Source organism: Streptomyces sp. R818 (genome assembly GCF_056172735.1).
Genome location: NZ_JAOCNE010000004.1, coordinates 160,632 through 216,682 on the forward strand (window position 1 = coordinate 160,632; position 56,051 = coordinate 216,682).

55 protein-coding genes and 2 pseudogenes (1 of these 57 only partly in view) are annotated in these 56,051 nt (G+C 73.2%); 26 read left to right on the top strand and 31 right to left on the bottom strand.

Features of this window, described 5'->3' with window-relative positions:
• The 7 genes and pseudogenes from N5I75_RS13680 to N5I75_RS13710 form a co-directional block, all read left to right on the top strand.
• Positions 1-303: pseudogene (locus N5I75_RS13680) on the top strand (3-oxoacyl-ACP synthase); the annotation flags it as partial.
• Positions 304-388: 85 nt separating this feature from the next.
• Positions 389-1,381: a dihydroxyacetone kinase subunit DhaK gene (gene dhaK, locus N5I75_RS13685; RefSeq protein WP_476677295.1), complete on the top strand. Its 993-nt coding sequence runs from the start codon at positions 389-391 to the stop codon at positions 1,379-1,381.
• A 47-nt stretch (positions 1,382-1,428) separates the two neighbouring features.
• Positions 1,429-2,037 (top strand): dihydroxyacetone kinase subunit DhaL, encoded by a 609-nt coding sequence (dhaL, locus tag N5I75_RS13690; protein WP_476677297.1) that lies wholly within the window; start codon positions 1,429-1,431, stop codon positions 2,035-2,037.
• A complete protein-coding gene (dhaM, locus tag N5I75_RS13695; protein WP_476677299.1) occupies positions 2,034-2,447 on the top strand; it encodes a dihydroxyacetone kinase phosphoryl donor subunit DhaM in 414 nt (137 codons plus the stop codon). The genes dhaL and dhaM overlap by 4 nt, the downstream gene beginning before the upstream one ends.
• 143 nt (positions 2,448-2,590) lie before the next feature.
• Positions 2,591-3,562 carry a fibronectin type III domain-containing protein gene (locus tag N5I75_RS13700; protein WP_476677883.1) on the top strand — a complete coding sequence of 324 codons (972 nt, stop codon included), beginning with the start codon at positions 2,591-2,593 and terminating at the stop codon, positions 3,560-3,562.
• 97 nt (positions 3,563-3,659) lie between these two features.
• Positions 3,660-4,229, top strand: coding sequence for a hypothetical protein (locus N5I75_RS13705; RefSeq protein ID WP_476677300.1), 570 nt, complete (start codon positions 3,660-3,662; stop codon positions 4,227-4,229).
• Positions 4,230-4,321: 92 nt separating this feature from the next.
• Positions 4,322-5,422, top strand: a complete 1,101-nt coding sequence (locus N5I75_RS13710) for a Gfo/Idh/MocA family protein (RefSeq protein WP_476677302.1) — start codon at positions 4,322-4,324, stop codon at positions 5,420-5,422.
• A 53-nt stretch (positions 5,423-5,475) separates the two neighbouring features.
• On the opposite strand, the gene N5I75_RS13715 is transcribed toward N5I75_RS13710, so the two are convergent.
• From N5I75_RS13715 to N5I75_RS13725, 3 genes are all read right to left on the bottom strand, one after another.
• Positions 5,476-6,003, bottom strand: coding sequence for a PadR family transcriptional regulator (locus N5I75_RS13715; RefSeq protein WP_476677304.1), 528 nt, complete (start codon positions 6,001-6,003; stop codon positions 5,476-5,478).
• Between the two features lie 72 nt (positions 6,004-6,075).
• A complete protein-coding gene (locus N5I75_RS13720) occupies positions 6,076-8,091 on the bottom strand; it encodes an oxidoreductase (RefSeq protein ID WP_476677306.1) in 2,016 nt (671 codons plus the stop codon).
• 117 nt (positions 8,092-8,208) lie between these two features.
• Positions 8,209-8,481: a hypothetical protein gene (locus N5I75_RS13725; RefSeq protein WP_476677885.1), complete on the bottom strand. Its 273-nt coding sequence runs from the start codon at positions 8,479-8,481 to the stop codon at positions 8,209-8,211.
• Between the two features lie 99 nt (positions 8,482-8,580).
• Here N5I75_RS13725 and N5I75_RS13730 point away from each other — a divergent pair, with 99 nt between their 5' ends.
• The gene (locus N5I75_RS13730) at positions 8,581-9,030 is read left to right on the top strand and encodes a MarR family winged helix-turn-helix transcriptional regulator (protein WP_476677308.1); all 450 of its coding nucleotides are present in this window, start codon (positions 8,581-8,583) and stop codon (positions 9,028-9,030) included.
• 4 nt (positions 9,031-9,034) lie between these two features.
• Here N5I75_RS13730 and N5I75_RS13735 read toward each other — a convergent pair whose 3' ends face one another.
• Entirely contained in the window at positions 9,035-9,769 is a 735-nt protein-coding gene (locus N5I75_RS13735) for a GNAT family N-acetyltransferase (protein WP_476677310.1), read from the bottom strand.
• Positions 9,770-9,958: 189 nt separating this feature from the next.
• Here N5I75_RS13735 and def point away from each other — a divergent pair, with 189 nt between their 5' ends.
• Positions 9,959-10,606 (top strand): peptide deformylase, encoded by a 648-nt coding sequence (gene def, locus N5I75_RS13740; RefSeq protein WP_476677312.1) that lies wholly within the window; start codon positions 9,959-9,961, stop codon positions 10,604-10,606.
• A gap of 9 nt (positions 10,607-10,615) precedes the next feature.
• On the opposite strand, the gene N5I75_RS13745 is transcribed toward def, so the two are convergent.
• The 3 genes from N5I75_RS13745 to N5I75_RS13755 form a co-directional block, all read right to left on the bottom strand.
• Positions 10,616-11,410: a VOC family protein gene (locus N5I75_RS13745; protein ID WP_476677314.1), complete on the bottom strand. Its 795-nt coding sequence runs from the start codon at positions 11,408-11,410 to the stop codon at positions 10,616-10,618.
• A gap of 116 nt (positions 11,411-11,526) precedes the next feature.
• The gene (locus N5I75_RS13750; protein ID WP_476677887.1) at positions 11,527-12,801 is read right to left on the bottom strand and encodes a phosphatase PAP2 family protein; all 1,275 of its coding nucleotides are present in this window, start codon (positions 12,799-12,801) and stop codon (positions 11,527-11,529) included.
• Between the two features lie 145 nt (positions 12,802-12,946).
• Positions 12,947-14,443 carry a SulP family inorganic anion transporter gene (locus N5I75_RS13755; RefSeq protein WP_476677316.1) on the bottom strand — a complete coding sequence of 499 codons (1,497 nt, stop codon included), beginning with the start codon at positions 14,441-14,443 and terminating at the stop codon, positions 12,947-12,949.
• A gap of 105 nt (positions 14,444-14,548) precedes the next feature.
• Here N5I75_RS13755 and N5I75_RS13760 point away from each other — a divergent pair, with 105 nt between their 5' ends.
• Positions 14,549-14,962, top strand: a complete 414-nt coding sequence (locus tag N5I75_RS13760; RefSeq protein ID WP_476677317.1) for a MerR family transcriptional regulator — start codon at positions 14,549-14,551, stop codon at positions 14,960-14,962.
• Positions 14,963-14,971: 9 nt separating this feature from the next.
• Positions 14,972-15,571, top strand: coding sequence for a chemotaxis protein CheB (locus N5I75_RS13765; protein ID WP_476677319.1), 600 nt, complete (start codon positions 14,972-14,974; stop codon positions 15,569-15,571).
• Positions 15,572-15,591: 20 nt separating this feature from the next.
• On the opposite strand, the gene N5I75_RS13770 is transcribed toward N5I75_RS13765, so the two are convergent.
• Positions 15,592-15,837 (bottom strand): DUF6479 family protein, encoded by a 246-nt coding sequence (locus N5I75_RS13770; protein ID WP_476677320.1) that lies wholly within the window; start codon positions 15,835-15,837, stop codon positions 15,592-15,594.
• A 119-nt stretch (positions 15,838-15,956) separates the two neighbouring features.
• Between N5I75_RS13770 and N5I75_RS13775 the strand changes: the two genes are divergently transcribed.
• Positions 15,957-17,297, top strand: coding sequence for an APC family permease (locus N5I75_RS13775; RefSeq protein ID WP_476677322.1), 1,341 nt, complete (start codon positions 15,957-15,959; stop codon positions 17,295-17,297).
• A 104-nt stretch (positions 17,298-17,401) separates the two neighbouring features.
• Positions 17,402-19,678: a catalase gene (locus N5I75_RS13780; RefSeq protein WP_476677324.1), complete on the top strand. Its 2,277-nt coding sequence runs from the start codon at positions 17,402-17,404 to the stop codon at positions 19,676-19,678.
• A gap of 84 nt (positions 19,679-19,762) precedes the next feature.
• Here the strand turns inward: N5I75_RS13780 and N5I75_RS13785 are convergent, their stop codons facing one another.
• Positions 19,763-20,089, bottom strand: a complete 327-nt coding sequence (locus tag N5I75_RS13785) for a plasmid stabilization protein (RefSeq protein WP_361078886.1) — start codon at positions 20,087-20,089, stop codon at positions 19,763-19,765.
• Between the two features lie 286 nt (positions 20,090-20,375).
• Between N5I75_RS13785 and N5I75_RS13790 the strand changes: the two genes are divergently transcribed.
• Complete coding sequence (locus tag N5I75_RS13790) at positions 20,376-21,182, top strand: VOC family protein (protein WP_476677326.1); 807 nt, start codon at positions 20,376-20,378, stop codon at positions 21,180-21,182.
• On the opposite strand, the gene N5I75_RS13795 is transcribed toward N5I75_RS13790, so the two are convergent.
• Positions 21,154-21,372 (bottom strand): aspartate racemase/maleate isomerase family protein, encoded by a 219-nt coding sequence (locus N5I75_RS13795; RefSeq protein ID WP_476677328.1) that lies wholly within the window; start codon positions 21,370-21,372, stop codon positions 21,154-21,156. The two genes, N5I75_RS13790 and N5I75_RS13795, sit on opposite strands and share 29 nt — an antisense overlap.
• Before the next feature lie 216 nt (positions 21,373-21,588).
• Here N5I75_RS13795 and ku point away from each other — a divergent pair, with 216 nt between their 5' ends.
• Entirely contained in the window at positions 21,589-22,587 is a 999-nt protein-coding gene (gene ku / locus N5I75_RS13800; protein WP_476677330.1) for a non-homologous end joining protein Ku, read from the top strand.
• A gap of 77 nt (positions 22,588-22,664) precedes the next feature.
• The gene (locus N5I75_RS13805; protein ID WP_476677332.1) at positions 22,665-23,825 is read left to right on the top strand and encodes an IS4 family transposase; all 1,161 of its coding nucleotides are present in this window, start codon (positions 22,665-22,667) and stop codon (positions 23,823-23,825) included.
• A 240-nt stretch (positions 23,826-24,065) separates the two neighbouring features.
• Here the strand turns inward: N5I75_RS13805 and ligD are convergent, their stop codons facing one another.
• A complete protein-coding gene (ligD, locus tag N5I75_RS13810) occupies positions 24,066-24,926 on the bottom strand; it encodes a non-homologous end-joining DNA ligase (RefSeq protein WP_476677889.1) in 861 nt (286 codons plus the stop codon).
• Positions 24,927-25,003: 77 nt separating this feature from the next.
• Positions 25,004-25,885, bottom strand: coding sequence for an SDR family oxidoreductase (locus N5I75_RS13815; RefSeq protein WP_476677334.1), 882 nt, complete (start codon positions 25,883-25,885; stop codon positions 25,004-25,006).
• A gap of 258 nt (positions 25,886-26,143) precedes the next feature.
• Here N5I75_RS13815 and N5I75_RS13820 point away from each other — a divergent pair, with 258 nt between their 5' ends.
• Entirely contained in the window at positions 26,144-27,334 is a 1,191-nt protein-coding gene (locus tag N5I75_RS13820; RefSeq protein ID WP_476677336.1) for a PP2C family protein-serine/threonine phosphatase, read from the top strand.
• Positions 27,335-27,426: 92 nt separating this feature from the next.
• A pseudogene (locus N5I75_RS13825) lies at positions 27,427-27,603 on the top strand (DUF5133 domain-containing protein); the annotation flags it as partial.
• An 81-nt stretch (positions 27,604-27,684) separates the two neighbouring features.
• On the opposite strand, the gene N5I75_RS13830 reads toward N5I75_RS13825, so the two are convergent.
• The 4 genes from N5I75_RS13830 to N5I75_RS13845 form a co-directional block, all read right to left on the bottom strand.
• The gene (locus N5I75_RS13830; RefSeq protein ID WP_476677338.1) at positions 27,685-29,466 is read right to left on the bottom strand and encodes an ABC transporter ATP-binding protein; all 1,782 of its coding nucleotides are present in this window, start codon (positions 29,464-29,466) and stop codon (positions 27,685-27,687) included.
• 72 nt (positions 29,467-29,538) lie between these two features.
• On the bottom strand, positions 29,539-30,015 hold the full coding sequence (locus N5I75_RS13835) for an MSMEG_6728 family protein (RefSeq protein ID WP_476677340.1): 477 nt from the start codon (positions 30,013-30,015) through the stop codon (positions 29,539-29,541).
• 41 nt (positions 30,016-30,056) lie between these two features.
• The gene (locus N5I75_RS13840) at positions 30,057-30,518 is read right to left on the bottom strand and encodes a nuclear transport factor 2 family protein (RefSeq protein WP_476677891.1); all 462 of its coding nucleotides are present in this window, start codon (positions 30,516-30,518) and stop codon (positions 30,057-30,059) included.
• Between the two features lie 79 nt (positions 30,519-30,597).
• Positions 30,598-31,335, bottom strand: coding sequence for an ANTAR domain-containing protein (locus N5I75_RS13845; RefSeq protein WP_476677342.1), 738 nt, complete (start codon positions 31,333-31,335; stop codon positions 30,598-30,600).
• A 131-nt stretch (positions 31,336-31,466) separates the two neighbouring features.
• On the opposite strand from N5I75_RS13845, the gene N5I75_RS13850 reads away from it, so the two are divergent.
• Complete coding sequence (locus tag N5I75_RS13850) at positions 31,467-31,826, top strand: ArsR family transcriptional regulator (protein WP_476677344.1); 360 nt, start codon at positions 31,467-31,469, stop codon at positions 31,824-31,826.
• 22 nt (positions 31,827-31,848) lie between these two features.
• Here N5I75_RS13850 and N5I75_RS13855 read toward each other — a convergent pair whose 3' ends face one another.
• Positions 31,849-32,223 (bottom strand): VOC family protein, encoded by a 375-nt coding sequence (locus tag N5I75_RS13855; RefSeq protein WP_476677346.1) that lies wholly within the window; start codon positions 32,221-32,223, stop codon positions 31,849-31,851.
• Between the two features lie 235 nt (positions 32,224-32,458).
• Between N5I75_RS13855 and N5I75_RS13860 the strand changes: the two genes are divergently transcribed.
• On the top strand, positions 32,459-32,641 hold the full coding sequence (locus N5I75_RS13860) for a hypothetical protein (protein ID WP_476677348.1): 183 nt from the start codon (positions 32,459-32,461) through the stop codon (positions 32,639-32,641).
• Here the strand turns inward: N5I75_RS13860 and N5I75_RS13865 are convergent.
• The gene (locus N5I75_RS13865) at positions 32,590-34,176 is read right to left on the bottom strand and encodes a glycosyltransferase family 39 protein (protein WP_476677350.1); all 1,587 of its coding nucleotides are present in this window, start codon (positions 34,174-34,176) and stop codon (positions 32,590-32,592) included. The two genes, N5I75_RS13860 and N5I75_RS13865, sit on opposite strands and share 52 nt — an antisense overlap.
• Positions 34,177-34,339: 163 nt before the next feature.
• Between N5I75_RS13865 and N5I75_RS13870 the strand changes: the two genes are divergently transcribed.
• Complete coding sequence (locus N5I75_RS13870) at positions 34,340-34,552, top strand: hypothetical protein (protein WP_476677351.1); 213 nt, start codon at positions 34,340-34,342, stop codon at positions 34,550-34,552.
• 8 nt (positions 34,553-34,560) lie between these two features.
• Here N5I75_RS13870 and N5I75_RS13875 read toward each other — a convergent pair whose 3' ends face one another.
• On the bottom strand, positions 34,561-36,129 hold the full coding sequence (locus tag N5I75_RS13875; RefSeq protein ID WP_476677353.1) for an LCP family protein: 1,569 nt from the start codon (positions 36,127-36,129) through the stop codon (positions 34,561-34,563).
• A gap of 140 nt (positions 36,130-36,269) precedes the next feature.
• On the opposite strand from N5I75_RS13875, the gene tatA reads away from it, so the two are divergent.
• Positions 36,270-36,431, top strand: coding sequence for a Sec-independent protein translocase subunit TatA (tatA, locus tag N5I75_RS13880; protein ID WP_476677355.1), 162 nt, complete (start codon positions 36,270-36,272; stop codon positions 36,429-36,431).
• Here tatA and mgtA read toward each other — a convergent pair.
• The 7 genes from mgtA to N5I75_RS13915 all read right to left on the bottom strand — a co-directional run bounded on the left by mgtA (position 36,391) and on the right by N5I75_RS13915 (position 42,983).
• On the bottom strand, positions 36,391-38,967 hold the full coding sequence (gene mgtA / locus N5I75_RS13885; protein WP_476677357.1) for a magnesium-translocating P-type ATPase: 2,577 nt from the start codon (positions 38,965-38,967) through the stop codon (positions 36,391-36,393). The two genes, tatA and mgtA, sit on opposite strands and share 41 nt — an antisense overlap.
• 8 nt (positions 38,968-38,975) lie before the next feature.
• Positions 38,976-39,362, bottom strand: coding sequence for an ArsR/SmtB family transcription factor (locus N5I75_RS13890; RefSeq protein ID WP_476677358.1), 387 nt, complete (start codon positions 39,360-39,362; stop codon positions 38,976-38,978).
• Between the two features lie 40 nt (positions 39,363-39,402).
• On the bottom strand, positions 39,403-40,251 hold the full coding sequence (locus N5I75_RS13895) for a GNAT family N-acetyltransferase (protein WP_476677360.1): 849 nt from the start codon (positions 40,249-40,251) through the stop codon (positions 39,403-39,405).
• A 108-nt stretch (positions 40,252-40,359) separates the two neighbouring features.
• The gene (locus N5I75_RS13900) at positions 40,360-41,082 is read right to left on the bottom strand and encodes a chitinase (RefSeq protein WP_476677362.1); all 723 of its coding nucleotides are present in this window, start codon (positions 41,080-41,082) and stop codon (positions 40,360-40,362) included.
• 133 nt (positions 41,083-41,215) lie between these two features.
• Positions 41,216-41,734, bottom strand: coding sequence for a lytic polysaccharide monooxygenase auxiliary activity family 9 protein (locus tag N5I75_RS13905; protein WP_476677364.1), 519 nt, complete (start codon positions 41,732-41,734; stop codon positions 41,216-41,218).
• Between the two features lie 328 nt (positions 41,735-42,062).
• On the bottom strand, positions 42,063-42,461 hold the full coding sequence (locus tag N5I75_RS13910) for a hypothetical protein (RefSeq protein WP_476677366.1): 399 nt from the start codon (positions 42,459-42,461) through the stop codon (positions 42,063-42,065).
• Between the two features lie 162 nt (positions 42,462-42,623).
• Positions 42,624-42,983: a hypothetical protein gene (locus N5I75_RS13915; protein ID WP_476677368.1), complete on the bottom strand. Its 360-nt coding sequence runs from the start codon at positions 42,981-42,983 to the stop codon at positions 42,624-42,626.
• A 138-nt stretch (positions 42,984-43,121) separates the two neighbouring features.
• Here N5I75_RS13915 and N5I75_RS13920 point away from each other — a divergent pair, with 138 nt between their 5' ends.
• The 4 genes from N5I75_RS13920 (at position 43,122) to N5I75_RS13935 (ending at position 46,869) form a co-directional block, all read left to right on the top strand.
• Positions 43,122-43,502, top strand: coding sequence for a helix-turn-helix transcriptional regulator (locus tag N5I75_RS13920; RefSeq protein WP_476677893.1), 381 nt, complete (start codon positions 43,122-43,124; stop codon positions 43,500-43,502).
• A gap of 130 nt (positions 43,503-43,632) precedes the next feature.
• Positions 43,633-44,754 carry an effector-associated domain 2-containing protein gene (locus N5I75_RS13925; RefSeq protein WP_476677370.1) on the top strand — a complete coding sequence of 374 codons (1,122 nt, stop codon included), beginning with the start codon at positions 43,633-43,635 and terminating at the stop codon, positions 44,752-44,754.
• A 100-nt stretch (positions 44,755-44,854) separates the two neighbouring features.
• Entirely contained in the window at positions 44,855-45,022 is a 168-nt protein-coding gene (locus N5I75_RS13930) for a hypothetical protein (RefSeq protein ID WP_398195364.1), read from the top strand.
• 23 nt (positions 45,023-45,045) lie between these two features.
• On the top strand, positions 45,046-46,869 hold the full coding sequence (locus N5I75_RS13935) for an HEXXH motif domain-containing protein (RefSeq protein ID WP_476677372.1): 1,824 nt from the start codon (positions 45,046-45,048) through the stop codon (positions 46,867-46,869).
• 21 nt (positions 46,870-46,890) lie between these two features.
• Here N5I75_RS13935 and fxsT read toward each other — a convergent pair whose 3' ends face one another.
• From fxsT to N5I75_RS13960, 5 genes are all read right to left on the bottom strand, one after another.
• A complete protein-coding gene (gene fxsT, locus N5I75_RS13940) occupies positions 46,891-51,375 on the bottom strand; it encodes an FxSxx-COOH system tetratricopeptide repeat protein (RefSeq protein ID WP_476677374.1) in 4,485 nt (1,494 codons plus the stop codon).
• Positions 51,368-52,444 carry an AAA family ATPase gene (locus N5I75_RS13945; protein ID WP_476677376.1) on the bottom strand — a complete coding sequence of 359 codons (1,077 nt, stop codon included), beginning with the start codon at positions 52,442-52,444 and terminating at the stop codon, positions 51,368-51,370. Before N5I75_RS13945 ends, fxsT begins: the two co-directional genes overlap by 8 nt.
• Positions 52,441-54,084 (bottom strand): VMAP-C domain-containing protein, encoded by a 1,644-nt coding sequence (locus tag N5I75_RS13950; protein WP_476677378.1) that lies wholly within the window; start codon positions 54,082-54,084, stop codon positions 52,441-52,443. Before N5I75_RS13950 ends, N5I75_RS13945 begins: the two co-directional genes overlap by 4 nt.
• 33 nt (positions 54,085-54,117) lie before the next feature.
• Positions 54,118-55,320, bottom strand: a complete 1,203-nt coding sequence (locus N5I75_RS13955; RefSeq protein WP_476677379.1) for a calponin homology domain-containing protein — start codon at positions 55,318-55,320, stop codon at positions 54,118-54,120.
• A 154-nt stretch (positions 55,321-55,474) separates the two neighbouring features.
• A protein-coding gene (locus tag N5I75_RS13960) for a LacI family DNA-binding transcriptional regulator (protein WP_476677381.1) crosses the window boundary here: on the bottom strand, positions 55,475-56,051 show its 3' portion. It continues 446 nt past the right edge of the window; only the last 577 of its 1,023 coding nucleotides appear in the window; its start codon lies beyond the right edge, outside the window; its stop codon occupies positions 55,475-55,477.

Below are 56,051 nucleotides of genomic sequence, written 5' to 3' on the forward strand. Positions count from 1 at the left end.
CGCGGCGACGCGGTGGAGGCGGCGGTCCTGGCGCGCGTCCTCCCGCACCGGCCGCCCGTCACCTCCGCGAAGGGGGCGCTCGGCCACACCCTGGGCGCGGCCGGCGCGATCGAGGCCGCGCTGACGGTCCTGGCCCTGCGGGCCGACCTCGTCCCGCCGACGGCGGGCCTGACCGACCTGGACCCGGCGTGCGACATCGACGTCGTCACCGGGGCGGCGCGACCGGTGTCCGCGCCGGTCGCCGTCAGCAACTCCTTCGGTTTCGGCGGGCACAACGCGGTGGTGGTCCTGGCCCGGGATTGAACAGACGGTCGATACTGGCGTCGGACCAGCACGCGCGGGCCGCTCCGCGCGGGCCAAGCCTTGCCCACGTCACCCGGAGGCACCCGTGAAAATGTTGATCAATGTGGCCGAGTCCGTCGTCGCCGACGCGTTGCGCGGGATGGCGGCGGCCCACCCGGAGCTGACCGTGGACGTCGACAACCGGGTCATCGTGCGCAGGGACGCGCCGGTCGCCGGGAAGGTCGCGCTCGTGTCGGGCGGCGGCTCCGGGCACGAGCCGCTGCACGGCGGGTTCGTGGGCCCCGGGATGCTCTCCGCGGCCTGTCCCGGCGAGGTGTTCACGTCTCCGGTGCCGGACCAGATGGTGCGGGCCGCGGCGGCGGTGGACAGCGGCGCGGGCGTCCTGTTCATCGTGAAGAACTACACCGGTGACGTGCTCAACTTCGACATGGCGGCCGAACTCGCCGAGGACGAGGGCATCCAGGTCGCCAAGGTGCTGGTGAACGACGACATCGCGGTCGTCGACAGCCTCTACACGGCCGGGCGGCGCGGCACCGGCGCGACCCTGTTCGTCGAGAAGATCGCGGGCGCCGCCGCCGAGGAGGGGCAGCCCCTGGAGCGCGTGGAGGCGCTGGCCCGGCAGGTCAACGAGAGTTCGCGGAGCTTCGGCGTGGCGCTGAGCGCGTGCACCACGCCCGCGAAGGGCTCGCCGACCTTCGATCTGCCGCCCGGCGAACTGGAGTTGGGCATCGGCATCCACGGCGAGCCGGGGCGCGAGCGGCGCCCCATGATGACGTCCGGGGAGATCGCGGACTTCGCCGTCGACGCGATCCTGGAGGACCTGAACCCGACCAGCCCCGTGCTCGCCCTCGTCAACGGCATGGGCGCGACGCCGCTGTTGGAGCTGTACGGGTTCAACGCCGAGGTGCAGCGGGTGCTCGGCGAGCGCGGGGTGCCCGTCGCCCGCACCCTCGTCGGCAACTACGTCACGTCCCTCGACATGGCCGGTGCCTCCGTCACGCTGTGCCAGGCGGACGAGGAGCTGCTGCGCCTGTGGGACGCGCCGGTCAGCACGGCGGGCCTGCGCTGGGGCATGTGACGCCCCGCGCATCCCCGCATCCCGTACCCACCACGCAAGGAGACCCTGTGCTCGACGCCGACTTCTTCCGGCGCTGGATGGCGGCGACCGCGGCCGCCGTGGACCGCGAGGCCGCCCGCCTCACCGATCTCGACTCCCCCATCGGCGACGCCGACCACGGCAGCAATCTGCAGCGCGGCTTCACCGCCGTACGGGCCGTCCTCGACAAGGACACGCCCGACACGCCCGGCGCCGTACTCATGCTCGCCGGACGGCAGTTGATCTCGACGGTCGGCGGCGCGTCCGGGCCCCTGTACGGCACCCTGCTGCGCCGCACCGGCAAGGCGCTCGGCGACGCGGCCGAGGTCGGCGAGGCCGACTTCGCGCAGGCGCTGCGCGCCGGGGTGGACGCGGTGGCGGCGCTCGGCGGGGCCGCGCCGGGTGACAAGACGATGCTGGACGCGCTGGTCCCGGCGGTGGACGCGCTCAACGGCGGTGACTTCGGCGCGGCACGGGCCGCCGCCGAGCACGGCGCGGAGGCGACGACCCCGCTCCAGGCCCGCAAGGGCCGGGCGAGTTACCTGGGCGAGCGCAGCATCGGTCACCAGGATCCGGGGGCCACCTCGTCGGCGCTGCTCATCGGCGCGCTGGCCGAGACCGCGGAGGCCGCCGCGTGAGCGCCCCGGACAAGCCCGTCGGCGTCGTGCTCGTGTCGCACAGCAAGGAGGTCGCCGAGTCCGTGGCACGCCTCGCCGCGGGGCTCGCCGGGGGCGGCGCCACCGCGCCCGTGGCCCCGGCGGGCGGCACGGAGGACGGCGGTCTGGGGACGAGTTCCGAGCGGATCTCGGCGGCAGCGGCGGAGGTCGACCGCGGCTCGGGCGTCGCGGTCCTCGTCGACCTCGGCAGCGCGGTCCTCACCGTGAAGGCGCTGCTCGCCGAGGGCGACGAACTCCCGGAGCACACGCGCCTGGTGGACGCCCCGTTCGTGGAGGGCGCGATCGCCGCCGTCGTCTCGGCCTCGGCGGGGGCGGACCTGGAGGCGGTGGTGGCGTCGGCGCAGGAGGCGTACACGTACCGCAAGCAGTAAGCCTCGCGCGCAGTAAGTACTGCGAGGATTCGGTACCGCCCCTTGATGGGGACGCGTCACTCGTGCCATACAGGTTGCCTACAGGTCTGTACCAATGTGGTCCGAGCGGAAGGCAACCCCGTGCGACGCGTCCCCCACGCACTCTGCTCCCCCACGCGGCCTGCGCCGCCGCGCTGCTCACGGCCCTGACCGGCTGCGGACCGTTCGCGGACGACGACGCCAAGGCCGACGGCCCCGCCCTCACCGCACCCGTCGGCGTCACGGCGCAGGCGGGCAGCGCCACCTCCGTGCACGTCATGTGGAACCGGCCGACGGGCACCACGGACGTCACCGGGTACGAGGTGTACCGCGGCTCGGTGCGGGTCAAGGAGCTGACCGCACAGCAGCACATGGTGGACGTGACCGGCCTGCGCGCGAAGACGCGGTACGTCTTCACGGTCCGGGCGCGCGGCAAGGACGGCTCGCTCGGGCCGGTGAGCCGGCGCGTCAGCGTCAGGACCCCGGCCGCCGTCGCCGCGGACCGCTCGGCGCCGGGGCGGCCCGAGGGGCTGCGCGGGCACGTGGACGGCGGCCGGGCGGTCTCCCTGACGTGGCGCAGGGCGACGGACGACAAGGGAGTCGTCTCGTACGACGTCTACCAGGGCACCACGAAGATCCACAGCGTCGACGGGACCCAGACCCGGGCCCTGCTCACCGGGCTCAGGCCGGGCACCGCCTACCGGTTCAGCGTGCGGGCGCGGGACGCCGCCGACAACGTCTCCCCCGCGAGCGACACCGTGCCGCTGACCACCGCGCGGGGCAAGGACGAGGGCCCGGGGACCGCGCCGGACGACTTCCGGGCCGCGACCCGGCGCGCGGAGGGCGCCTACTACATCGACCTGAGGTGGACGCCGCCGAAGACCGGCGGCGAGGTCCCGGCCTACCAGGTCTACCTGGACGGGGAGCAGGCGACGACCGTGATGTGGGGCGAGAGCGCGCCGCGGGGCGGGTCCGCGTACAGCTTCTACATCGGCAAGGAGGCGGGCGCCCGGCACCGGGTGAAGCTGCGCGCGCAACTGCCCGACGGCACGTGGGGCGCGTTCTCGCCGGAGCGGACGGTGACGACGGGCGGGTAGCGGGCGCCCACCCGGCGGGGCCGGACGGCGGAGCCCGTCACCTGCCCGGCGGCAGTGCGCATGCGTCCGCCCGCGTCCGCGCGGTTGGCTGGGCGTCATGCGCACCGACGCCCAGCCCTCCGTCCGCCGCGCCCTCGCCGTCGCGGCGCTGACCGCGCTGTCCTGGACGCTCGCCGCCCCGGGCGACGCCTTCGCCGAGGGCGTCGACGTCACGGCCCACGGCTCGACGGTGACGGCCGCGACGGCCGCCTGCCCGCGCGACGGCACCGCTGTCCTCCTCGCCTCCGGTGAGGCCGACGCCGCGCAGGGGAAGCGGACACCGCTCCGCGCGGGCAAGGCGACCTGGCGCAACCTGCGCGTCGGGCTGTACCAGGTGGTGATCGTCTGCCCCGACGGAACGACGCAGGGCCCGGTCCCGGTGATCGTGTCGGCGAGCCCGGCCACCTCACCGGCCGCCTCCGCCCCGCCTTCCGCCGCGGCCTCCGCCACAGCCCCCGCCCCGGCCACCCCCGCGGCCTCCGCCTCCGCGACACCGCACCCGGTCGGCGGCGTACGGGGCGGGCTCGGCGGCACCCTCAAGGACCCCCTGCCGTTCCGGTACGCGGTGGGCGGCGCGCTGCTCGTCGCCGCGGCGGCGGGCGCGTACTGGTACCTGCGCCCGCGTTGAACCCTGTCGTAGGGCCCTCTTGTGGGCGCGGCGCGGCCCGGCTTACCGTCCCCGGAGCCGAGTGATCGTCCGCGAACAACCGTGGGGGCAGCGTGGGTTCAGGTCCGGTGGGGGTCGCCGTCGTCGGGGCGGGCGTGATCAGCAAGGAGTATCTGACGACCCTGTCCGGTTTCCCGGACGTACGGGTCCTCGCCGTCGCCGATCTCGACGTGCGCCGCGCCGAGGCAGCGGCACAGGCCCATGGCATCCCGCTCGCCGGGGACGTGGACACCGTCCTCGCCGTGCCCGAGATCGAGATCGTCGTCAATCTGACGGTTCCGGCCGCGCACGTCGAGGTCGCACGGGCGGCGCTGCGCGCGGGCAAGCACGTGTACGGGGAGAAGCCGGTCGCGCTGGTGCCCGGCGAGGGCGAGAAGCTGCTCGCGGAGGCGGCCGAGCGGGGGCTGCTCGTGGGCAGCGCGCCCGACACGTTCCTCGGCGCGGGTCTGCAGTCCGCGCTGCGGGCCGTCGCCGCCGGGCACATCGGGGTGCCGGTCGCCGCGTCCACGGCGCTGCGCAGCCTGGGCCCCGAGCGCTGGCACCCGGACCCGGCGTTCTTCTACCAGCCGGGCGCGGGGCCGCTGTTCGACCTCGGCCCGTACTACCTGACGGCGCTGGTCGCGCTGTTCGGCACCGTGGAGCGGGTCGCGGCGTCGGTGCGCAGGGCCCGCGACATCCGGTCGGCCGGGTCGGGGCCGACGGCCGGGCGGACGTTTCCCGTCGCCGTGCCCACCCATGTCTCGGCGCTGCTCGACTTCGCCTCGGGGCCGACCGCGACGTCCGTGTTCAGCTGGGACTCGGCGCATCCGCACCTCCACTTCGAGGTGGTCGGCACGGAGGGCACCCTCTTCGTCCCTGACCCCAACTCGTTCGGCGGGCCGCTGCGGCTGCGCCCCAACGACGCGTCCGACTGGGCCGAACTGCCGGTCCAGGGCCGTACGGACGGGCGCGGTCTGGGCGTCGTCGACATGGCGCGGGCGCTGCGGTCGGGGGCTTCGCCGCGGGCGTCCGGGGCGCTGGCCCTGCATGTCCTGCGGACGATGGCGGCGATCACGGACTCGGCGTCCCGGGGGGAGTTCACGCGCGTGCCGGAGCAGTTGGTGCGGCCGACCGCGCTCCCTTCCGACTGGGATCCGACCCGTCCGACCCTGTAGGGGTGCGGCCCGGGGGCTCCGCCCCGGACCCCGCTCCTCAATCGCCGGAGGGGCTAAGAAAGGTCCGTCAAGGTCCGTTCCAGCCACTCCACCCAGAACGTCTCCAGGTCGATCCCGGCGCGCAGCACCGCGTGCTGGAGCCGGTCGGGCATGGAGTCCTTCTCGGGCGGGAAGTCCCGCTTCTCGATGTCCCGGTACATCTCCAACTGCTGCCGGTGCAGCTCCAGGTGGCGGCGCAGCTCGGTGTCGATCCCGGCCGTGCCGACCACGGCGGCGGAGCGCAGCCGCAGCAGGAGCGGATCCCGCATCGTCTTGGGGTCCTGCGGCGCGGCCGTCCAGCGGGCCAGCTCGACGCGGCCGTCGGGCAGGACCTCGTACTCCTTCTTCTGTCCGCGCGCGGGGAGGTCGGCGGGCAGGACGCGGATGAGGCCGTCGCGCTCCAGTTTTCCCAGCTCGCGGTAGATCTGCTGGTGCGTGGACGACCAGAAGAAGCCGAACGACTTGTCGAAGCGGCGGGTCAGTTCGAGCCCCGACGACGGCTTCTCGAGGAGAGCCGTGAGGATCGCGTGCGGCAGTGACATGAGGCAACCCTAAGCCCAGGGACTGTGAGGATGGTCACGCGGCCGGCGGGCCCGGCCACGTGACCACCCGGCTCAGAGGGACGCGGCGATGATGGTGCCCTGCTTGATGGCGCGCTTCGCGTCCAGTTCTGCGGCGACGTCGGCGCCGCCGATCAGGTGCGGGGTGCGGCCCGCCGTGACGAGGTCGTCGTAGAGGGACCGCTCCGGCTCCTGCCCCGCGCACAGGACCACCGTGTCGACGGGGATCAGCGTGGGCTCGCCGTCGAGCGTGAGGTGCAGGCCCGCGTCGTCGATCCGGTCGTACGTCGCGCCCGCGATCATCGTGACGCCGCGGTGGCGCAGCTCGGTGCGGTGGATCCAGCCGGTGGTCTTGCCGAGGCCCGCGCCGACCTTGGAAGTCTTGCGCTGGACGAGGTGGACCTGGCGCGGCGGCGCCGGCCGCTCGGGGCGGGTGAGGCCGCCGCGGTCGGCGTAGTCCATGTCGACGCCCCAGAGCCGGAAGTACGCGGCCGGGTCCTGGCTGGCCTTCTCGCCGCCGTCGGTGAGGTACTCGGCGACGTCGAAGCCGATGCCGCCCGCGCCGATGACGGCGACGCGGTCGCCGACGGGCGCGCCGCCGCGCAGCACGTCGAGGTAGCCGACGACGCTCGGGTGGTCGACGCCGTCGATGGCCGGGGTGCGCGGCCCGACGCCGGTGGCGACGACGACCTCGTCGTACGCGTCGAGGTCGGCGGCGCTCACGTGCGTGTTCAACTCGACGCGCACGCCGTGCTCTTGAAGCTGTGTGCGGAAGTAGCGGAGCGTCTCGTCGAACTCCTCCTTGCCGGGGACGCGGCGGGCGACGTTGAGCTGGCCGCCGATCTCGGCGGCGCCGTCGAAGAGGGTGACGTCGTGGCCGCGCTCGGCGGCGGTGACGGCGCAGGCGAGACCGGCCGGGCCCGCGCCGACGACGGCGACGCGCTTGCGCAGCCGGGTCGGCGAAAGGACCAGCTCGGTCTCGTGGCAGGCGCGCGGGTTGACGAGGCAGGAAGTGATCTTGCCGCTGAAGGTGTGGTCGAGGCAGGCCTGGTTGCAGCCGATGCAGGTGTTGATCGCTTCGGGGCGGCCCGCGGCGGCCTTGTTCACGAAGTCCGGGTCGGCGAGCATCGGCCGGGCGAGCGAGACCATGTCGGCGGCGCCGTCGGCGAGCAACTCCTCGGCAAGCTCCGGGGTGTTGATGCGGTTGGTGGTCACGAGGGGCACGGAGACCTCGCCCATGACCTTCTTGGTGACCCAGGTGTAGGCACCGCGCGGCACGGACGTCGCGATGGTGGGGATGCGGGCCTCGTGCCAGCCGATGCCGGTGTTGATGATCGTGGCACCGGCCGCCTCGATCTCCTTGGCGAGGTGCACGACCTCCTCCAGGGTCGAACCGCCGGGCACCAGGTCCAGCATGGAGAGCCGGTAGATGACGATGAAGTCGGCGCCGACGCGCTCGCGCACCCGCCGAACGATCTCGACGGGGAAGCGGATGCGGTTCTCGTAGGAGCCGCCCCAGCGGTCAGTGCGCCGGTTGGTGGGGGCGGCGATGAACTCGTTGACGAGGTAGCCCTCGGAGCCCATCACCTCGACGCCGTCGTAGCCCGCCGCCTTGGCGAGTTCGGCGGCGCGCGCGAAGTCCTCGACGGTCTGCTCGACCTCGGCGCCGGTCAGCTCGTTCGGCACGAACGGGCTGATGGGTGCCTGCAGCGGGCTCGGCGCGACGAGGTTCTCGTGGTAGGCGTACCGCCCGAAGTGCAGGATCTGCAGGGCGATCTTGCCGCCCGCCGCGTGCACGGCGTCGGTCACCTCGCGGTGCTGCGCGGCCTCCGCCTCGGTAGTCAGCTTGGCGCCGCCCTCGTAGGGGCGTCCGGCCTCGTTCGGGGCGATGCCGCCGGTGACCATGAGGCCGACGCCGCCGCGGGCGCGGGTGGCGTAGAACTCGGCCATGCGGGCGAAGCCGTTCTCCGCCTCCTCCAGACCCACGTGCATCGAGCCCATCAGGACGCGGTTGGGCAGGGTGGTGAAGCCCAGGTCGAGCGGGGCGAGCAGATGCGGGTAACGGGTCATGGGGGCCTCCGGGCGCGGCGAACGTCGACTCTGTTCTAGACGACGCCACAGCTCTATTGCAACAAGTTGCATAAGAGAGCTGCGCCACGGAAGGCGACCCTTACCCCTGCGCGTCCGCTACCCCTGCGCGTCCGCGACCTCCGCCACCATCCCGTACGGCAACTCCTCGCCGTCCACGGTCACCGCCTCCACGGTGCGCGTACGCGGGTCGATGTCTGCCTGCACCCCCTCGCCCTCGTAGCGCGGATAGCCGGACGCGCCCTCGTCGCCGGTGGCGACCACGCGCACGGTCCGCAGCGGATTGCCGTGGTCGGGGCGGCCCTCGGCGTCGGTGAGCCGCGGCTTCAGGACGAGGGTGCAGTGGTCGGACACAGCGGGCGTATCGCTCATGTGACTCATGCTCCGGAGGCTAATGCGCGGCGCACCGTCCCGCCCGCCGTCCGACGTGGGGTTGTAGAGTGCAACCAGCAGCCCGAAAGGAATCCGCACGTGGCAGACCCCGACCGCCCCGCCGACCGCGCGTCGGCCGTGGAGACCATCCAGCGGGAGCTGACGTCGTTCGCGCGCCGCGCCCGCGCGACGGCGGCCCGGATGCACCCCGAGCTCTCCCTCGTCTCGTTCACCCTGCTCAGCCATCTCGACGAGCGGGGCGGCTGCCGCGCCACCGATCTCGCCGCGCACTACGCGCTCGACAAGTCGACGGTCAGCCGGCAGGTCGCGGCGCTGGAGCGGGCCGGTCTCGTGATGCGCCGCGTCGACCCGGACGACCACCGCGTCCAGGTTCTGCTCCCGACTCCGGCGGGCGCGGAGATCCTGGAGCAGGTGACGGTCAGCCGCCGCAAGATGTTCGGCGAGCGCCTCGCGGACTGGTCCGAGGGCGACCTGACGCGGTTCGCCGCATACCTCACGCGCTACAACGAGGCGTCCCGGGAGGACTGAACTCTCAGACGGACGCGGCGAGTTCGGGTACGCGCGCCGCGCGGAAGCGGGTCCTGCGGCGCAGCTCGAAGCCGAGCGACTCGTAGAGCCTGATCGCTGTCGTGTTGCCCTCGCCCGTGTGCAGGAACGGGGTCTCGCCGCGCTCCCTGATCCCGGCGGCGACGGCCCGGACGAGCCGTCCGGCGAGCCCCTGGCCGCGCTGTCCGGCGTCGGTGCACACGGCGCTGATCTCGGTCCAGCCCGGCGGGTGCAGCCGCTCCCCCGCCATCGCCACGAGGGCGCCGTCGCGACGGATGCCGAGGTAGGTGCCCAGCTCGATGGTGCGCGGCAGGAACGGCCCTGGCCGGGTACGGGCGACCAGGTCGAGCATCTCCGGCACGTCGGCCGGGGTCAGCCGGACCGCCTCGTTGTCGTGCGCCGCGTCGACCGCCACGTCGACGAGCTGCACGCCCGGGATGTCCTGGGTCAGCTCCCAGCCATCCGGCAGCTCGCGGGTCGTCCCCGGCAGCGGCACCTCCGCGTCGGGGCCCGCGAACGCGGCGAGGTCCCCCCAGTCCCCGGGGCCCGGGTCGTCGGGCAGCGCCAGCCAGGGCGAGACGTCGAGGGGGTAGCGAAGGACCCGGCCGCGCCGCTCGGCGAAGCGGGCGTGCGGTCCGGTGAGCGACGCGTACGCCGGATTGTCGAGCGGGTGCACACTGCTCCCCGCCCCGAGCACCTCGAATGTCTGCGTCCCGGTCATCCCGACCTGTCTCCCGTCCCTCGGCCCGTCGTGTACCGAGCCATGAAACTCCCAGGTCAGAGCCGACATTCCCGAACACATGCAGTGTTCACGAGGTCGCAACGTGTTCACACCCGCGCAACACACCCGCAGGCGTCTGGGCGCGGGTCCGCGTTGCCGCGCGGCGATCGTTGTTGGCATGCTGGCGCGATGCCGTCCACGTCACTGACCGACCACGTCGAGGCGCTGCTCGCCGACGGGGCGCCGCTGCCGATCGTCGCCGCGGGCGACCCCGTCCTGCGCCGCCCCGCCGAGCCGTACGACGGCCAGCTCTCCGAGGCTTGCCTGACCCGCCTGGTCGAGGCGATGCGGCGCACGATGCACGCGGCGCCCGGCGTCGGGCTCGCCGCCCCGCAGATCGGCCTGCCGCTGCGGATCGCGGTGATCGAGGACGCGGCGACCGTCCCCGACGAGGTGCGTATCGCGCGCGGCCGCGCCCCGCTGCCGTTCCGGGTGCTGGTCAATCCGGCGTACGAGGACGTGGGCGGGCGCCGGGTCGCCTTCTACGAGGGCTGCTTGAGCGTGCCGGGCTACCAGGCCGTGGTCGCCCGGCACGAGCGGGTGCGGCTGCGCGCCCTCGACGAGCGGGGGCGCGCGGTGGACGAGGAGGTCGCCGGGTGGCCGGCCCGGATCGTCCAGCACGAGACCGACCACCTGGACGGCACGCTCTATCTGGACCGCGCCGAGCCGCGCTCCCTCTCCTCCACGCTGACGCGGGAGGCGGTGGAGCGGTGGGCGCAGCCCACGCCCCGGCTCGCCGCACAGGAGCTGGGCTTCAGCCTCCCCGACGAGGGCTGACGGGCACCGTCAGGAGAAGTCCGGCATCTGCCCCTTGGCGGCGGTGACGTCGATGACGGTGAACGCCGCGCCCTGCGGGTCGGCGACCGCCGCGAACCGGCCGAAGGGACTGTCCACCGGCCCGAAGTGCAGGGTGCCGCCGAGGCGCTGGACGGTGGCGAGCGCCGCGTCGCAGTCCTCGACGACGAAGTACACGTTGACGTAGGACGGCACGGGCTCGGGGAACGCGTCGGTCATCCGCATACGGCCGAGGACCGGGTGGCCGCCGAGCTGCCAGACGTGGAAGTCGACGTGCTCGTCGGCGACCTTCTTCACTTCGTACGGGAAGACGGCGGTGAAGAACGCGTCGGTCTTCGCGGCGTCCCGGGAGTTGATCTCGGCCCAGCAGAACGCGCCGGGCTCGTTGACCGTCTCGAACCCCTCGTGCGCGGCGGGCTGCCAGAGGCTGAAGGAGCAGCCCGCGGGGTCCTGGGCGGTGACCATCGTGCCGGCGTCGCCCACCTGCATGGGCTCCATCGCGAGGACACCGCCGGCCCGCTCGACGCGCTCGGCGGTCGCCGCGATGTCGGACGTGGCGAAGTAGAGGTTCCAGGCGGGCGGGGCGCTCTCCCCGCCGGGCAGCTGCGGCATCAGCGCGGCGACGTGCTTGCCGGCGGCCGTTGTCGCCTGCGTGTAGTTGCCGTGCTCCTCGGCGCCGGGGTCGTAGGACCAGCCGAACAGCTCGGTGTAGAAGGCTTTGGCCGCCTCCAGGTCGGGGAACACGGCGTCGGCCCAGACGGGCGCGCCTTCGGGCGGTGCGGGCATGGTCCGGAACCCTTCCGTCGGCCGGGTTCGCCGGGCCCGCGCGGCGGCGGCCCGACGCCTGAGCCCTCCACGCTAGGCCGGTGGCATCCCCTCCGCCATCCGCGCGGCCGGCCCCGTCACGCCTGGGCGAGCTGCGGCTCCGGGAGCGGGGCCGGGGTGGCCCTAGGCCGCTGCCAGCGCTTGGTGGTGCGGACGTAGCCGTAGATCACCGAACCCATGGCGATGAGGAGCAGCGGTCCGAAGAGCCAGCGGTGCTCGGCCATCCGCAGCGGCAGGTAGCGGTAGGCGGCCAGGAGCAGCGCGAGGACGAGCGTGCCGTGGCAGATCAGGCGGACGGCCTCGGCGTCCCAGCCGCGCTCGAACGCCCGCATGGCCGCCTCGATGGTCAGGGCGAAGACGACTCCGGCGACGAGGTCCACGCCGTAGTGGTAGCCGAAGCCCAGCGTCGCGGTGAGCGTGGCGACCAGCCAGAAGGTGCCCGCGTACCGCAGCCAGCGGGCCCCCTTGCGGGAGTGGATGAAGATCGTGACGGCCCAGGCGGTGTGCAGGCTGGGCATGCAGTTGCGCGGGGTGATGCCGTCGAACGGGATCGGGTGCGGGGCGGCGATCGCCGTGACTGTGTCCGGCCACAGGTTCGCGACGGCCCACTGCCCGCCGTCGGCGCCGTAGGCGAAGACCGGGCCGACCACGGGGAAGATCATGTAGAGGGCGGGGCCGAGCAGGCCGATGACCAGGAAGGTGCGGACGAGGTGGTGGCCCGGGAAGCGGCGTTCGGCCGACACGTTGCGCAGCTGGTACAGGGCGATGATCGCCGCCGCGAGCGGGAGCTGGCCGTAGACGGCGTGCAGGATGCCCTCGCCGACCGGGCCCGTGGCGTCGACGAACTGCCCGACGAGCCAGGACGGGTTGCCGAGCGCGTGGTCGGCGGTGGCCACGTACGGGTCGAGGACGTTCGGGCGCTCCTTCGACGTGATGAGCAGCCACGTGTCGCCGGTCTTGTGTCCGGCGATGAGGAGGAGGCCGAGGCCGACGCCCTTGAGGAGCAGGGTCCGCTCGGCTCCCGTACGGCGCGTGACGGCGAGGACGGCGCAGCCGATGATCACCCACAGCGCGCCGTTGCCGAACTCGACGCGGGCGCCCGCGAGCCACCGGACGAGGAGGAGGACGAGGTCGATGCCGACGGCGGCGCCCACCGCGATGAACCGCTGCCGCCACGTGAGCACCACCAGCATCAGCGCCATGCCGGCGTAGAGCAGCGGCCCCGACTCGGGGGCGAAGATCACCTCGCGGGCCTGGTGGGTGATCGGGCCCGCCGTGCCGTAGCGGCGGGCGGCGATCTCCAGGGCGACGAGGAAGCCGAGCGTCGCCACCCCCGCCGCGCCCCACAGCAGGACCCGCGGCCGGTGCCACCTGGACGGCGGGGTTGTCTCTGCTGGACGCGAGGGTATTCGCGGGGTGTTCGTGTTCACGTGTCTGGCCGTCTGGTGAGAAGTGGCTTGGCGTCGCCTGTGCGGCCGATCATGTTATCCGAGCGGTTCAGTGGCCCCCGCCGAGCGTGCCGCTGAGCGTTTTGTGCAAGGTGGCGCTGGGTGCGTTGAGGCCGATGATCTCGACGCTCTTGCCGCGCTGGGCGTACTTGGTCTCGATGGCGTCGAGCGCCGCGACCGAGGAGGCGTCCCAGATGTGGGTGGCGGAGAGGTCGATGACGACCTTGTCGGGGTCGGCGGCGTAGTCGAACTGCGTCACGAGGTCGTTGGACGAGGCGAAGAACAGCTCGCCGGTGACCGCGTAGACGACCCGGTCGCCGTCCGGGTCGAGGACCGGGGTGACCTCGGCGAGGTGGGCGACGCGCCGGGCGAAGATCACCATGGCGGTGACCGAGCCGACGACCACGCCGATGGCGAGGTTGGAGGTGGCGACCACGATGGCGACGGTGATCACCATGACGGCGATCTCGCCCGCGGGCATCCGCCGCAGCGTCCTCGGCGCGATGGAGTGCCAGTCGAACGTCGCGAAGCAGACCATCACCATCACCGCGACGAGCGCGGCCATCGGGATGTCGGAGACGACGGGTCCGAAGACGACGCACAGGACCATCAGGAAGACGCCCGCGAGAAAGGTGGAGAGCCGGGTCCTGGCGCCCGACACCCGTACGTTGATCATCGTCTGGCCGATCATGGCGCAGCCGCCCATGCCGCCGAAGAAGCCGGTGACGATGTTGGCGATGCCCTGGCCGATGGACTCGCGGGTCTTGTTGGAGCGGGTGTCGGTGATGTCGTCGACGAGCTGCGCGGTCATCAGCGACTCCATGAGTCCGACGAGGGCCATGGCGAGCGCGTACGGGGCGATCGTGGTGAGCGTGTCCAGGGTGAACGGCACGTCGGGCAGGCCCGGCACCGGCAGCGAGGAGGGCAGCTCGCCCTTGTCGCCGACGGTCGGCACGGCGATCCCGGCCGCGAGGGTGATGACGGTCAGGACGACGATCGAGACGAGCGGCGCCGGAACCACCTTGGTGACCTTGGGGAAGAACACCATGAGCAGCAGACCGCCGACGATCAGCGGGTAGACGGCCCAGGGCACGTCGTGCATCTCCGGGACCTGCGCCATGAAGATCAGGACGGCGAGGGCGTTGACGAACCCGACCATCACCGAGCGCGGCACGAACCGCATCAGCTTCGCGACGCCGAGCGCACCGAGCGCGATCTGGAAGATCCCGGCCAGGATCACCGCCGCGACGAGGAAGCCGAAGCCGTGCTCGCGGTTGAGCGGCGCGATGACGAGCGCGACGGCGCCGGTGGCGGCGGAGATCATCGCCCGCCTGCCGCCCACGACCGAGATCGTCACGGCCATGGTGAACGCGGCGAAGAGCCCGATCGCCGGATCGACCCCGGCGATGATGGAGAAGGAGATCGCCTCGGGGATCAGCGCGAGCCCGACGACGAGACCGGCGAGCACCTCGGTGCGCCACACCTTGGGGTCGGAGAGCCAGTCGGGCTTGAGCACGCGCAGGCGCGCGGCAGCGGAGGGGGACAAGGGAAGCGGCACCTGTCGGGTCGTGAGGAGGGGGGATCAGACAACCCAACCCTACCCTAACGTTAGGGTAGGGTTTCCTGCACAACGACCGGGAGAGGTGGACGCGTGAGCGGCGGGCACATGCGGATCGGCGAGGTCGCCGCACGAACCGAGCTGTCCCTGCGCACCATCCGGCACTACGAGGAGACCGGCCTGGTCATCCCCTCGGCCCGCTCCCAGGGCGGCTTCCGGCTCTACACCGAGGCCGATGTCGCGCGGCTCATGGTGATCCGCCGCATGAAGCCGCTCGGCTTCACTCTCGACGAGATGCGCGACCTGCTCGCGGTCACCGACCGGCTCGACTCCGCCGACGGACTCACCGAGGACGTCCGCGCCCAACTGCTCGCCCGGGTTCGGGACTTCGAGCAGGCCACCCTCGACCGGATCGCGGACCTGCGCACGCAGCTGGCCCGCGCCGAGGAGTTCGCCGGCACACTGGCCCGTTTCCGCGGCTCACCCGACGGCGCCGAGGCGCGTTAATCTGCCCTGGTGGACACAGCCTCGTGGGAGAAGACCGGTGCCCCGTGCGAGGCCGTCCTGATCGCGTCGTCCGCGGGCGGCGTCCAGGGCCTGACCACGCTCCTGCGCGGCCTGCGTCCCGACCTGCCGGTGCCGGTCCTGATCGCCCAGCACCTCAACCGGGCCCGCGAGACGAGCATCGTGGAGATCCTGTCCCGCGCCACCTCCCTGGCGGTCAAGCTCGCCGAGGACGGGGAGCGCCCGCGCGCCGCGACCGTCCACATCGCCCCGCCCGACCGGCACCTGTGCGTGCGCGCGGACGGGACGCTCTCCCTCACCCGCGAGGAGCGGGTCAACTTCGCCCGCCCCGCCGCCGACCCCCTCTTCGAGTCGGCGGCCGAGGCGTTCGGACCGCTCGTCGGCTGCGTCCTCACCGGTTCGGACAGTGACGGCGCGCGGGGCATCGAGGCCGTCAAGGCCCACGGCGGAACGGTCCTGGTGCAGGATCCGGAGACCGCCGAGTTCCACGGCATGCCCAAGTCGGCGATCGGCACGGGCAAGGTCGACTTCGTGCTGTCCCTGTCGGCCATGGCGCAGACCATCAACTGGCTAGTGCGGGACCACGCCTGAAAAACCCGCCCCCGCACGCCTCACGGACGGGGATGCCCCTGGTCGGGGTCGTCGGCGGGGGTCTGCCAGGTGGTACCGCGCTGTGCTTCGGCGCCCTCGGCGGGCGTGCCGGGGGCGGGCCTGCTGGGCTGGGTGCGGCGGGCCGCGCGGCGGCGTCCGGTCACGAACATGGCGAGCAGTCCGAGGACCACGACGAGGCCGACGACGATGAAGACGAGTGAGCCACCGCCCTCGGCGGCCAGAACGATTCGGCTGTGAGTGTGCATGCGGCTCCTTTACCCCGTTCCGCGCCGAACCCGCACACCGACGTTGATCGTTTCGGGTGGCCGCCCCCGGGAAACCGGCGCAGGGTGATCACCATGGACGTACGCGATGAGGCTCAGCGGTGACGGCCCCGGCCGGCCCGTCCACGACCGCGGCGCAGGGCAGCGGACTGAGGAAGACCCTGACGACACCCCTGCTCTACTTCTTCATCCTCGGCGACGTGCTCGGCGCGGGCGTCTACGTGCTCGTCGGGCAGGTGGCCGCCGAGTCCGGCGGCGCCGTGTGGGTGCCGCTGGTCCTCGCGCTTCTGCTCTCGCTGCTCACGGCCGCCTCGTACGCCGAACTCGCCACCAAGTACCCGAGGGCCGGTGGCGCCTCTCACTACACGACGCTCGCCTACGGCCCGTTCGCCGGGTTCCTCGCCGGGTTCTGCATGCTGGCCGCCGGGATCGTCTCGGTGGCAGCGCTCGCCCGCGGGTTCGCCGGTGACTATCTGACCGCCTTCATCAGCCTGCCCGTCGTCCTGGTCGCCGCCGTGTTCCTGTGCGCGCTCGCGCTGCTCAACGCGCGCGGGATCAGCGAGTCGACCCGCGCCAACGTCGCCGCGACCGTCGTCGAGGTGGGCGGACTGCTCATCGTCGTCGCTCTCGGCGTGGTCCTGTTCGTGCGCGGGGACGGCGACGCGGGACGCCTCGTCGAGCTCGGCACCTCCGAGACGGGCGCCGCCGCCGGGGTGCTGAGCGGGACCGTGCTCGCCTACTACTCCTTCGTCGGCTTCGAGACCTCGGTCAACGTCGCCGAGGAGACCCGCGATCCGCGCCGCTCCTACCCGCGCGCGCTCTTCGGTGCCCTGATCACGGCGGGTGTCGTCTACGCCCTCGTCGGGATCGTCGCCTCGGCGGCCGTCCCCACCGACACCCTCGCCCACTCCAGCGGGCCGCTGCTGGAAGTGGTGCGGGAGGCGGGCGGGGTGCCGCCGAAGCTGTTCAGCGCCATCGCGCTCGTCGCCGTCGCCAACGGGGCGCTGCTCACCGGCATCATGAGCTCGCGGCTCGCGTTCGGCATGGCCCGGGACGGCCTGCTGCCCCGCGTCCTCACCCACGTACTGCCCGGCCGCGGCACCCCGTGGGTGTCGATCGCCGTGACGACGCTGCTGTCCTTCCTCCTCGCCCTCACCGGCGACGTGGAGACCCTCGCCTCCACGCTCGTCCTGCTGCTGCTCGTGGTGTTCTTCCTGGTCAACACGGCCGTGCTCGTGCTGCGCCGCGACACCTCGACACCCCCGCACTTCCGCGCGTGGACGGTCATCCCCGTCCTCGGCGCCGCCTCCTGCGTGGTCCTCGCCACGCAGGTCGAGGGCGAGGTGTGGATCCGGGGCCTGATCGTCCTCGCGGTCGGCGTCGTCCTCGGAGCCGTCGCCGCGCTGCACCGGCGGCGCGACGCCGCGGGCAAAGCTAACTGAACAGCCCCGTGGGATACGTACGGATTCGGGTACTCCTGTTCCGTTCGCTTCACGAAGGCCGCCCTTGAACCAGGTTGCGCGGCGCAATCGAAGGAGAGACAAAGATGGACGACGGCCACCCCTTCCGGGACGCGGCGGAGAAGGTGAAGGAGACCGTGACCGGCGCGACGGCCCCCGAAGGCCCGGAGGACGGCGTCCCCGGCAAGCCCAACGTGGAGTCGCCCGCGTTCGCCGAGCCGACCGAGCCCCGCGGCCCCCTGCCGCCCAAGGCCGACCAGAGCGGACCCCGGCCGACCAGCCCCACCGGCGCCCCGTCCCGCGACACACAGGACGACGTCGCCCAGCAGGGCGAGTTCCTCACGACCGCGCAAGGCGACCGCCTCTACGACACCGACCACTCGCTGAAGGCGGGCCCGCGCGGTCCTGTGCTGCTCCAGGACCACCACTTCCGGGAGAAGATCACCCACTTCGACCACGAGCGCATCCCGGAGCGCGTCGTCCACGCGCGCGGCGCCGCGGCCCACGGTGTGTTCAAGGGGTACGGCAACGCGGCGGGGGTCACGAAGGCCGCGTTCCTCGGCAAGGACGTCGAGACCGACGTCTTCGTCCGGTTCTCCACCGTCCTCGGCTCCCGCGGCTCGGCGGACACGGTCCGCGACACCCGCGGTTTCGCGACGAAGTTCTACACCTCCGAGGGCACCTTCGACCTCGTCGGCAACAACATCCCGGTCTTCTTCATCCAGGACGCCATCAAGTTCCCGGACATCATCCACGCGGGCAAGCCGCACCCGGACCGGGAGATCCCGCAGGCGCAGAGCGCGCACGACACGTTCTGGGACTTCGTCACCCTGCACACCGAGGCCACGCACCACACGCTGTGGAACATGTCCGACCGGGGCATCCCGCGCTCCTACCGGATGATGGAGGGCTTCGGCGTCCACACCTTCCGCCTGGAGAACGCGGCCGGTGAGACGACGCTGGTGAAGTTCCACTGGAAGCCGAAGCTCGGCGTGCACTCCCTGGTCTGGGAGGAGGCGCAGATCGCGGGCGGCGTCGACCCCGACTTCCACCGCCGCGACCTGGCCGACGCGATCGAGGCGGGCGCCTACCCGCAGTGGGAGCTGGGCATCCAGACGTTCCCCGACACCCCCGAGCAGACCTTCGAGGGCATCGACCTCCTCGACTCGACGAAGATCGTGCCCGAGGAGCTGGCCCCGGTGCAGCCGATCGGCCTTCTCACCCTCAACCGCAACCCCTCGAACTACTTCGCCGAGACCGAGCAGGTCGCCTTCCACCTCGGCCACCTCGTCCCCGGCATCGACGTCACCGACGACCCGCTGTTCCAGGGCCGCCTCTTCTCCTACCTGGACACCCAGATCAGCCGGCTCGGCGGCCCCAACTTCGCCCAGCTGCCGATCAACCGCCCGCACGCCCCCGTCAACGACATGCTGCGCGACGGCATGCACCAGACGGCCGTGCACCGCGGCGTCGCGCCCTACCGGCCGAACTCGCTCGACGGCGGCTGCCCGTTCATGGCGGGCGCGGCGAACGGCGCGGACATCGAGGTCCCCGTCGAACTGCCCGCCTCCCGCAAGGTCCGCGAGGCGCCCGCCTCCTACGACGACCACTTCAGCCAGGCGCGGCTGTTCTGGCTGAGCATGACGCCGCCCGAGCGCGAGCACATCGTCAACGCGTACTCGTTCGAGCTCGGCAAGTGCTACGAGCAGGCGGTCAAGGAGCGCGGCCTGCAGGTCCTGGCCAACATCGACGCGGAACTGTGCGCGCAGGTCGCCGCCTCGCTCGGGCTGCCCGCGCCCGCGCCGACCGTGCCGCTGACGGACCCGCAGCCGAGCCCCGCGCTCTCCCAGATCGGCCAGGAGTGGCCGGCGGACGGCCGGCTCATCGGCATCGTGACCGACGGGACGGTCGACCTGGACGGTGTGCGGACTCTCCGTCGGACCCTGCTCGACGGCGGGATGGTGCCGCTGGTCATCGCCCCGGCGGGCGGCAAGCTCGACCCGGACGGCGACCCCGTCACGGTGCAGCGGACCTTCGCCACGGCCCGCTCCATCGAGTTCGACGCCCTCGTGGTGGTCGGGGTGCCCGCCGCGGGCGCCGACGCCATCCCCGCGCGGGACGCCAAGGCGGACAGCGCCACCGCGACGCTCGACCCGCGCGTGCGGCTCCTGCTGGAGGAGGCCTACCGCCACGGCAAGGCCATCGGCGGCTGGGCGGGCGCCGAGCAGACCATCGAGGCCGCGGGCCTGCCGACCGCCGACCCCGGCATCGTCATCGGTGACAGCGGCGCGGCGGTCCTCACCCGAATGAAGGAACTGCTCGCCAAGCACCGCGTCTGGGAGCGGTTCGGCACCACCGTGTGACGCGGGCGGCGCCATGACAGGGGCCGGGCCCCGCGGATCGTGTTCCGCGGGGCCCGGCCCCACCTGCGCTGTGCCGTATCGCGCTCAGCGGCCCACGGCCTTCGCCAGCTGCTCCTTGTTCATCGAGGAGCGGCCCTCGATGTTCTTCTTCTTGGCCTCCGCGTACAGCTGGTCCTTGGTCGGCCCCTGGGACCCGCTGTGGGAGCGCTCGCCGCCGCGCTGCGGCGCGGACTTCTTGTCCTGCGTCGACACCTTGCTCGCCTGCTTCGACTCGCCGGAACGGGCGCGCTCCTTGTTCACGGTGCGCGCCGCGATCTCCTTCGCGCGCCCCTCGGAGGTGCCGCGCTTCTCCGCGCCCTCCTTGATGTGCTCGTACTGGCGCTCGCGCTTCGGGCTGGAACCTCGGGGCATTGCTGTTCTCCTTCCGGAACCGGCGCGGCTCACTCGTCCGCCCCGCTCTGCGATGACCTTCCGCGTACCCTCCGGCGGGCCTCCCACCCGGATCCGGATTGCTCCCATCTGACGCGGGGCCCGGCGAGTGTGCGAGCGGACAGTGACCGAAAGGATGAGGCCCAGCGGAGGCGGGACGGCGAGCCGCCAGTGTCTAATGGGTGTGGTCCGGGCAGTCGCGCGCGGTGGGGTGCCGGTGGCCGGGAATACGGGTGGGGGCCTTCATCGACCTCGGAGCTGCACGCACATGAACAGCCAGAACACACCCGTGAGCGAGACCCCGGCCAGCAGGTCGGTGTTCGGCGCCCCCTGCTGGGTCAGCCTGTCCACGTACGACCTGCGGGTCGCGGAGGACTTCTACGGCGCCGTGCTCGGCTGGGAGTGGCACACCGGGGCGATGGGCGAGCAGTACCGGTTCGCGAGCGTGCGCGGGGTGCCGGTGGCGGGTGTGTCCGAGGCGAAGAGCATGGGGCAGACGTCGGTGGCGTGGACGCCGTTCTTCGCCGCGTCCAGCGCCAACGAGACGGTGGCGCGCAGCCACGAGCGGGGCGGGACGACGGCCGTCGGGCCGATCTCCTTCCCGCCGGGCCGCGCCGCGCTCCTCGCCGACCGCGACGGAGCGGTCTTCGGCATCTGGGAGGGCGCGCTGGTCGCGGGCTGGGAGGAGTGGCGCCGCGCCGCCCCCGCCTTCGTGGCGCTGTACACGCGCAACGCCTTCGACGCGGCCATCTTCTACGGCGAGGTGCTCGGCTGGGCCTCCGACGCCCCGGACTCCTGCGACGTGCAGTACGAGGACGAGGAGGTCGTGCTGCGCAGCCGGGGCGACATCGTGGCCCGGATCCACTCCGGGGCGGTGGAGGCGGCGCCCGACCCGTCGATCCGGCCGCGCTGGCAGGTGCACTTCTCGGTGCCCGACGTGCGGGCCTGCGCCGAGACGGCGCGCGCCCGGGGCGGAAGCGTCCTGCGGATCGCCGACGACGGCACGGAGGCGGTGCTCTGCGACCCCGATGGGGCGCAGTTCGCCGTCAACGCGGACTGGCGCCCGGCGCGGTGAGCCACGCACCGGGCTCCTGCGCGAGCGCCCTGGCGGTGGCCTGCACGGCGCTGACGACGGGCTTGCCGAGGCGCTCCGTCAGGCGGGGCAGCACGTCGTAGGTGGGCAGCGAGGTGCAGGCGACGAACACGGCGTCGGCCCCGGGCCGGTCGCCCGCGACGACGGCCTCCACCACCTGCTCCTCCGCCACGGCGTACACGTGGGTGGACGACCGCGACGCGCCGGACGCCCGCGGCGCGCAGCGCGTCGACGGCCGCGCCGCTGGCCGTCAGGGCGCGCGGCGCCCCGTACGCGAGCATCGCCCCACGCAGCGCCCGCTCCCCCGCCACACCGCCCCGGGATGCGGCGGGGCGCCGGGCGGGGTGCGATGAGGGGAAGCGGAGCAGAGCAGGAAGGGGCCTCGCGCATGGCGCGTCCGGTGTGGAGCGGCACGCTGACCTTCGGTCTGGTGTCCTTGCCCGTCCAGATGTACACGGCCACGGAGAACCACACCGTGCGCTTCCATCAGGTGCAGCGCGGCACCTCCGACCGTGTGCGCAACAAGCGGGTGAACGAGCGGACCGGCGAGGAGGTGCCGCTCGACGAGGTGGTCAAGGCGTTCGACGACGGCGACCAGTACGTGGTGGTCGAGCCGGACGAGCTGGACGACATCGCGCCCGGCCGCTCCAAGTCCCTGGAGATCACGGGGTTCGTGGACCTGGAGGACGTCGATCCGGTCTTCTTCGACAAGACGTACTACCTCGGGCCGAAGGGCGAGCAGTACACGAAGGTGTACGCGCTCCTGGAGAAGGCGCTCGCCGAGGCGGGCCGGGCGGGGATCGCCACGTTCGTCATGCGCAACCACCAGTACCTGGTCGCGGTGAAGGCGGAGGCCGGGCTGCTGACCCTGCACACGCTGCACTGGGCCGACGAGATCCGGGACCCGCGCAGCGAGATCGACAACCTGCCGGGCCGCACGAAGGTCACCGACCGCGAGCTGAAGATGGCCCGGCAGCTCGTCGACACGCTCGGCATGGAGTGGAAGCCGGAGGAGTTCCACGACACGTACCAGGAGCAGGTGAACGCGCTCATCGAGGCCAAGCGCAGCGGCAAGCGGGTGGACAAGGCGGAGCCGCCCGCCGAGTCGACCAATGTGGTCGATCTGATGGACGCGCTGCGGGCGAGCGTCGACCGGGCGAAGAAGCCCGCCAAGTCCAGCAAGTCCGGCAAGTCCACCGAGCGCGGCAGGTCCAAGGACAGCGGCACGTCCAAGAAGAGCGGCAGGAAGAGCAAGCCGTCCCTCGACGGGCTGACCAAGGCCGAGCTGTACCGGCGCGCCGCCGACGCGGGTGTCCCGGGCCGCTCCTCCATGACCCGGGACGAACTCGTCGCGGCCCTGACGCGGCAGCAGGAGGAGGCGGCTTAGGGCCAATGCCGTTGTTTTAACTGTTCGGCGTAGGCTGCTGCGTACTGCTCCCGGGGGTGGTGCCAGTGTCTGTGAGTGTGTCTGATTTATCGGGTCTGGGGCTGTTGACCTGGGTGTATCCGCCGGGTCTGGTGGATCGTGTGGTGGCTGCCTGCGGGCGGGTGGAGCAACGCAGACGGCTGCTGCCGGCCCGGCTGGTGGTGTACTTCGTGCTCGGCCTGGCGCTCTTCTCGCCCGCTCCCTATCTGGAGGTTATGCGGCACCTGGTCGAGGGCCTGCGGGGTCTGGGACTGCTGGGTGACTGGCGCATTCCGGCGAAGTCCTCGCTGTTTCGGGCCCGGCAGCGGCTGGGGAGTGAGCCGCTGCGGGTGCTGTTCACCGCGACGGCGAAACCGCTGGGCACCGAGAGCACGCCGGGGGTGTTCTGGCGGGGCCTGCGGCTGCTGGCGGTGGACGGCACCTGCTGGGACGTCGCCGACACGGTGGCCAATGAGGCCGCCTTCGGCCGCCCGGGCAACGCCCGCGGCCCGGAGAAGAGTTCTTTCCCGCAGGTGCGGATGGCCTGCCTGGTGGAGACTGGCACGCATCTGGTGCTGGACGCGGAGCTGGCCGGCTGCCGCACCGGTGAGGTCACCCTGGTCCGGCGCCTGCCCCGCTCCTGCGGGCCGGGCCAGCTGGTGCTGGCCGACCGCGAGTTCCTCGGCATGTCGTTGTGGCGGGCCTTCACCGACAGCGGCGCCGATCTGTTGTGGCGGGTGCCCGCCAATCGCGTCCTGCCAGTCGAGCGGGTGCTGCGGGACGGCTCCTGGATCTCCCGCATCCACGCCAGCACCGACTCCGCGAAGCGGGATCCGGTCACCGTGAGGGTCCTGGCCTACCGGCTCGACCACGCCGGCCCGGCGGCCGGCGACTACCGGCTGGTGACCAGCCTGCTCGATGCCCGCCGCTTCCCGGCGCGTCAACTGGCCGCGCTCTACCAAGAGCGCTGGGAAGTCGAGTCGGTCCTGGCCGAGCTCAAGACCCGCCAGCGCGGCGCGCACACCGTGCTGAGCAGCAAGACCCCGGACGGGGTGCTGCAGCAGATCTGGGCCCACCTGCTGGTCCACCGGGCCCTGCGTGAGCTGATGTTTCGCACCGCCGCCTCCGGCGGCCTGGATCCGGACCGGATCTCCTTCACCGAGACCCTGCGCTCGGCCCGGCGCAGCGTGACCGTCACGCCGGGCCGTTTTTCCCCCTGACCTCCTGGTCCAGGCGCTGGTCCTGCTCGAGCACGACCTGTTGGAGCGGCTCCTGCCGGTCAGACGCCTGCGCAGCCAGCCCCGTGTAGTCAAACGCAAGATGTCCAACTACAGGCTCAAACGGACCGAACACCGGACCTGCCCCCAGCCCGCCCGCGGCGGTGTCCAGGCCGTCCGCATCCAACGACCCCAACCCGCGAATCCGTAAAGCAACGGCATTGGGCGTAGGGCCGGTCCGCGTCAGGCCAGTTTCTCCAGGCGTCGCGTGGCCGCCTCCACCCCGCCGCCGTGGCGGCCGAGCCCCGCCCAGGGGTCCTTGTCGAGACGGTCGCCGAGGTCGGCCAGCGTCCAGCGGCGCGCGGTCAGCTCGGGGTCGTCGAGTTCGTCCCAGTCGAGGGGTGCGGCCACCGGGGCGCCCGGCCGGGACCGGACGGCGAACGGGGCGACGACGGTCTGGGCGTAGCCGTTGCGGGCGACGTCCAGGTAGAGCCGGCCCTTGCGGGCGTCCTTGCGGGGCTCGACCGTCAGCTCCTCCGGGTGGCGCTCGGCGAGTTCCCGGGCGGCGGCGCGGGCGAACGCGAGCACGTCGTCGGCGTCGTCGCGCCGGTTGAGCGGCACCACGACGTGCAGGCCCCGCGATCCCGTGGTCATCAGCCCCGCGGTGAGTTCCAGCTCGTCGAGCAGTTGGCGCAGGTGGTGCGCGGCGCGCCGCACCGGCTCGAAATCGTCGGCGGGCGGATCGAGGTCGAAGACCAGCCGGTCCGGGTGGCGCGGCTGGTCGGCGCGGCTCAGCCAGCGGTGCGGGGTGATGCACGCCTGGCTCGCGAGGTAGACAAGGGTGGCGGCGTCGTCGCCGACCACATGGGTCACCTCGCCGCCCTCCTTGGGCACCGACGCGCGATGGATCCAGTCGGGGAAGTAGTCGCTGACCTCCTTCTGGTAGAAGCGCTGCCCGTCGATGCCGTCCGGCATCCGCTCCAGCATCAGGGGACGGCCACGCAGCTCGGGCACCATGCGCGGGGCGACCCGGCGGTAGTGCTCGACGAGGTCGGCCTTGGTGATGCCGTCCTGCGGGAACAGCTCCTTGCCGGGCCGTTTCATCGTGATCGTGCGGCGGCCGATCCGCAGTTCGGCGTCGGAACTCACGTGACCGTCTCCTTCCCGCTGGTTGCGGAGGACTACGGGAGCGGCGTGCCCCCGGTCGCGTTCATGATCTCGGCGGTGATGTAGCTCGCGTGCTCCGAGGCGAGGAAGACGTACGCGGGCGCCATCTCCGCGGGCTGTGCCGGGCGGCCGAGCGGCGCCTGCTTGCCGAACTCCTCGGTGTCCGGGAGCGTCGCGGGGATGAGCGGGGTCCACACCGGCCCGGGCGCGACCGCGTTGACCCGGATGCCCTTCTCGGCCAGCATCTGCGCGAGGCCCTGCGTGAAGGTGACGATGGCGCCCTTGGTCGTCGCGTAGTCGAGCAGGTGGGGGCTGGGCTTGTAGGCCTGCACCGAGGTGGTGTTGATGATGGAGCCGCCCTCGGGGATGTGCGCCACGGCCATCTTGGACAGCCAGAACATGCCGTACAGGTTGGTGCGCAGGACCCGGTCGAACTGCTCGGTCGTGATGTCCTCGATGCCGCCCGGCTGCGCCATCTGGTACGCCGCGTTGTTGACCAGGACGTCGATCCGGCCGAACTCGCCCACGGCCCGCTCGATGAGCCGCCGGCACTGCTCCTCCTCGCGGATGTCGCACTCCACGGGGACGGCCTTGCGCCCGGCCTCCTCGACGAGGCGGGCCGTCTCCTTGGCGTCCTCCGCCTCCTCGGGCAGGTGGGTGAAGACGACGTCGGCGCCCTCGCGGGCGTAGGCGAGCACGACGGCGCGGCCGATCCCGGAGTCGCCGCCGGTGACGACCGCGGCCCGGTCGCGCAGCAGGCCGCTGCCCCGGTAGGAGTCCTCGCCGTGGTCGGGCTTCGGGTCCATGTCCCCGCCGGTGCCGGGGTGTTCCTGGTCCTGCTGGGGGAAGTCCGGCTGCGGGTGCTTCGTCGTGGGGTCCTGCGGGGTGGCGCCCATCGGTGCTGTTCCTTCCATGTGCGGCTGTCCGGTCCGGGATGCGCGCGGCCGCCCTGCTCGCCGGGGCCGACCTGCGCGTACGCCCATCTCGGGACATCGGGTGTCCCGCGGGCCGGTCCCCCACACCTGGCGAACGCCGACAGATGCGAACGCCGCCCGGCCGGATCGTCACAGGAGGCGGGCCGCGTGCGGCGGTGCGAGACTGCCCGGGGAGTCGTCCGGGCGGTGCGACGGGCAGTCCGAGCAAGGAGTGATGAGGTGACGGCACCCGAGGCCACGGGCACGGGGGACAGCGTCCTCGGCGAGTTCCTGGCCGACCCCCGCAACCTGCCCCTCGACCTGACCACCACGGTCGCCCGCTGCTCCAAGGCGCTCGGTCTGCAGGGCGCCGTGCTCTACCTCGCCGATCTGCAGCAGCGCCAGCTGGCCCCGCTGAACGAGGTGGCGCCGACCCTCCCCATCGACGATTCACTGGCCGGCTGGACGTACCGCACGGAGTCCCTGCGCGTGGAGGAGTCCGAACTCGGCGGGATGACGGCCTGGCTGCCGCTCGTGGACGGCGCCGAGCGGATCGGCGTCCTCGCCGTGCGCTCCCCCGCCCTCGACCCGCTCGTCCTGCGGCGCGGGCGGACCCTCGCCCACCTGTGCGCCATGATGATCACCTCGAAGCGGGCGTTCAAGGACACCTACGTCCGACGGGCCCGTACGAAGCCGATGCAACTGCCCGCCGAGATGCTGCGCGCCTACCTCCCGCCCCGCACGATCGGCACGACGCACGCCGTCTCCACCGCCGTCATGGAACCGGCCTACGAGGTCGGGGGCGACGCCTTCGACCACGCGCTGACGGAGACGACGCTGCACGCCGGGATCATGGACGCCATGGGGCACGACCTGGCCTCCGGGCTCACCACGGTGGTCTCCCTGGCGGCCTGCCGCAACGCCCGGCGCACCGGTGCCGACCTGCCCGACCTCGTGGAGTCCGTGGACGCGGCGCTGTCCGAGTGGCTGCCCGACCAGTTCTGCACGGCGATCCTCGCCCAGCTCGACCTCGCGACGGGCGGCCTGCGCTGGATCAACTGCGGGCATCCCGCGCCGCTCCTCATCCGCGACGAGCGGCTGCTGCCCGCCGCGATGGAGCGCGACGCGGACCCGCCCCTCGGCCTTCCGGCCGCCCTCTCCTCGACACCGCGCCGGGTGCACGAGATGGACCTGGAACCGGGCGACCGGGTCCTGATGTACACCGACGGCGTCACGGAGGCCCGTACGCGCAACGGCGAGGAGCTGGGTCTCGACCGGTTCGCCGACTACATCATCCGGGCCACCGCCGCGGGCGAGCTGGCGGCGGAGACGCTGCGCCGCCTCATCCACTCCGTCGTCGACGTCCAGGGCAACCGGCTGCGCGACGACGCGACCATCGTCATGTTCGAGTGGCGCCCGGCGGCCCGCTGAACCGACAGGACGAAAGTCCCGGTATGTGCCCATTCAGGCGGGCAGAACACTGAGCGACAAGGGTGCTGAAACAGGGAGAAAAAGACATGGCCATGCTGCTTCCCACCGCTTCCGAGCTGCGCCGGGCGCTGGTCCGCCACGACGAGACCACCGGCCGGGACGAGCGCCGGTCCACGCCGGAGACGGCCCGCGCACGCGAGGACAGCGCCTACACGCTGTGCGTCCTCACCGGGACGCACAGCGTGGCGGAAGCGCGGCGGGCGGCGCACGCCCTGCTGCGCCCCCGCCCCGTCCGGGCCGCGGAACTCACCGCCGTCACCGGTGGTGTCCGGACGGCGCCCTCCGCCGCGTCACCCCGCCGCGGCGGGCTGCAGCCCCGCGTACACACCGCCGCGAGCGAGGAGGTCGGCGTGCGTGCCGATCTCGGCGATCCGGCCGTCCGCCATCACCACGATGCGGTCGGCGCCCTGGATCGTGGAGAGCCGGTGGGCGACCACGAAGACGGTCCGGCCGTGCACCAGACGCGCCAGGGCCTCCTGGACCAGCGCCTCGGAGCGGTTGTCGAGCGCTGACGTCGCCTCGTCGAGGACCAGGACGCGGGGGTCGCGGATCAGCGCGCGGGCGATGGCGAGCCGCTGCCGCTGCCCGCCGGAGAGCCGTGCGCCGCGCTCCCCCACCACCGTGTCGAGACCTTCCGGCAGGCGCCGGACGAACTCCAGGGCGTTGGCGTCGCGCAGCGCCCGCAGCAGGGTCTCCTCGTCGGTGTCGCCGAGCCCGTACGTCACGTTGTCGCGGATGCTGCCCTCGAAGAGGATCGACTCCTGCGGCACCACCGACAGAAACCGCCGGTAGCTGCGCAGGTCGAGGGTGGCCATGTCGACGCCGTCGAGCAGGATCCGCCCGGTGGTGGGCCGGATGAAGCCGATGAGCAGGTTCAGCACGGTCGACTTGCCCGCGCCGGACGCGCCGACGAGGGCGACGGTCTCGCCGGGCCGGGCGGAGAGGGTGAAGCCGTCGACGGCGACGCCGCCCGGCTCGCCGTCCGCCTCCGGGTAGGAGAACCCGGCGGCGTCGAAGTCGATCCGGCCGGTCACCCGCTCCACCACGGCCTTGCCCGCGTTGGACTCCAGGTCGGGCGCCTGCAGCACCTCACCGGCCGAGCGCACCGATTCGAGCCCCTTGCTGATCTGCGGGGCGAGGCCGAGCAGCGTCGTCACGGAGCCGGTCAGGAGGGTGAAGAAGGAGCTGAGCATGACGACGTCGCCCGGGGAGACGCCCAGCCAGCCGTGGTAGGCGACCAGCGCCGAGCCGGTCAGGCAGCAGACGCCGAGGATGTTGAGGAGCACCCAGGCCGCCGAGTTGAAGCGGCCGTTCATGGTGTCCAGGCGCAGCCCGGCGGCGAAGACCTGGCGCAGGGAGCCGTCGACGCGGCCGAGCGCGGTGCGTTCCAGGCCGTGGGCGCGGGTGATCGGGATGAGGGTCGTCATCTCGCCGACGCGGGAGGAGAGGTGCTCGACCTCGCGGCGGAAGTCCTCGTTGTGGCTGCGCAGACGGCCGCGGAGCCGCATCACCAGGAAGCCCGCGGCGGGCACGACGACCAGGAACACCGGCAGGAACTCGGGCGTCCGGAAGCCGATGAGGACGAGCCCGCCGATGAGGGTGGTCACGGCACCCAGCCCCATGTCGGCGCTCTGCTGCACCATCTGCTCCACCGTCTCCACGTCCCGGACGACCTTGGCCTGCAGGACGCTGGAGCTGGTGCGGGCGTGGTAGCCGATGGAGAGCTGCTGCATACGGCGGCAGAGCGCCGAGCGCAGGGTCGTGCCCATGCGGCGGATGCTGCCGCCGAGCAGGCGTACGTACCACTGGTGCAGCGGGTAGTTGATCACGAGGATGAACAGCAGCAGGCCCGTGGCCCCCCACAGCTCCGTCTGCGAGCCGTGGCGCACGACCACGTCGAGGACGGTGGCGGTGATGACGGGCAGCAGCCAGATCGGGCTGTGCTTGACGACGAAGAGGAGCGTGGCGAGGAGCAGCCTGCCGCGGTCGGGGCGGAAGAGGAGGCCGAGGGTGCGCAGCGGATGCTCGCCGCGGTACTGGTGGTCGAGGTGGTCGGGGACGGGTCTGTGCATGATCCGATCCCACCGCATCGACCGCGTTCGGGTAAGCGCTTTCCGGTAACTCGGACGTGAAAAGTGGGAGCGTCAGGACGCCGCGGGGTCGCGGTCGGAGGCCGGCCAGAAGTAGGGCATGTCGTCGGGGACGTCCGGGAAGACCGTGGCGTAGATCTCCGGCGCCTTGCGCAGCAGCGCGGACTGGTGGCTGCGGTGGAAGGCGGGCTCCCCCAGCCACGGCGGCAGCTCGCCGTCGGCGGCGAGCTGCTCCTGTTCGCGGACGGGGACGCCCGGGTGGTGCCGGGTGAAGTCGGTGATCATGGTGGTGGCGCAGGTGTCGGCCCGCCCCTCGGCGACCCAGGTCGCGCAGACGTCGAGGCCGTAGCGGACCAGGGCCTCCTCGTACCCGACCCACATGCGTACGGCCGGGTGGTTGCGCCACCCGTAGCCGGGCACGGTGAGACCGCGCAGCACCTGGAGCGCCTCGACGCGCTGTTTGCCCAGGCGGGCGCGGTCCAGGACGGCGGCGGACCGCGTGAACTCGGGGTACGGGAGAAAGGTCTGCACCCTGCATGCCTACCGCGCGGCGCGCGTTCCCATACGGAAGATCAGCGCAGATGGCGGCTGATGTCCCCGACGAGGCGGATGTGGACGCGGCGCTCGGTGAACCGCCAGACGCCGTCCCTGCGGGCGAACCGGTCGTGGTAGCGGCCCGCGGCGACCGCCTGCAACGGGAGGCCGTCCACCGCCTGGAAGACGGTGACGTACGAGCGGGCGGTCGCGGTGCCGCCCTCGTCGTCGGCGTCGACGACGAGGTTGGTCGTGACGTGGTGGGTGCGCGGGGTGCCGTCGGGATACAGGACGAGGGTGTCGCGGAACATCTGCTCGATGGCGTCGGCGCCGCTGAAGGTCGCGCCGCTGCCGACGAAGTCGGCGTCCGCGAGGAGGCGGCCGACTCCGCGGAAGTCGCCGTCGTCCACGAGTTCGGCGTAGGTGGCGGTCAGATGTGCGATCGCGTGATGGGGGCCGGGCGCGGAGGCGGAGGTGGAGGTGGAGGTGGAGGTGGACAGGAGCGTGGCCTTCCTCGTGGAGCGGGGGCGGCGGCGAAGGGACCGGCGCCGGTGTGCACCCCCACCCTGACGCGTTCCCCTATGCGCCGTCCCCGTTGTGCGCGGAGGCCTCCGTCAGGCTCGCGATGACCGCCGCCGGGGTGGGGTCGCCCGCGCCGTCCCAGTCCCACGCCGCGCTGTCGACGACCGGATCGGCCGGGGTGGCTGGGGCGTCCGGCCGGGCGGCCCTGGCCTCGATGCGGGCGATCACGGCGGAGAGCTGGCTCTGCACGGCCTTCGGCAGGGCGCGGTCGCCCGAGGTGGAGTCGACCAGGTGCTGCGCGACCAGGTGCAGCTTGATGTTGGTGCGCTGGGAGACGTCGACCAGCGCCTCCCAGGCGTCCTGCGGGCTGATGCCGAACGCGGCCACGAGGACACCCCGGGCCATGTCGATGGTGCCGCGGCTCTGCATCGCCCGGCGCAGCTGCGCGACCTCCCGGCCCAGCTCCGCGTGGTGCCCGTCGGCCGACTCGCAGGACGGGTCCTCGGCGAGCGGGTCGACGCTCAGGAAGACGTTGACGGCCGAGCAGCCGCAGGGCTCCACGGCGCTCACGTCGAGGCCGACGCTGCCGTCCGAGGCGAGCAGGAGCGGGCGCAGCACGCCGTTCAGCCGCTGGTCCTCGTGCAGGTGGAGATCGCCGCGCACGCTGACGACCATCTGCTCGCCGTCCCAGTGGTTGAAGAGCGTGAGTCCGGTCAGCCGGTGAGCCCCGGCCGGGGTGGCCGGATCGGCGCAGGTGGCTGCCGCCCCGCTCCCGGGCTGTGCAGACTCTGGCATGGCCTCTCCCTCACTGCGGCGGCCCGGCGGTCCGCTCTCAGATTCCCGCCCTGCGGCAACATACGTCAAGCGATACCTGAAACGAAGTTCGGGGGTTCAAAGACACGAAGCGGGGGGCCTACGATTCGGGCATGGATGGAGTGCCGGAACCGCATGCTGGATGGACGTTCATCACCAATCACGCACGGGTGCTGGCCGCTATCGCCGACGATCAGAACGCGCGGATCCGCGATATCGCCGCGCACTGCAGGCTGACCGAGCGAGCCGTGCAGAAGATCATCGCGGACCTGGAGGCGAGCAGCTTCCTCTCCCACACGCGCGAGGGCCGGGGCAACGCCTACCGGATCACGCCGGGCAAGACCCTGCGCCACCCCGCCGAGGCCGAGGCGGGCCTGACCGTCGCGTCCCTGCTCGCGCTGCTCGCGCAGGACGAGGCGCACCGCGCCGACCAGCTGCGACCGGAGCCGCGGCAGGGCGCCGAACAGGCCTGAGAGCCTGTCCTTCGAGAACCGCTCAGGCGCCCGGCAGGAAGAGGCAGAACGGGTGGCCGTGCGGGTCGCGCAGCACGCGCACGTCGTCCTGCGGCTGATGCTCCTCCAGGGTCGCGCCGAGGGCGCAGGCGCGCTCCGTCTCCGCGCGCAGGTCCTGGACCTCCAGATCGAGGTGCGCCTGCATCTGCTGGGTGCCGGGCGCCTGCGGCCACACCGGGGGCGTGTGGTCGGTCTCCAGCTGGAAGCTGAGGCTGGGCCGCTCCTTCTCCGGGGCGCGCAGCCGGACCCACTCCGGTGAGCGGACGACCTCCTCCCAGCCGAGGAGGGCGCGGTAGAAGTCGGCCAGCGCGGGCGGGTCTGGCGTACCGAGGACGAAGGCACCGAGCGTCGCTGTCATGCCTCTACGGTTGCCCAGGGCATCCCGCCTTACCCGCCTACGGAAACGGACGTACCGGATATGAGCAGCGCGCCCGGCCGCGAGAGCCGTGAAGCCCGTTTCGAGCACGGCATGGAGGTGCTGAACGGGGTCAACCTGGTGCGCCGGCTCGGGACTGACATCGGCGAGCGACGCGACGAGGCGCGGGCCGACCTCGGCGTGCGATGGCCGAGGCGCGGGCCGACCTCGGCGTGCGATGGCCGAGGGGTTCGAGTTCGTGGCGATGGCACGCGCCCTGCTGCGCGAGCCGGACCTGATCGACCGGATGGCGAAGGGCCCGCGGACCCGGTCCCTGTGCATCCGCTGCAACACCTGCATGCCGACCCTCTACAGCGGCATTCGCTGCGTCCTGGCGGCGGCCCCGGACCGGCGCTCGTAGAGCCGTAGCGTGCCGCTGCGTGCCGGGTGCTCCTCGCGCAGGACGAAGTCGCGTCGCAGGATGTCGGCCTTCGTCCGCTCCGTCTCGCCCCACGGGGTCCAGCCGGGGCGCAGGGCGCGGGGATCGACGACCACCCACAGCCGGTCCACCGACCGCAGCCGGCGCGCCAGCGTCGCCGCGTCGGTCTCCTCGCCGTACAACTGGCCCGCGTCCGCGCCGCTCCGGGCCAGCGCGACGTCGTACGGGTGGTGGAAGGCGGCCGGGTAGGCGGCCTCGGCGCGGCGGGCGTACGGCGACGGCAGGAAGAGCAGGGCGCTGCCCGGTCGCAGCTCGCGCGCGGCCAGGAGCGCGATGCCGGTCAGGTCGTCGGAGCGCGCGTGCGGCCCGCGTTCGTGCGCGTACACCGGCAGGTGCGCGGCGAACGCGACCCCGGCCAGGGCGGCGCCGCCCGCAGCGACGAGGCCGCGCGCCCCGGACGTGCGGGGGCTCCGCCCGGCGGGCAGCAGGCGTACGAGCCGGTCCGCGCCCGCGGCCGCGAGCAGCGGCACCCCGGCCAGGCAGAACAGCACGTAGCGGTCGTAGTAGAGCGGCTCGTAGCGGGAGACGCCAAGCAGGAGCGCGGGCGGCACGACCGCCAGCGGCAGCGCCACGGCGCGCAAGGACACCCGCCCGGGGTGCGGCGTCCGCGCGCACGCCCCGACCACCGCGAGCGCGAGGACCACCGCGCAGACTCCTTCGGCGGGACCGGCGAACGCCTCGACGAGACCGCGCACCTGCGCCCGGCCGGGTTTGCCGAGCCAGCCGACCTGCGCGCTCTGCGTCCGCGAGAGGTGGACCAGCGGCACCAGCGACACCAGGACGCACGCCGCCACCGCGAGCCAGGCCCGCCACACCTGCCGTGGCGCCCGCGCGCAGCCCAGGGTGCACGCGTGGGCCGCGAGGACGAGCACCGACAGCTCGTGCAGCCAGGCCGTTCCGGCGGTCAACAGGGCGTAGAGCAGCCAGCGTTGGCGCCTGCCGTCCTGTACGGCGCGTACGAGGGCGAGGGTCGCGGCGAGCGCCCCGGCGGCGACCAGGGCGTAGGACCGGCCCTCCTGCGCGTAGCGGCCGACGAAGGGGGTGACCGCGAAGAGCAGCCCCGCCCACAGGCCGACGCGGGGGCGGGCGAGGCGCGCGCCGAGCAGGCCGACCAGGCCGGCGGCCACGGTGGCACCGAGGACGGAGGGCAGGCGCAGCAGGATCTCGCCCGGGTGGGGGGCGAGGACGAAGTGCATCAGCGCGTAGTAGAGACCGTGCACGGCGTCGATGTGCGACGCCAGGTGGGCGATCTGCGGCAGTGAGCGGTACGTCATCTCCAGCGTGACGCCCTCGTCGCGCCAGACCGCGTCCCGGTCGAGCCCCCAGAGGCCCAGCGCGGCCATCACCAGGGCGGGCAGGGCCACGGCGGCGAGGGTGGCGAGCGCTTCGTGGCGCGGGCTCGGGTGCCGGGGGTCGGGGACGGCGGCGGGATCGTTGTGCAGGACGGTGACGGCCACCGGCCCATTGTGTGAAGGTATGACCGCCGCGCGTGACGCCACGCGCGGCGGGTCACCCGAAGCGCCCAGCCGGCCCCGCGCGGCGGCTGTCGCCGTACCGGGGGATGCGCCCCCAGCCGCGTCTCGGGATGCACCAGGCGTCCGTACACCCGACCGTGGGGGCATGGACAAACCGATCATCGTCTACCAGCCGTCGACCTCCGGAGGGCGCCGGGTCCGTGTGGACGGCGAGATCCTCGGCCTCGCCCACGACGTGCGCGACGTCGCCGAGTTGCTGCGGCGGGCCGGGCTCGACATGGACGAGGCCGATGTGGAGTCGTCCGCCCTCATCGACTGGCGCGGGGGCGGCCCGGGCACCTGGCCGTCCCCCTGGTAGCGGCGGCGCTACCCGTAGGACAGCTTGGAGCAGAGGTCCTCGTCGGCCGAGCGGGCGTCGTCGGCGACACCTGAGGGGACGGTCGTGGGCGCCGTGGAGGCCGCCGCCGGCGGTTTCTCGCCGGTGTAGTCCGACCCCAGGACGACGGCCACGCCCGCAGTACTTACCGCGCGCAGTTCGGCGCCGGGGAAGAGCCGGGCGACCTTGGCGGCGTCGGCCTCGCGCCCCGCGCCGTACTCGACGGCGGTGGTGGCGTGGTCCTGGGAGCGGGCGTTGCCGGTGCCGGTCACGGTGAAGTCGTGGTCGGTCAGCGTCCTGGCCGCGGTGGAGGCCAGGCCCTTGGTCAGGGTGCCGTTGTAGACGGCGACGGCGACGCCCGTGCCGGAGATCTCCGGGGTCTCCTGCGCGGAGGGCGAGGCGGAAGCTTTCTGCTCGCCCTGCCCGTCCTTCTTGTCCTTCTTGCCGCCCGCGTCCTTGCCGTCGAGGGTGCGGTCGTCTCTGAGCGCGGCCCACAGCGCGTCCGCGTCCGGCTGCACGATGGCGACGCGGCTGCCCTCGTACCGCCAGGGGACGGTGACGAACTTGGTGTTGTGCAGGTCGACGTTCTTCAGGCCCATGGCGAACTTGAGCAGTTTGTCCGCCGAGCCGAGGCCGGGGTCGACCGTCATCGACTCGGTGGCGGCGTCGGCGAGCGGAAGCAGCTTGGTGGGGGTGAACCCGTCGTCCTTGATCTTCTTGATGAGGCTGGAGACGAACGCCTGCTGGCGCTTGATGCGGCCTATGTCGGAGCCGTCGCCGATGCCGTGCCGGAGGCGGACGTAGTCCAGGGCCTTCTGCCCGGAGACCGTCTGCTCGCCCTTCTCGAAGATCCGCTTGCCGCGCGTGGGGCGCTTGGGGTTGAGGTCGTTCTGGTAGACGTCGTTCGGCACGCAGACCTTCACGCCGTTGACCACCTCGGTCAACTGCGAGAAGCCCTTGAAGTCGACGACGACCGTGTGGTCGACGCGCAGGCCCGTCAGCTTCTCGACGGTGTTCTGGGTGCACGCCGGGTTGCCCTCGGCCGTCTCGCCCGTCGAGAAGGCCGCGTTGAACATCGTGTTCGTCCGCGTCTCGCTCCACGTTCCGTCGGGCAGCTTGCACGGCGGGATGGTGACCAGGCTGTCGCGCGGGACGGAGACGCCCACCGCGTGCTTGTGGTCGGCGTAGACGTGCAGCACGAACGCGGTGTCGGAGCGGCCGATGTCGTTCTTGTCGCCGCCGCCGAGTTCGGCGTTGCCGCCGGTGCGCGCGTCCGTGCCGATGATGAGGACGTTCTCGCCCTTGGACGCGGCGGCGTCCGGCCGGTTCTTGGAGACGCCGTCGTCGGAGAACGTGTCGATGCTCCCGTTGAGGCGGAAGTACAGCCAGCCCGCGCCCGCGCCGAGCAGGACCAGGAACGACAGGCCTATGGCGAGGCCGACGCGCAGCTTGCTCCGTTTCCGTCTGCGGCGGCGCCCGTCGCGACGGGGCGCGTCGCCCTGCGCCGTCCGGCCCCTGTGGCGGGAGCGCCCGGCCGGCGCCTCGGGAGTCTGCGTCATCGACGTGCCCTCATCCTCTGCGTCTGTCTCTGTGCCCGAAGGGTTGTACGGTTGCGCAATGTAGCAAGTAATGCCGAGGATGCGGTACCGGCGTGACGCCGGCACCGCGCTCTCCCGACGAACGAACAGAGAGGCCCCCCATGTTCCGCAACGCACTCGAGCCCTGGCACCTGCTCATCCTCGGGCTCGTCATCATCCTGGTGTTCGGCTCGAAGAAGCTCCCGGACACCGCACGCTCCCTGGGCAAGTCGCTGCGCATCCTCAAGAGCGAGACGCGGGCGATGAAGGAGGACGAGAGGTGAGCAGGCGCAGCGCCGCAGCGTACAGCGCGAGGACCACCGCGAGCAGCAGGTAGTACAGGACGGGCAGGCCCGTCATTCCGAGGAAGGGTCCTGCCGGGGTCAGCGGGAGCAGGATGCCGACGACCGCGAGGCCGGTGGCGGCCCAGCGCACGGGGCCCGGAGCGCTCCCCTCCGCCGCGCGGCGGCCGGTGCGCAGCAGGAGCATGACGAGCGCCTGGGTGAGCAGGTTCTCGGTGAACCAGCCGCCGTGGAACGCGGACTCGTCGCGCGCGTCGAGCGCGCCCGGCAGAGACAGGGCGAGCACCGCGAAGGTGGCGAGGTCCGCGAGGGCGCCGAGCGCGCCGAAACCGGTGAGGAAACGCAGGAAGGCGCGAGGCCGCAGGACGGTCGGGCGGCGCAGCGCCGCCGGGTCCGGGCGGTCGTGGGCGAGGGCGAGCTGGGCGCCGTCGAAGCACAGGTTCTGCACGAGGACCTGCGCGGGGAGCATCGGCAGGAACGGCAGCAGGAGCGCGGCCACGAGCATCGCGATCACGTTGCCGAGGTTGCTGGAGAGCGTGATGCGCAGATACGAGGCGATGTTGGCGCTGCTGTGCCGCCCGGCGACGACGGCGTGCTCGATGGCCGTGAGGTCCTTGCCCGCGAGGACGACGTCGGCACTCTCGCGGGCCACGCCGACACCGTCGCGCGGGCAGATCCCGACGTCGGCGGCGTGCAGGGCGGGCAGGTCGTTGACGCCGTCGCCGAGGTAGCCGGTGGTGCGCCCGCGCGCGCGGAGGGCCGCGACGACGCGGGCCTTGTCCTCGGGGGTGCAGCGGGCGAAGACGGTCGTACGGGCCGCGAGATCACCCAGTCGTCCTTCGCCGAGGCTTTCGATCCGCTCGCCCGGGACCGGTTCGCCCGGGTCGATGCCCAGGTCGCGGCAGACGCGGGCGGCGGTCGCCGGGTCGTCGCCGGTGAGGACCTTGACCTCGACGCCCCGCGCGGCGAGGGCGCGGACGGCGTCCCGCGCGGTGTCGGCCGGCGCGTCGTGGAAGGCGACGAAGCCGCGGAAGGTGAGGCCGCGCTCGTCGGCGGGCCGGTACGCGCGCGTGCGTGCGGGGCGGCGCGCGGTGGCGACGGCCAGGAGGCGGACGCCGTCGCCCGCGCGGTCGGCCGCCCGGCGCAGCAGCGCGGCCCGCTCGTCGGCGTCGAGGACGCAGCGTTCCAGGACGTCGGGGACCGCGCCCTTCACGGCGAGGGTGTGGCTGCCGAGGGCGCCGGGTTCCCGTACGACGGCGGTGGCGAGGCGGCGGACCGGGTCGAAGGGGAGGGCGTCGACGCCGTCGTACGCCTCCCAGTCCTCGGGTCCGGTGGCCGCCAGGAGCGCCTCGTCGAGCGGGTCGGGGTCGGCGGGCCCGGCCGTCTGCAGCGTCCACCAGGCCGACGCGCCCGCCCAGTGCAGGGCCTCGGCGTCGGTGCGGACGGGGTCGACGACCGGGCGGTCCTGGGTGAGGGTGCCGGTCTTGTCGACGCACAGGACGTCGACGGCGCCGAGGTCGTGGAGGGCGGGCAACCGCCGCACGATGACGCCGTGGGCGCGGGCGAGCAGGGCCGCGCCGCGCGCCAGGCACGTGGTGACGATGACCGGGAGCATCTCCGGGGTGAGCCCGACGGCCACGGCGACCGCGAAGGGGAGGGTCTCCAGGCCCCGGCCGCGCAGCGCCGCGTTCGCCATGAGGACCAGCGGCGGGGTGAGCAGCATGAAGCGGATCAGCACCCAGGAGATGCCGTGCACCGAGCGGTCGAAGGCGCTCGGCGCGGTGCGGCGGCACGCGGCGCGGACGGCGGCGAAGCGGGTGTCGTCCCCGGTCGCCACGACGATGCCGGTGGCGGCGCCGGAGGCGATGCTGCTGCCCTGGAAGAGGAGGTGCGCGCTGTCGCCCGCGTCCGGCAGGTCCACCGGCTCCTTGGGCACGGGCGCGGACTCGCCGGTCAGGGCCGCCTGGTGCACGGTCAGGCCGCGCGCCTTGAGCAGCCGTACGTCGGCGGGGACGAGGTCGCCGGGGGCGAGGCGGATCACGTCGCCGGGGACGAGGTCGTCGACGGGGATCTCGCGGACCCGGGGCGCGGCGTCGGGCGCGGTGCGGCGCTGGACGCTCGCGGTGGTGGCGACGAGCCCGCGCAGACGGTCCATGGAGCGGTCGGCGCGGTGCTCGCCCTGGGCGCGCAGCACACAGCTCACGGCGACCAGGGCGAGGATCACACAGGCGGTGCCCCACGCGGCGACCAGGGCGGAGACGAGGCCCAGGGCGAACAGGACGGCGGTGAACGGATCGCGCAGGCTGCGCCACAGCCGGGCGGTCCTGGACGGCGGACGGTGCCGGGGCAGGGCGTTCGGTCCATACCGTGCGAGCCGCTCCCCCGCCTCCGCCTCGGTGAGGCCGCGCGGGGAGCCGTCCAGGGCGCGCAGCACCTGCAGCGCGGACAGATCGCCCGGGGCGGGGCCCAGGGCGGGCGCCTCGGTCGGGCGGGGGACGGCGGGGTCGTGAAGGGACACGGGGTGTTTCAGGTCCCGGTGCCGCGCAGGCGGCGGACGGTCGCGTCGGCCTGCTCGGCCTGCTCCGCGCGCTCGGTGAGCTGGCCGACCATGAGCCGGACGACGGTCACGATGTCGGGGTCGTCGACGTAGTACACCTGGCGGCGGCCCTCGCGGCGGGACCGGACGAGGCCGGCGAGCTTGAGTTTGGACAGGTGCTGGCTGACGGCGGGCAGCGCGCCGCCGACCCGCTCGGCGAGCCCGGTGACATCGCACTCGCCCTCGGCGAGGGCCCACATCATGTGCAGCCGCGTGGGAGCGGCGAGCAGCCCGAACGCCTCGGCCGCACGGTCGAGGACCTCGGCGGAGGGATCGCTGTGACCGGCCCCGGCCGACCCTCCTGCACCTGCCGCCACTGTGGTTCTCCGTCCCTTCCGCGCTGACCGACGCCCCAGTTTAGAGCCTGGGTCCGACACTGGCGGAAGGTGTCGTTCCGGGCATCAGCGCGTGCTCGGTCACGTGGCCGAAAGCGCGGAATCCGAGGCGCCGGTAGACCGGTTCGCCCTCGGCCGAGGCCTGGAGGACGGCGAGCGGGTGGCCGCTCCTGCGGGCGGTGTGCAGGGCGGCGAGCGTCATGGCGCCGCCGTAGCCGCGGCGGCGGTGCGCGGCCAGGGTGCTGATGTTGTAGACCCCGGCGACGTCCGCGTGCAGGAAGACCTCGGCCGTGCTGACCGGGCGGCCGTCCGCGTACCCGACCAGGAGGCGGGCCGGGCAGTCGGCGGCCAGGGCCCGCGGCGCGACGAGGTCGAAGAAGCGCCGGACGGTGCCGGCCGGCGGCTCCCAGTTCGCAGCGAGGAGAGCGGCGTAGTCGCGCAGCCGCTCGGGCGTCGTCACCGGGTGGATGTCCAGGCCGCTCACGTAGGGCTGCGGCAGTATGTCGGTCAGCCCGGCCCACATCGCCGTCCCGATCTGGGCGGGCGGCAGACCCGCGGAGGCGAGGCGGGCCGACAGGTCGGGCGGGGTCGAGGCGGGCCCCACCCACCAGGTGAAGGGGCGGCCGGTGGCCGCGAGGGCGGCGGTCGTCGCCGCGATCCGGGCGGGGGCGGTGTCGGGGGTGAAGCGGGCCGCGGCGACGATGTTGAAGGTGTCGTCGTCCAGGCCGCTGTCCGCGACCACGAGGTCGTCGGCCGTGGTGACCGTCGCGCCCTGGAGGCCGCGGTGCAGGTGGGCGGCGTGCTCGGCGAGGTTGCGCTCGGCCCGGCCCGCCAGATCGGTCATGTCACAGGTGTCCTGCTGCGCGCTCATAGTGGTCGATCACATCACACCCGGACGAATCGCCCACGCGTTTTCCGGTGCGAGGGTGTGAACGGGGTGTGTGAGGGCCGGTGCGGCCCTCACACGTGTGGCCCGCCGTCAGCAGCTCAGGTTGGCGCCGGGGTCGACGCCGAGGATCTGCGCGAACTTCTTGTAGTTGTCGATACGGCTCTGGACCTGGCCGGGGTTGCCGCCGTTGCACTCGATGCTGCCGTTGATGCTGCGGATGGTCTCGCCGAACCCGGAGCCGTTGACCATCGCGTTGTGCGGGGTCATGGTGCCGGGGCCGGTCTGGGTGTTCCAGTACCAGAGGCCGGTCTTCCAGGCGACGGCCGCGTCGTTCTGGACGAGGTCGGGGTTGTTGAGCAGGTCGATGCCGAGGGCGTCACCGGCCGACTTGTAGTTGAAGTTCCAGCTGAGCTGGATCGGCCCGCGCCCGTAGTACTTGTCGTTGCCCGCGGGGCAGCCGTAGGACTGCGTGGTGTCGCAGTAGTGCGGGTAGTTGGCGGTGTTCTGCTCGACGACGTACACGAGGCCGCCGGTCTCGTGGCCGACGTTGGCGAGGAAGGCGGCGGCCTCCTGCTTCTTCACCGTGTCGCTGCCGGTGCCGGTGAACTCCGGGTAGGCGCCGAGGGCGGCGTTCAGGCCCTCGTACGTGTAGAAGCTGTTCCGGCCCGGGAACATCTGGTCGAACTGGGCCTGGCTGACCACGAAGTCCGCCTGCGCGTCGGCCTTCTCGGCGGAGGCGGGCGCGGCCAGGGTGACGCCGAGGGCGGCGGCCGAGGCGGTGGCGGTCAGCAGAGCGAGGATGCGGCGGCGCATGGGGCGCTCCCATCAGGTGCGGAGGTGGGGGGGGTTGCGGGGCGCCGCGAGCCGGACGCGCGGGTGCGCGCCGTGGGGGGTGGCTCGCGGCGCCACCGGTCCGGGGCCTGTCGTCAGGCCCCCTGGGAGCGGGTCAGCCGCCGACGTTCACGTCGATGCAGGCGTAGAACGCGTTCGTCGTGTCCGCGACGTTCCAGACGGCGAGCACCTTCTGCTTGCCGGTCAGCGAGCCGAAGTCGACCTGGTGGGTGACGGTCGCGCCGGGCTTGGCACCGTTGTCGTTCACTTCGGCGATCTTCTGGCCGCCGACGAAGTACTGCCAGGTGCTGGTCGCGTGCTGCGCGGTCAGCTTCCACTGGAAACTGGCGTTCTTCGGGACAGGGGTGGCGACCCAGCCCTTGGAGTCGTCGTCGAGCTCGGCGAACCGGCTGTTGCCGCCGCTGCAGCTCGTCAGCCCCTTCGGGCCCTCGACGCTCTGCGGCTCGTAGGTGATGTCACCGCAGGACACCGTCCCGGCCGCGCACTGGGCCTGGCGGCTGGGCGGGCTGTTGATGTAGCCGTGGGCGCTCGCCGAGGAGGCGGGGAGGCTGAGGGCGAGGGCCGGGGCCAGAGCCGCGCCGATGAGCGCAGCGGTCTTCCTTCTGGCGTTCATGTGTACTTCCTTCACTCAGGTCTTCCTGGCGGCGCGCGAGATGTGGGGGCGCGCGGTCAGGTCGGCCTCTCGTGGGTGGGGCCAAGAGGCGCGAAGGGACAGGGGAACGCGGCCGCGCACGTCGGCGCGGGCGAATTCCCGTAAGCGGAACGGCCGTTACTGCTTGGCCTAGACCATACAAGCGGCCGTGCCCCTGTCAAGAGACCCGTGAGGAGAGCGAGGACCGGACCGGGAGGCGGTCCGGACATGGCGAAGACCTCCGCGTGGTGGTTGTCCACCGCCACACCACAGGGAGGTCTCCGGGTCATGAAGAGGGCTTCTCAGAGCCCTACACGCGGCTCGCGCCGGCGTCGATGCTCAGGGCGCGGACGATGGCGTCCTCGGTCTCCGTGCTGAAGAAACCCTTGATGCCGCGCAGGAGTTGGAGCGCGGTGCGCACCTTGGCGGGCAGCGGCGTCGGCATACCCGCGGCGGCCACCGCGTGCTGGTCGGGGGCGGTGCGCGCCGCCTCCAGGTGCGCGTGGGCCAGGTTGAGCTCGCCGGTGACGGCGTGCCGCACCGCACACGTCACGTCGTAGGAGGCGCTGCGCGAGAGGGCGAGGAGCGACTGGATCCCCGACGTCTCCGCGTCGTCGTGGACCGCGGCGCTCAGATGCCCGCCCGCCCGGTCCAGGATCTTCGCTATCGCGGAGAGACGCCCCGCTTCGAGAACTGCCTGAGGTGCCATGCCGATTCCTTTCATCACCCCGTCCGCCGGACCCGTGTCTCCACGGTTATGACCAGCGTCCGACGGGAGCGAACCTCTTCGCGGGGGCGCACAGCACGCGCAGAGAGAGGGCGCGGAGCGCCGGGGCGGCGGTTGAGGCACGGGGCGGCGCACACCGTCGCGTCAGTGGTGCGGCGGCGCGGCGGGCGGTGGCGGCACGACCGGCTGCGGCGGCACCACGGGCATCTCGGGGCGGGTGTCGTGGACGACCCGGGCGAGCCGGAACTCGTACTCGAAGGTCTGGGTGAGCCCCTCGGCGAGGACGAGGTAGCCGTCGCCGTGCTCGTAGACCGTGCGACGTTGCAGGTTGGCCGGGTGCCGCGGCTCGAAGGCCAGCACATGGCGGCGCAGGGCGTCGTGCGCCTCCGCGCGCGTGCCGCTCACATGGCCGGCCGGGCGGGTCACCGTCCGCACCCCGCCGAGGCCGCCGCCCAGGCACGTCATCATCAGGCCCCAGGTGCCCCTGGTCACGTCGTCCGTCACCGCTCCCCCGTACGTCGGTCGATCGTCGCACTCTGCCACACGGACGCGCGCCCCCGTGCGCGCCCCCTGTGCGAGACTCGAAGGGTGAAACGGCTTGAGCTCGACGACCTCGCGCGCCTGCGGCGGGCCCGGGACCGGATGGACCGGGACTACGCCGAGCCGCTCGACGTGACGGCGCTCGCGCAGGTCGCGCTCATGTCCCCGGGCCACTTCTCCCGCAGCTTCCGCGCCGCGTACGGGGAGACGCCGTACAGCTACCTGATGACGCGCCGCATCGAGCGCGCCAAAGCGCTGCTGCGCCGCGGCGACCTCACGGTGACCGAGGTGTGCTTCGCCGTGGGCTGTACCTCCCTCGGCTCGTTCAGCTCACGCTTCACCGAGCTGGTCGGGGAGGCGCCGAGCGCCTACCGGGCACGCGTCCACGACGACGCGCTCGCGGTCCCGGCGTGCATCACGAAGATCCATTCGCGGCCGGTCAGGAACGGCGGGGCGGGCACCGCGCCCTCAAGTGACACCTGAAAGCGGGGCGGATACCGCGCCCTCAAGTGACACTTAGGCGGGACTGAAGCGGGCCCGCGACGCCTCTGAGGCGGCCCTGGCGTGGCGCGCCGCACGGTTCGCCCCGTCGTTTCCCGGGGAGTAACCCTCCATGCCGGACCGGACACCGTCGACGCACGCCGTCATCGTGGGAGTGGAGCGCTACGACGGCGGTGCCGACTGGAACCTCGACGGGCCCGTGCGCGACGCGGTCGGTCACGCGCAGCGCCTGCTGAAGGCCGGGGTGGCGCCCGAGCGGATCACGCTGCTCCTCTCCCCCGCCCCGCACAACGAGGGGCTCGCGCAGGCGACGGGGCTCACGGAGGCGACGGGGCTCACGGTCCGCGGGGCCGGGCGGGAGGACGTGCACCGGGCCCTCTTCCGCGAACTGCCCCGTGAAAGCGGTGAGTCGCTGTTCGTGGCATGGTCCGGGCACGGGTTCGTCGACGCCGACGGGCACCGCCGCCTGCTGTACGCCGACGCCACCGGGCACGACCTGCGCAGCCTGGACCTCGACGCGGCGCTCGCCGCCTGGCGCTCCGATCTCGTCCCCGCCTTCCCGCACCAGCTGTGGCTGCTCGACGCCTGCCAGCTCTTCGCGGACCCGGCACGGATCGGCGGCGCCCTCGCGCCCGACCCCGTCCCCGTACGGCCGCTGCGTGAACGGCCGGGCCAGTACGCCCTGTTCGCGTGCGCGCCGGGCCAGTCCGCGCGCGGCAGCCGCACCGGCGGGCCCGGCGTCTTCACCGCCGCCGTGCACGACGTCTGGGACGAAGGCGGCGCCGAGCGCACCTGGTGCGCGGATCCGCGGGGCCTCGCCGAGCGGCTGCGGGAGCGGGTCGCGGAGCGCGGCGGCGCGGCGCAGACCCCCACCTACTTCTGGCACTCCGGGCCGGAGGGGCAGGGTGAGCAGTGGCGACGCCCGGCCGGGGCGGCGGCCGAGCCGACACGGGCCCAGCGCCGTGAACTGGTCCTCACGCTCGAACGGGTACCGGCGATGCGGGAGCCCGGGGCGCGGGCCCGGGTGATCCGGCAGCTGCCGCCGGAGATCGCCGCGAGCGTCCCCCAGTCGGCGATCACCAGGCCGGCTCTGCTCGACCTCGTCGACACGTGCCTGGAGTTCCCCGGGGGCCTCGACGAGCTGTGCGCGGCGCTGGAGATGGTCGACGCCGGGACGCGCGCGTACAACGAATTCTCGGCCAGAGCACGCGAGTTGTCCGGAAAGGATGTCTGAGACACGGGGTTCCCGAGCATGAGTGCAGGGGACATGATGAAGCAACAGGGGTCGGCGTCGGCGTCACCGGCGGCCCGGATGCTGGGAGGGCAAGGGCACCATGGATCACGCCGACACCGCTGTCGAGTCGGAGCTTGTGGACCTCGGGGGATGGACGCTTGAGCAGCTACGCGCGCATACCGGCGCCGAACGGGCGCTGGGCAAACGACGGCTCCTGCGCAAGCTCGACGATCCGGACGTCAACTTCGGCGGTGACGACGGGAGCTGAGACGCCCCGCCACGGGTGTGCCGATGCCCGCTGAGCCCGCGGGCCCCGCCACCGCGCTGCGGCGGCACGGATTCTCCGAGGCGGACTTCGACGCGCTGGCGGGCGGTGGCGGCAGCGCGCGCGTGCTGCGGGGCCTGTGGCAGGCCGAGCGCAGTCACCGCCTCCTCATGCTCGACCTCTTCCTCGACCTGCTGCGCGAGAGCCCCTGGCTGGTCGGCCCGCTGGAGTCGATGGACGCACCGTGGCGCCTGCTCGTCGAGGCGGACCGGCGGGCCCACGACACGGTCGAGGAGCTCCTCATGGCGCCCGAGACCGGTTTGTGGCTCGGCAGCGCCCTGCGCATCCTGCGCGGCACGGCACCGCCCGCCTCCGTGCCGCTGTGGGTGGAGGCCGGGCACTTCCACGCGCTGGCCGCCGCGGCGGCGCTGCGCACCGGCGCCGCGTTCACGCTCGGCGTGCCCGCGCGGCACGGCACCGTCTCGCTGCCGGGCGTCGGCCGCGCCGTCGTGCCGGGCGGCGCCCCCTGGGGCCGGGCTCGTGTCACGGCCGGTCCGGGCGGGGTCACGGTCGGGATCGAGGGGCGTACGGTCCGGGTCGCGGCCCCGTACACGGCACCCGGCCCCGGCTGGGAACCGGCCCGTACGGTCACGCTCGTCTCGCCCGGTGCCCCGCGCTCCGTCCTCCTCGACGATCTCGGCCCGCACCGCATCGTGCCGACCGCCGGGGGCCGGCCGCCGGGCCGGCTGTCCGCCGACGAGGCCGAGCGCTGGACCGAGCTGCTGCACGAGGCCGCTCCCCTGCTCGCGCGGACCGACGCGCAGTCCGCCACGGACATCGGGGTGCTGCTCCGCAGCCTCGAACCGGTGCCGCGCAACGGCGGCGAGCGCCTGCCCAGCGCCACGGCGGGAGACGGCGCAGGGCGCCTCGCCGCCGCCCGGCCACCGGACGCCGAGCAGCTCGCCGCGGTCCTCGCGCACGAGATCCAGCACACCAAGCTGAGCATGCTCATGCACCTGTACCAGCTGTACGAGCCCGACGACGCCACCCTGTTCTACACACCCTGGCGCGACGAGCCACGGCCGCTGCGCGGGCTGCTGCAGGGCGTCTACGCGTTCACCGCGGTGACCCGCTTCTGGCGCGGCCGCGCCCTGTCCGCCGTACGCGACCAGGCCCCGGCCCGCTTCGAGTACGCCCTCTGGCGACGCCAACTGCTTCGCGTGCTGCGCGACCTGGAGACGCACAAGGGCCTGACCGAGCTGGGCCGGAGGCTGGTGCGGCGGCTCGGCGAGAGCGTGGCGCAAGGGGAGCATCCGGCGCGGTTCGGCCCGGTGGACGCGATGGCGCGGGACGCCGCCGACCACCACACGATGAGCTGGCGCCTGCACCACCTGGAGCCCGACCCGGCCACGGTGACCGCCCTCGCCGACGCCTGGCCCGCGCCGCTCACCCCGATGCCGACCGCCGCCGCCCGGCTGTGCCCGGACCCCGGGGTACCGCGCCTGGACGTCATGGCCGCGCTGTACCGGCTGCGGCTCACCGGCCGCGCCTCGCCCGCCGCACTCCCGCGCGGCGCGCGTCCGGCCCACACCCTGCACGCGCGCGGGGAGACGGCGGAGGCGGTGGGGGCCGCCGTCGCCGCGCTGGTGAAGGGCGGCGCGGAACGGTCGTCGTGGGCCGATCTCCTGCTGGCGCTGCGCGCGCAGGGGCCCGCGGCGCCCGGCCGAGTCGCGCGCAAGGAGCCGGAGCTGGCGCGGGCCGTGCACCGCGCCCTGGGCCGCCGCGACGGGGCGGGCCCCGGCCCCGTCGCCCTGGTCACCTGGCTGGACGGGCTCGCACCCGCCCAGTGAGAGCCTGTCTCTGCGCGCGGGTCAGATCGGCATCGGGTCGATGTCGCAGTTGGCCCGGCGCGAGGCCACCGCGTCGGCGTACGCGGGGTGCCGCTCTCCGAGGACCCGGGCGATGCCCTCGACGGCGGCCTGGCGCAGCTCCTCGGACTCGGTGAGGCGGCCGAGCGCCCGCAAATCCTGGGAGAGGTTGCCGGTCAGCACGTGGACCGTCGGGTGGTTCTCGCCGAGGGTCTCCTTGGCGGCGGCCAGCGTCTCCTCGTCCAGGGCGAGCGCCCCGGCCGTGTCGCCCTGAGCGAAGAGGTCGCTGGCCAGGTTGATCCGGCAGACCAGGGTGTCGGGGTGGCCCGCGCCCAGCTGGGCCGTGCACCGCTGGAGGGCCGACTCGTTGAGCGCGCGCGCCTCGTCCACCTTGCCCAGGAGCCGGTAGGTGATGGCGAGGTCCATCTCGGCTTCCAGGGTGTGCGGGTGGTCGGCGCCGAAGACCCGCGCGAACAGGTCCCGGGTCGCCTCGCCGAGCTTCATCGAGTCGGTCAGCTCACCGGACTGGCGCAGGTCGACCGAGAGGTTGAGGGAGGCGACGAGGGAGTCCGGGTGGTCGGGCCCGTAGCGGCTGATCAGCTCCTTGCGGGCCCGCCGGGTCAGCTCGGCGGCCTCGGCGTGATGTCCCGCCTTGCGCAGGGAGACGCCGAGCCGCGCCACATTGCGCAGGGTGGCGGGGTGATTGGCGCCGACCCGGAGCCGGTAGCGCTCGGTGATGTCCTCGAAGAGCCGGACCGCCTCGACGTACTCGCCGAGCTCGCGGCGGTCGAGCGCGATGCTGGACTCGGTGAGCATGCTGATCAGCGAGTCCTCGCCGAACATCTGGGTGCGGCGCTGCCACGTCTGCCGGTCGAGGTCGAGGGCGCCCTTGAAGTCGCCGTTGACGCGCAGGCTCACGCCCAGGTTGTGGGCGTGCATCAGGGTCTCGGGGTCGTCGTCGCCGTACGCGCGGACAGCCCGCTCGTAGACCTCCTGGTTGATCTCGCGGGCGGCCGGGAAGTCACCGCCCGCTCGGCTGTCGGAGGCGGCGAGGCCGCGGACGCGCAGGAACTCGTCGTCCACGTCGGATCCGGGCCTGGCCTCCAGGACGGCGAGCATCCGGCGGCTGAGGGCGGCGGCCTCTCCGAAGCGGCCGAGCGCCCAGTGCACGTACCGCAGGTGGCGGCCGAGCAGCAGGGTCTGCCGGTCGTCCTCGTTGTGCATCTCGGACCAGATGTCGTAGGCGCGCTGGGAGAAGTCCCGCGATCCTTCGTGGTCGCCCCAGTAGTAGAGGTACTCCGCGACGGCGTGCACCATCTGCCGTACGTGGCGCGAGGGCGAGCGCATCGCGTCCGAGACGACGACGTGCGGGTACAGCTCGCCGAACCGGGCCCAGTGCGAGGGGTCCTGCGGGTCGCGCGGGGTGGCGGCGGCGAGCAGCAGGTGGGCTCCGTGCTGCATCCGGTCGCGCTGTTCCTGCGACATGCGGGCGTTGAGCACGGCCTGGACCAGACGGTGCATCTGGATCGAGTTGGTGCGGTGGTCGATCTTGGCGAGGGAGTAGCGGTTGATCTCCCGGATGGCGCGGCCGAGGCGCAGCGGGTCGGTGAGGGAGCGGTCGAGGTCGGGGGCGATCGGCTCGACGGGGGCGCCGGAGAAGAGCGAGCGCGCGATCGGCTCGGGGGCGAAGTACGAGCAGACCTGGAGGAGTTGGAGGGCGGCGCTGTTCTTGCCCTCCAGGTGGTCGAGCGAGACGTTCCAGGCGGTCGCCACGGTCTGTTCGTACTGGGTGGGCGGGGAGACCGCCATCAGTTCGGCCCGCTTCTCCTCGAAGAGGCGCAGGTATTCCTCGGCCGGCATCCCCGTCTCGGCGCGCCAGGCGGACGCCTGCTCGACGGCGAGCGGCAGGTCGCCGAGGACGGAGGCGAGTGCGTCGGCCTCCGCCTCGGGCAGGTCGGGGTTGCGGCGCTGGAGGAGCTGGATCGACTCGGACCGCTTGAAGACGTCGACTTCGAGGGGGTGCGCGAGGGTGTTCCACTGCGGGTTGCGCGAGGTGACGAGGATGGATCCGGCGGAGCCGCCGCCCGAGGTGAGCGGGAAGTAGCTCTGCACCGACTCGGGGCTCTCCGCGTTGTCGAAGACGAGGAGCCAGTTGGCGTAGGGAACACCTGTTCGCAGCGCCTCCAGGACGGCGGGGACGGCGGTGTTCGCCTCGGCGGTGACCGGCAGGTTGAGCCGCAGCGCGAGTTCGACGAGGGCCTGGGCGATCTGGGTGGGGCGCTCGGCGGGGATCCACCACACGACGTCGTAGCGGTCGGTGTTGCGGTAGACGTACTCCAGCGCGAGCTGTGATTTCCCGACGCCGCCCATGCCGTGCAGGGTGTGCGGCAGCACGGCGGTCGGGCCCTCGCCGAGATCCTCCTCCAGGCGTTGCAGAAGGTCGTCGCGGCCGGTGAAGACCAGGTTGCGCGGCGGCATGTTGCCCAGGATCGCGGGGCGGACCGCGCGCGTCTGGGGCGCGGCGCCCGCCGGTTCCTCCCAGGCGGGGGTGGCGGGGGCGGCGGTCCCGGGAACGACCGTGGTCACTGGCGTGCCTCCTTGGTGCGGGCCGGGCGCACCCGGTACCCGGCCGCCGGTCCCGGAGGACGCGGACTGCGAGGTGTACGGGGGATCGGTGCGACGCGGACCATCGAGCGAATTATCAGGGTTCATTCTGCCTTGCGATGATTCGTCCGATATCACTTCGCCACGCTCCCCAGCGTCCGTCGGTAAGGCCGTTCCCGTGTGGGCCGCGATCAGCCGGCCAAGCCGCCGCGCCCTCGGCAGGTGTTCTCCGGCGAGCACGCTGAGGACCGCGTGCTCGACCGCCCGGAAGCGCGCGTTCTCCGCCGTCACTTCCGGATCGGGCTCCTGTTCCCGCCCCTCGTAGTGGGCGAGCAGCTCACGGGCCGCGCCGCTGCGGGAGGCGAGCACCTCGGCCGCCCGGCGCGAGGCCTGCAGGGTGGTGCGCTTGGTCCCGGCCGCGAGCAGCTCCTCGCGCACCCCCGGCCGGAACACGTACGCGCTCTCGTCCCCCGGGACCGCCTCGACCAGGCCGCTCATCAGCAGCTCCGCCAGGTGCACCGGCGCCGACTCGGGCAGCATCGCGCGCTGCACGGCGGCGATCACGGGCAGGTCCAGCTGCACGGCCGCGAGTCGCACCGCGAGATCGAAGGCCTCGGCCGAGGCCCAGACGCGGAAGTGCGCGACCTGTTCCGCCGCGGAGGCGTCCCGGGGCGCGGGCTCGGCTTCGGCGGGGCGCGCGCCCGGCCGCACCATCAGCGCCGCGACCTCCGTCCAGCGCGGCTGCTCCCCGGCCACGAACCGGGCCCAGGGCGAGAGCCACTCCCCGGACACCTCAAGGACGGGCACCGGCAGCGCGCGCGCCCGGCGCAGCGGAGCCGCCCACGCGTCCGCGCCGTACGGCTGCGCGGGCTCCCAGTCCACGGCCTCGCCCGCGGCCCCGCGCCCGGACAGATGCAGCCGGACCCGCTCGGGGCGCAGCCCGGTGCGGTGCCACAGGCGCTGCGGCAGGGTGCTCAGGATCGCGAGCGGCTGGTGCCTGGCCCACAGGGCGAGCGCGGTGTGCACGGCCCCGCTGCGCCAGGCGGCGGCGACGCCGTCGGTGAGGACGAGCACGATCCGCCGCCCCGACTGGTCGACGAGGCTGCGTACCGGATGGGTGGCGCCGCGCCGTCCGGGGGCGCGCAGCACGACACCGCCGGTGGCATCGGTGTCGAGGCAGCGCAGCACGATGTCGCGGAAGCCGCCGTAGCGGCGCAGCACGGCGGCGAGCCGGTCGGCGGTGGCCCGCCAGACGGCCATCTGGGGGGCGCTGTCGACGACGAGCACGACGTCCCAGCGCGCCTCCGGCGAGGGCCGCATGGCCGGGGGCAGCCAGGGCGCCTCGGCGAACTGTTCCCCCGTCCGGTCCTCGTCGACCTCCTCGGCGGGCGAGGTGCGCCGGATCTGCCGGAAGGGCCGTAACGCGCGCCCCAGATTCCGAGCCGAGGGCCCGCGCCGCCGCGGGCGCCCGGAGCGCCGACGGCCGGGCCGCCGAAGCGGCGCACCGGGATCGTCGGCCGCGTACGCGCCGCTCACCTCGGGCATCAACTGCGGTTCAGCGAGCGGGGGTTGCGGTGTCCCCACATCGCTCTGCGGCGCGTCGGCCTCGGCTTCCTCTACGGGTCCGGGGGCGTCCGGCGACGGCTCCTCGGGCGGTCTCTGCGGCTCCGGCGGCTCGGCGGGCCGTTGCGCGACGGCGGACGGCGGCGGTGCGGGTTCCTTCTGCGGGTCCAGGAGTTCGGGGTGGTTCTCGGCCATCCACAGCGCGTCCGCCACTTCCCACCAGCGCAGCCCGCCCACGGGCAGGCGTGAGCGGCCGGAGGGCGGACGCGGGCCGCGCGCGTCCGGCCCCCGGCCCTCGGGAGCGGGCGGGCCTTCAGTCAACGGTCTCTGTCCCGTCCGCCTTCAGCGAGTGCCAGATGGCGCGCAGGACCGCTTGCCATTCGGCGTCGTCGCCGTCCTCGTAGGTGTAGGCGCCCGAGGTCGCCAGATGCGCCGCGTTCAGCAGCATGTCGGCGGCCAGACCGTCGGTGCGCTCGCTGCGGGACGTGAAGTCCTGGATCAACTTGGAGTGCATGTCACCGAGTCGGTCGGAGAAGTGGGCGGAGAGCAGTTCCCCCAAGCCTTCCGCATCGGGGTCCGGCATGTCCAAACGCAGACAGCGGCGCAAAAAGGCCTCGGGGAACTCCTGTTCCCCGTTCGAGGTCATGATCACGATCGGAAACGCCCGGGTGTGCACGATGCCGTCCGTGATCTGAGCGGTTCCTCGCGGATCTGCGGTGTGCACGGTGACCAGGGGTTGTTTTTTGCTGACCCGGACGAGCGGGGGCACGGCGTACCGGCCGTCCTCGAACAGCGACAGCAGATCGTGCGGCAGGTCGACATCGCATTTGTCGATCTCGTCGATGAGCAGGACGCGCGGGATGCGGTGCGGAAGGAGCGCCGTGCCCAGCGGGCCGAGCTGCACGAACTCCCCCACGTCCGCCGAGAGTTCACCCGGCGCGGCGGCCGTCGGCTGCTGTTGCTGCGCCAGGTACCAGGCCTGGCCCGCTTGCGCCCTGCCGATCACGTCGTACTCGTACAGACCGGACGTGAGGGTGGTGCGGCTGGTGACCGGCCATTGCAGGACCCGGCCGAGGTTCAGCTCGCGGGCGATGCGGAAGGCGAGGGCCGATTTGCCGACGCCGGGGCGGCCCGTGACCAGGAGGGGGCGGCGCAGCAGGATCGCCGCGTTGACCAGGCGCACCTCGTCCGGCGGGGGTGTGCGCGGGGTGCCGGCCGGGCCGAGCCTGCGGTCGGCCTCGTCCTCCTCCGGCGGCTCGGGCTGGACGGGGCCCCCGTCGAAGCTGCGCCAGCGCGGCCCCTCGGGCCAGCCGCGCTCCTCGTACGGTCCCTGCGGGAGCGGGGCTCCGCTGCCCCGGTACGGCAGTCCGTTCGTCTCCTGCGCGTTCACTCGGTACCCCCTACGAAGGCGGCGGGGGCGCACGCGTCACCGTCGAGGAGCTGCTGCGGATCGTCCCAGACCACGCCCAGTTGCTGGATCAACGCCTTGTCGCGCACGTCCGCGGTCCCCGCCGCCGCGTCGCTCCTCCACTGTCGGGCAGCGGCGGGAAGGTTCGCCAGCCCCTCACCGGCCAACAACTCCTTCACAAGACCCCGGAACGCCACGGAGGCCTCGGACGCCCCGGACCGCCCGGCCGCCCCGGACGCGTCGGGGGCCCGGTGGAAGATCACCACGGGCACGCCGAGGTCCAGGCCGAGCCGCAGCTCGCGCGCGCCCGTGCCGTCACCGGCCCGCGGAGTGTCGCTGAGGACCATGCAGACCACCCCCTCCTCCTTGCCGATCCGGGCGTCCAGCAGTGCGAGGTGCTCGGGGTCAGGACGGCCCTCCGGGTCGCACCAGTGGGCGCGCCCGCGGCCCGGGTCGCTCCTGAAGCGCGTCCACCGTCTGCGCCAGGCGTGGTGCAGATCGCGCCGCTGCATCCGTTCGAGGCTGTGCACGTACACCCACGGATATTTGCTCAACAGCGGGTTGGAATGCCCGAGCCGGGGATTCCGGTCCCACCATTCGACGGGCTCCGTGAGCAGCTCCGCCGGCAGGAAGAACTCCAGGACCACGTTCTCGTCCCGAGACTGCCACAGCTCGGCCGTCGCGGACAGGAGGTCGGCGACGGCGTACGGGAGCCTGCTGCGTGGCACGGGTTCCACGGGGTCGCAGTCCTCCCGGTGCAGTCGCACGGATTCGGCGTACCGGACGCGCGACGAGATCCGGTAGTGCGCCTCGTGCCTCCCTTGCCGGGCGACCTGTGCGTCCGAGGGCCGCAGGTCCGGGGCGACCTTGATGAACAGCCGTATGACCGGTACGCGCGGCTCGCCGAGTCCGCCGTCCCGCGCCGCCGTCGCATGGCCCGCGGGCGGCTCGGCGGGCGCGTCGGGGCGTCCGGTGAGGCGTGCGCGCAGGGCCCGCAGCCCCTGCGCCCCCTCGCCCGGGTCCCACGCGTGCGCGAAGTGGTCGTTCCACGCGCGTATCTCACCGACCACGTGCGCGGCCTCGCTGCGCAGCATCAGGTGCTCAAGCAGGACCATGCTGGGTTCGAGCCCGCCGACCGGTGCGTTGTGGCAGGCCAGATGGGTGAAGGCGTGCCAGACGGTGCGGCAGTGCCGGGGCAGGCGGACCCGGTCCTGGGTGGCGGCGGCGACCAGGGTGGGCAGTTCGGGCAGGGCGAGGTCGAGGCCCTCGCGCAGGGCGGTCCAGTCGCGGCCGCGGTAGAGGTCGAGGGCGTGCCACTCGTCGAGCAGCGGCCGCAGCCGCCCGGCGACGGCCGGGGCCACGAACTCGGTGGCGTCCACGAGCCGTTCGAGCCCGTCCTCCTCCACGCGGCTGCAGTGCCGGATCGCCTCGGCGAACGCCTGCCGCGCGGTGCGGAACCCCTCCAGGTCCAGATCCGGGAACTCGTCGGCCAGTTCACGGGACCATTGCAGGCGGCCGCGTTCGTCGGCGAGCGGGGTGGAGGCGGCGAGCGCCTCGACCATCTCGCGCAGCATCCGCTGCCGCTCCTGTTTTTCCTGCCGCTCCCCCGTGCCCCGCGGCACGTGCGCCCCCTGCGCACTGCGTCCCATCCGGCGTCACCCGGGAAGTTCCTGTGCGAGGACCTCGTACAGGTGCCGGTTGGTCCAGTACGCGCTGTGGGCGGCGGACACCGGCTGGCCGTTGTCCACCTCGACGTCGCGCACGCCCGGCCCGAAGACCTCCGCGCCGACGAAGGAGAGCAGGTCGCGCCGGTCGTAGATGTTGAGCCAGCGCGGGAAGGATGCGGGGAGTCCGGTGCCGTACGGGCGTGAGGGCAGGGCATCCAGTTCGTAGAGGACCGGGGCCTGGGAGCCGACGGTCACCAGCTGGGCCACCTCGGGGGTGGTGCCCGCCGCGCCGCCCGCGAGGAGGTCGAAGGCGACGATGCCGCCGAGGCTGTGCCCGAGGAGCACCACCGGGGGTGTGAGCTGCCGCGCGAGGTCGGCCACGTAGGCGCGGACGGCCTCGCCCCGGACGAGGTAGCTGAGGATGTCCCCGGTGAAGCCGAGGGAGCGTTCGCTGATCCGGCTGCGGCGGCCCACGACGAACCGGGAGCCGCCGGCCCGCTCCAGGAGGCGCGCGGTGGCGCCGAGCGCGCGGCCGATGCCGTCCGCCAACCCGCGCTCCTCTCCGCCGAGTTGGTCGACGACGGCGGCGGCCATGGCGTCCCGCGCGGCGGCCGGGACCGCGCCCGGGCCGCCGGGGTGTCCGGCGAGGGCGCGGGCGGTGAGCGCGCGGGCGGTCAGCCGGGGCAGGCCCGCCGCCCCGGTGCCGTCCGCCGCGTCGCAGGCGCGCCGGAAGGTGTCCGAGGCGATCAGCGCGCTCACGTCGGCGGCCAGGTGGGCGTCGAGACCGGCCGCCTGCCACGCCGCGCGCACGGCGGGGGCCTCCACGAGTTCTTGCGTCCAGGTCCACAGCTGCCGTCCGGCGGGCAGCGCCCCCGGCAGGAACGGCGCGGCCGTCTGCTGTCCGGCCAGGGCGAACAGGTGCAGCTCGGCGTCCGGGTCGACGTAGAGGAGGGCCCAGCGGGCGCGCTCCTCGTCCTGCGGGCGCGGCGCCGGCGCCGGTTCCCGTGCCGCGTAGCCGGGGATGGACGCGCCGTCGGCCCGTAGGTAGGAGCCGAGGGCGGAGCCCCAGTCGCACTCCGCCACGGTCACGTCCGGCCGCACCGCGGTCAGGCCCGTGCGCACCGCCCGCAACGCCTCCGCGTAGCCCGGCGCGCGCACCCCGGTGCCGTGGATGAACAGCACGCTCGTCACTCGTCCTCCGCGAACTCCCCCGCAAGCCACGGAAAGTGAGGCTCACTCAGTTCCGCATCGTACCGCCGTGCGGGGTGCGTCGAACAGGTGTTGATCAGCCTCAGGACCGCACCATCGCCCTGCTCGCCGGGAGCGCGTCCGATCGGGGTGGCGCTCAGCCTCCGCTGCTCTCGCGCACCTTCAGTTCGTGGCCCACCACATGGTCCTGGAGCGCGTCGGCCGCCGGTTCCTCGATGCGGTCCAGGAGGAGGGCGACGGCGGCCCGTGCGATCTCCTTCTTGTCCGGGGCGACCGTGGTGAGGCTCGGCACGCTGAACCGGGACGCCTCGATGTCGTCGAAGCCGACCACGTCGAGGTCCTTGGGGACGCCGCGGCCCCGCTCGTGCAGGGCGCGCAGGGCGCCGAGGGCGAGGTGGTCGTTGAGGCAGAGCAGGGCGTCCGGTTCGGGCCCCGCGTCGATGAGGGCGGCGGCGGCCCGCGCCCCGTCCTGCCAGTGGTAGGCGTCGACCGGGACGACCAGGGCGCTGTCGAAGGCGACCCCGGCCTCCTTGAGCGCCTCGCGGTAGCCGTCGGTGCGCAGCCGGTCGGTGCCCTGGGGCCCGCGCACCCGGCCGCCGATGACGGCGATCCGGCGCCGGCCGCGGGCCAGGAGGTGCTCGGTGGCCTCGCGCGCGGCCCGTACGTTGTCCACGGCGACGTGGTCGGTGGTGCCCTCGGCGGGGCGCTCGCCG

Excerpts from the sequence above, each read along its gene's own strand:
- N5I75_RS13770 (WP_476677320.1), bottom strand. The coding sequence starts at position 15,837 with ATGCACACTCACAGCCGAATCGTTCTGGCCGCCGAGGGCGGTGGCTCA.
- N5I75_RS13725 (WP_476677885.1), bottom strand. The coding sequence starts at position 8,481 with ATGAGCGATACGCCCGCTGTGTCCGACCACTGCACCCTCGTCCTGAAG.
- N5I75_RS13930 (WP_398195364.1), top strand. The coding sequence starts at position 44,855 with ATGGATCACGCCGACACCGCTGTCGAGTCGGAGCTTGTGGACCTCGGG.
- tatA (WP_476677355.1), top strand. The coding sequence starts at position 36,270 with ATGTTCCGCAACGCACTCGAGCCCTGGCACCTGCTCATCCTCGGGCTC.
- N5I75_RS13790 (WP_476677326.1), top strand. The coding sequence starts at position 20,376 with ATGAACAGCCAGAACACACCCGTGAGCGAGACCCCGGCCAGCAGGTCG.
- N5I75_RS13870 (WP_476677351.1), top strand. The coding sequence starts at position 34,340 with ATGGACAAACCGATCATCGTCTACCAGCCGTCGACCTCCGGAGGGCGC.
- ku (WP_476677330.1), top strand. The coding sequence starts at position 21,589 with ATGGCGCGTCCGGTGTGGAGCGGCACGCTGACCTTCGGTCTGGTGTCC.
- N5I75_RS13845 (WP_476677342.1), bottom strand. The coding sequence starts at position 31,335 with ATGCCAGAGTCTGCACAGCCCGGGAGCGGGGCGGCAGCCACCTGCGCC.
- ligD (WP_476677889.1), bottom strand. The coding sequence starts at position 24,926 with ATGAAACGGCCCGGCAAGGAGCTGTTCCCGCAGGACGGCATCACCAAG.
- N5I75_RS13925 (WP_476677370.1), top strand. The coding sequence starts at position 43,633 with ATGCCGGACCGGACACCGTCGACGCACGCCGTCATCGTGGGAGTGGAG.
- N5I75_RS13705 (WP_476677300.1), top strand. The coding sequence starts at position 3,660 with ATGCGCACCGACGCCCAGCCCTCCGTCCGCCGCGCCCTCGCCGTCGCG.
- N5I75_RS13715 (WP_476677304.1), bottom strand. The coding sequence starts at position 6,003 with ATGTCACTGCCGCACGCGATCCTCACGGCTCTCCTCGAGAAGCCGTCG.
- N5I75_RS13745 (WP_476677314.1), bottom strand. The coding sequence starts at position 11,410 with ATGCCCGCACCGCCCGAAGGCGCGCCCGTCTGGGCCGACGCCGTGTTC.
- N5I75_RS13785 (WP_361078886.1), bottom strand. The coding sequence starts at position 20,089 with ATGCCCCGAGGTTCCAGCCCGAAGCGCGAGCGCCAGTACGAGCACATC.
- N5I75_RS13735 (WP_476677310.1), bottom strand. The coding sequence starts at position 9,769 with ATGACCGGGACGCAGACATTCGAGGTGCTCGGGGCGGGGAGCAGTGTG.
- N5I75_RS13875 (WP_476677353.1), bottom strand. The coding sequence starts at position 36,129 with ATGACGCAGACTCCCGAGGCGCCGGCCGGGCGCTCCCGCCACAGGGGC.
- N5I75_RS13830 (WP_476677338.1), bottom strand. The coding sequence starts at position 29,466 with ATGCACAGACCCGTCCCCGACCACCTCGACCACCAGTACCGCGGCGAG.
- N5I75_RS13720 (WP_476677306.1), bottom strand. The coding sequence starts at position 8,091 with ATGACCCGTTACCCGCATCTGCTCGCCCCGCTCGACCTGGGCTTCACC.
- N5I75_RS13910 (WP_476677366.1), bottom strand. The coding sequence starts at position 42,461 with ATGGCACCTCAGGCAGTTCTCGAAGCGGGGCGTCTCTCCGCGATAGCG.
- N5I75_RS13780 (WP_476677324.1), top strand. The coding sequence starts at position 17,402 with ATGGACGACGGCCACCCCTTCCGGGACGCGGCGGAGAAGGTGAAGGAG.
- N5I75_RS13920 (WP_476677893.1), top strand. The coding sequence starts at position 43,122 with ATGGACCGGGACTACGCCGAGCCGCTCGACGTGACGGCGCTCGCGCAG.
- N5I75_RS13905 (WP_476677364.1), bottom strand. The coding sequence starts at position 41,734 with ATGAACGCCAGAAGGAAGACCGCTGCGCTCATCGGCGCGGCTCTGGCC.
- N5I75_RS13895 (WP_476677360.1), bottom strand. The coding sequence starts at position 40,251 with ATGAGCGCGCAGCAGGACACCTGTGACATGACCGATCTGGCGGGCCGG.
- N5I75_RS13860 (WP_476677348.1), top strand. The coding sequence starts at position 32,459 with ATGGCCGAGGGGTTCGAGTTCGTGGCGATGGCACGCGCCCTGCTGCGC.
- def (WP_476677312.1), top strand. The coding sequence starts at position 9,959 with ATGCCGTCCACGTCACTGACCGACCACGTCGAGGCGCTGCTCGCCGAC.
- N5I75_RS13935 (WP_476677372.1), top strand. The coding sequence starts at position 45,046 with ATGCCCGCTGAGCCCGCGGGCCCCGCCACCGCGCTGCGGCGGCACGGA.
- N5I75_RS13855 (WP_476677346.1), bottom strand. The coding sequence starts at position 32,223 with ATGACAGCGACGCTCGGTGCCTTCGTCCTCGGTACGCCAGACCCGCCC.
- N5I75_RS13815 (WP_476677334.1), bottom strand. The coding sequence starts at position 25,885 with ATGGGCGCCACCCCGCAGGACCCCACGACGAAGCACCCGCAGCCGGAC.
- N5I75_RS13900 (WP_476677362.1), bottom strand. The coding sequence starts at position 41,082 with ATGCGCCGCCGCATCCTCGCTCTGCTGACCGCCACCGCCTCGGCCGCC.
- N5I75_RS13850 (WP_476677344.1), top strand. The coding sequence starts at position 31,467 with ATGGATGGAGTGCCGGAACCGCATGCTGGATGGACGTTCATCACCAAT.